The organism is Anaerocolumna chitinilytica (assembly GCF_014218355.1).
Taxonomy (GTDB): domain Bacteria; phylum Bacillota; class Clostridia; order Lachnospirales; family Lachnospiraceae; genus Anaerocolumna; species Anaerocolumna chitinilytica.
The window spans coordinates 173,014-230,684 of record NZ_AP023368.1 but is presented as its reverse complement, the minus strand read 5'-3'; the positions used below and the strand labels follow the sequence as shown (position 1 = coordinate 230,684).

45 protein-coding genes, 1 pseudogene and 1 other annotated feature (2 of these 47 only partly in view) are annotated in these 57,671 nt (G+C 40.8%); of the genes and pseudogenes, 12 read left to right on the top strand and 34 right to left on the bottom strand.

Translation table 11 applies throughout. The features are described from left to right. From bsdcttw_RS01000 to bsdcttw_RS00945, 12 genes are all read right to left on the bottom strand, one after another. A protein-coding gene (locus bsdcttw_RS01000) for a VOC family protein (protein WP_185257606.1) crosses the window boundary here: on the bottom strand, positions 1-255 show its 5' portion. It extends 171 nt beyond the left edge of the window; the window shows 255 of its 426 coding nt (coding positions 1-255); its start codon is at positions 253-255; its stop codon lies off the left edge, out of view. A gap of 100 nt (positions 256-355) precedes the next feature. Further along, on the bottom strand, positions 356-1,147 hold the full coding sequence (locus bsdcttw_RS00995; RefSeq protein WP_185259641.1) for a hypothetical protein: 792 nt from the start codon (positions 1,145-1,147) through the stop codon (positions 356-358). Positions 1,148-1,170: 23 nt separating this feature from the next. Next, on the bottom strand, positions 1,171-1,635 hold the full coding sequence (locus bsdcttw_RS00990) for a GyrI-like domain-containing protein (protein WP_185257605.1): 465 nt from the start codon (positions 1,633-1,635) through the stop codon (positions 1,171-1,173). Between the two features lie 184 nt (positions 1,636-1,819). Next, positions 1,820-2,437: a C39 family peptidase gene (locus bsdcttw_RS00985; protein WP_185257604.1), complete on the bottom strand. Its 618-nt coding sequence runs from the start codon at positions 2,435-2,437 to the stop codon at positions 1,820-1,822. Positions 2,438-2,456: 19 nt separating this feature from the next. Continuing rightward, entirely contained in the window at positions 2,457-3,410 is a 954-nt protein-coding gene (locus tag bsdcttw_RS00980) for a hypothetical protein (protein WP_207726474.1), read from the bottom strand. 38 nt (positions 3,411-3,448) lie between these two features. Beyond that, positions 3,449-4,237, bottom strand: coding sequence for a nucleotidyltransferase domain-containing protein (locus bsdcttw_RS00975; protein ID WP_185257602.1), 789 nt, complete (start codon positions 4,235-4,237; stop codon positions 3,449-3,451). An 86-nt stretch (positions 4,238-4,323) separates the two neighbouring features. Further along, a complete protein-coding gene (locus bsdcttw_RS00970) occupies positions 4,324-5,136 on the bottom strand; it encodes a phosphate ABC transporter ATPase (protein WP_185257601.1) in 813 nt (270 codons plus the stop codon). Positions 5,137-5,171: 35 nt separating this feature from the next. Next, entirely contained in the window at positions 5,172-5,552 is a 381-nt protein-coding gene (locus tag bsdcttw_RS00965) for an SdpI family protein (RefSeq protein WP_185257600.1), read from the bottom strand. A gap of 54 nt (positions 5,553-5,606) precedes the next feature. Further along, positions 5,607-6,119, bottom strand: coding sequence for a DinB family protein (locus bsdcttw_RS00960; RefSeq protein WP_185257599.1), 513 nt, complete (start codon positions 6,117-6,119; stop codon positions 5,607-5,609). Positions 6,120-6,158: 39 nt separating this feature from the next. Then, the gene (locus tag bsdcttw_RS00955; protein WP_185257598.1) at positions 6,159-6,701 is read right to left on the bottom strand and encodes a YcxB family protein; all 543 of its coding nucleotides are present in this window, start codon (positions 6,699-6,701) and stop codon (positions 6,159-6,161) included. 134 nt (positions 6,702-6,835) lie between these two features. Further along, complete coding sequence (locus tag bsdcttw_RS00950) at positions 6,836-7,504, bottom strand: HAD family hydrolase (RefSeq protein WP_185257597.1); 669 nt, start codon at positions 7,502-7,504, stop codon at positions 6,836-6,838. 98 nt (positions 7,505-7,602) lie between these two features. Further along, complete coding sequence (locus tag bsdcttw_RS00945; protein WP_185257596.1) at positions 7,603-8,730, bottom strand: hypothetical protein; 1,128 nt, start codon at positions 8,728-8,730, stop codon at positions 7,603-7,605. A gap of 266 nt (positions 8,731-8,996) precedes the next feature. Between bsdcttw_RS00945 and bsdcttw_RS00940 the strand changes: the two genes are divergently transcribed. After that, positions 8,997-11,336 (top strand): carbohydrate binding domain-containing protein, encoded by a 2,340-nt coding sequence (locus tag bsdcttw_RS00940; protein WP_185257595.1) that lies wholly within the window; start codon positions 8,997-8,999, stop codon positions 11,334-11,336. A 39-nt stretch (positions 11,337-11,375) separates the two neighbouring features. Here bsdcttw_RS00940 and bsdcttw_RS00935 read toward each other — a convergent pair whose 3' ends face one another. From bsdcttw_RS00935 to bsdcttw_RS00880, 11 genes are all read right to left on the bottom strand, one after another. After that, positions 11,376-12,137 (bottom strand): helix-turn-helix domain-containing protein, encoded by a 762-nt coding sequence (locus tag bsdcttw_RS00935; RefSeq protein WP_185257594.1) that lies wholly within the window; start codon positions 12,135-12,137, stop codon positions 11,376-11,378. Positions 12,138-12,511: 374 nt separating this feature from the next. Beyond that, a complete protein-coding gene (locus bsdcttw_RS00930) occupies positions 12,512-13,129 on the bottom strand; it encodes a helix-turn-helix domain-containing protein (protein ID WP_185257593.1) in 618 nt (205 codons plus the stop codon). Positions 13,130-13,331: 202 nt separating this feature from the next. Further along, positions 13,332-16,547 (bottom strand): X2-like carbohydrate binding domain-containing protein, encoded by a 3,216-nt coding sequence (locus bsdcttw_RS00925; RefSeq protein ID WP_185257592.1) that lies wholly within the window; start codon positions 16,545-16,547, stop codon positions 13,332-13,334. 719 nt (positions 16,548-17,266) lie between these two features. Next, positions 17,267-19,690 (bottom strand): glycoside hydrolase family 95 protein, encoded by a 2,424-nt coding sequence (locus bsdcttw_RS00915; RefSeq protein ID WP_185257590.1) that lies wholly within the window; start codon positions 19,688-19,690, stop codon positions 17,267-17,269. A 23-nt stretch (positions 19,691-19,713) separates the two neighbouring features. Then, positions 19,714-20,589, bottom strand: a complete 876-nt coding sequence (locus bsdcttw_RS00910; RefSeq protein ID WP_185257589.1) for an SGNH/GDSL hydrolase family protein — start codon at positions 20,587-20,589, stop codon at positions 19,714-19,716. A gap of 54 nt (positions 20,590-20,643) precedes the next feature. Beyond that, positions 20,644-20,976: a hypothetical protein gene (locus bsdcttw_RS00905; RefSeq protein WP_185257588.1), complete on the bottom strand. Its 333-nt coding sequence runs from the start codon at positions 20,974-20,976 to the stop codon at positions 20,644-20,646. A 14-nt stretch (positions 20,977-20,990) separates the two neighbouring features. After that, positions 20,991-22,619: a cytochrome c biogenesis CcdA family protein gene (locus tag bsdcttw_RS00900; RefSeq protein WP_185257587.1), complete on the bottom strand. Its 1,629-nt coding sequence runs from the start codon at positions 22,617-22,619 to the stop codon at positions 20,991-20,993. Further along, entirely contained in the window at positions 22,616-24,877 is a 2,262-nt protein-coding gene (locus bsdcttw_RS00895; RefSeq protein ID WP_185257586.1) for a glycosyl hydrolase family 95 catalytic domain-containing protein, read from the bottom strand. Before bsdcttw_RS00895 ends, bsdcttw_RS00900 begins: the two co-directional genes overlap by 4 nt. A gap of 183 nt (positions 24,878-25,060) precedes the next feature. Beyond that, a complete protein-coding gene (locus bsdcttw_RS00890) occupies positions 25,061-25,960 on the bottom strand; it encodes a carbohydrate ABC transporter permease (protein WP_185257585.1) in 900 nt (299 codons plus the stop codon). Between the two features lie 21 nt (positions 25,961-25,981). After that, positions 25,982-26,908, bottom strand: coding sequence for an ABC transporter permease (locus tag bsdcttw_RS00885; protein ID WP_185257584.1), 927 nt, complete (start codon positions 26,906-26,908; stop codon positions 25,982-25,984). A gap of 256 nt (positions 26,909-27,164) precedes the next feature. Beyond that, on the bottom strand, positions 27,165-28,883 hold the full coding sequence (locus bsdcttw_RS00880) for an extracellular solute-binding protein (RefSeq protein ID WP_185257583.1): 1,719 nt from the start codon (positions 28,881-28,883) through the stop codon (positions 27,165-27,167). 438 nt (positions 28,884-29,321) lie between these two features. Here bsdcttw_RS00880 and bsdcttw_RS00875 point away from each other — a divergent pair, with 438 nt between their 5' ends. From bsdcttw_RS00875 to bsdcttw_RS00865, 3 genes are all read left to right on the top strand, one after another. Next, positions 29,322-31,655 (top strand): helix-turn-helix domain-containing protein, encoded by a 2,334-nt coding sequence (locus bsdcttw_RS00875; protein ID WP_185257582.1) that lies wholly within the window; start codon positions 29,322-29,324, stop codon positions 31,653-31,655. 126 nt (positions 31,656-31,781) lie between these two features. Then, the gene (locus bsdcttw_RS00870; protein ID WP_185257581.1) at positions 31,782-33,419 is read left to right on the top strand and encodes a tetratricopeptide repeat protein; all 1,638 of its coding nucleotides are present in this window, start codon (positions 31,782-31,784) and stop codon (positions 33,417-33,419) included. A gap of 515 nt (positions 33,420-33,934) precedes the next feature. Beyond that, positions 33,935-35,581, top strand: a complete 1,647-nt coding sequence (locus tag bsdcttw_RS00865; RefSeq protein WP_185257580.1) for a WG repeat-containing protein — start codon at positions 33,935-33,937, stop codon at positions 35,579-35,581. Between the two features lie 111 nt (positions 35,582-35,692). On the opposite strand, the gene bsdcttw_RS00860 is transcribed toward bsdcttw_RS00865, so the two are convergent. The 3 genes from bsdcttw_RS00860 to bsdcttw_RS00850 form a co-directional block, all read right to left on the bottom strand. Further along, positions 35,693-37,039 (bottom strand): ABC transporter substrate-binding protein, encoded by a 1,347-nt coding sequence (locus bsdcttw_RS00860; RefSeq protein WP_185257579.1) that lies wholly within the window; start codon positions 37,037-37,039, stop codon positions 35,693-35,695. Between the two features lie 136 nt (positions 37,040-37,175). Then, positions 37,176-38,015, bottom strand: coding sequence for a carbohydrate ABC transporter permease (locus bsdcttw_RS00855; protein ID WP_185257578.1), 840 nt, complete (start codon positions 38,013-38,015; stop codon positions 37,176-37,178). Continuing rightward, positions 38,015-38,902, bottom strand: coding sequence for a carbohydrate ABC transporter permease (locus bsdcttw_RS00850; protein ID WP_185257577.1), 888 nt, complete (start codon positions 38,900-38,902; stop codon positions 38,015-38,017). The genes bsdcttw_RS00855 and bsdcttw_RS00850 overlap by 1 nt, the downstream gene beginning before the upstream one ends. A 192-nt stretch (positions 38,903-39,094) precedes the next feature. Between bsdcttw_RS00850 and bsdcttw_RS00845 the strand changes: the two genes are divergently transcribed. Beyond that, positions 39,095-40,870 carry a sensor histidine kinase gene (locus bsdcttw_RS00845; protein WP_185257576.1) on the top strand — a complete coding sequence of 592 codons (1,776 nt, stop codon included), beginning with the start codon at positions 39,095-39,097 and terminating at the stop codon, positions 40,868-40,870. Next, positions 40,863-41,609 (top strand): response regulator transcription factor, encoded by a 747-nt coding sequence (locus bsdcttw_RS00840; RefSeq protein ID WP_185257575.1) that lies wholly within the window; start codon positions 40,863-40,865, stop codon positions 41,607-41,609. The genes bsdcttw_RS00845 and bsdcttw_RS00840 overlap by 8 nt, the downstream gene beginning before the upstream one ends. Here the strand turns inward: bsdcttw_RS00840 and bsdcttw_RS00835 are convergent. Further along, a complete protein-coding gene (locus bsdcttw_RS00835; RefSeq protein WP_185257574.1) occupies positions 41,600-41,926 on the bottom strand; it encodes a winged helix-turn-helix transcriptional regulator in 327 nt (108 codons plus the stop codon). The two genes, bsdcttw_RS00840 and bsdcttw_RS00835, sit on opposite strands and share 10 nt — an antisense overlap. A 194-nt stretch (positions 41,927-42,120) precedes the next feature. Here bsdcttw_RS00835 and bsdcttw_RS00830 point away from each other — a divergent pair, with 194 nt between their 5' ends. Then, positions 42,121-42,657 carry a flavin reductase family protein gene (locus bsdcttw_RS00830; RefSeq protein WP_185257573.1) on the top strand — a complete coding sequence of 179 codons (537 nt, stop codon included), beginning with the start codon at positions 42,121-42,123 and terminating at the stop codon, positions 42,655-42,657. A 285-nt stretch (positions 42,658-42,942) separates the two neighbouring features. Here bsdcttw_RS00830 and bsdcttw_RS00825 read toward each other — a convergent pair whose 3' ends face one another. The 3 genes from bsdcttw_RS00825 to bsdcttw_RS00815 form a co-directional block, all read right to left on the bottom strand. Beyond that, a complete protein-coding gene (locus bsdcttw_RS00825) occupies positions 42,943-45,312 on the bottom strand; it encodes a valine--tRNA ligase (RefSeq protein WP_185257572.1) in 2,370 nt (789 codons plus the stop codon). Between the two features lie 137 nt (positions 45,313-45,449). Further along, positions 45,450-45,707: a binding site (T-box leader), on the bottom strand. Positions 45,708-46,575: 868 nt separating this feature from the next. Further along, entirely contained in the window at positions 46,576-47,400 is an 825-nt protein-coding gene (locus tag bsdcttw_RS00820) for an acyltransferase domain-containing protein (RefSeq protein ID WP_185257571.1), read from the bottom strand. Between the two features lie 63 nt (positions 47,401-47,463). Then, positions 47,464-48,459, bottom strand: a complete 996-nt coding sequence (locus tag bsdcttw_RS00815; protein ID WP_185257570.1) for a serine hydrolase domain-containing protein — start codon at positions 48,457-48,459, stop codon at positions 47,464-47,466. A gap of 164 nt (positions 48,460-48,623) precedes the next feature. Here bsdcttw_RS00815 and bsdcttw_RS00810 point away from each other — a divergent pair, with 164 nt between their 5' ends. Beyond that, positions 48,624-49,100: a metal-dependent transcriptional regulator gene (locus bsdcttw_RS00810; protein ID WP_185257569.1), complete on the top strand. Its 477-nt coding sequence runs from the start codon at positions 48,624-48,626 to the stop codon at positions 49,098-49,100. A gap of 70 nt (positions 49,101-49,170) precedes the next feature. Here bsdcttw_RS00810 and dnaK read toward each other — a convergent pair. Together dnaK and bsdcttw_RS00800 are read right to left on the bottom strand one after the other, a co-directional pair. Beyond that, positions 49,171-50,907, bottom strand: a pseudogene (dnaK, locus tag bsdcttw_RS00805) (molecular chaperone DnaK); the annotation flags it as partial. Between the two features lie 185 nt (positions 50,908-51,092). Further along, positions 51,093-51,983, bottom strand: coding sequence for a helix-turn-helix transcriptional regulator (locus bsdcttw_RS00800; protein ID WP_185257567.1), 891 nt, complete (start codon positions 51,981-51,983; stop codon positions 51,093-51,095). Positions 51,984-52,204: 221 nt separating this feature from the next. Here bsdcttw_RS00800 and bsdcttw_RS00795 point away from each other — a divergent pair, with 221 nt between their 5' ends. The 4 genes from bsdcttw_RS00795 to bsdcttw_RS00780 are packed head-to-tail and all read left to right on the top strand — an operon-like array spanning position 52,205 to position 56,553. After that, positions 52,205-53,998: an L-fucose isomerase gene (locus bsdcttw_RS00795; RefSeq protein ID WP_185257566.1), complete on the top strand. Its 1,794-nt coding sequence runs from the start codon at positions 52,205-52,207 to the stop codon at positions 53,996-53,998. A gap of 11 nt (positions 53,999-54,009) precedes the next feature. Next, entirely contained in the window at positions 54,010-54,696 is a 687-nt protein-coding gene (locus bsdcttw_RS00790; RefSeq protein ID WP_185257565.1) for a class II aldolase/adducin family protein, read from the top strand. 12 nt (positions 54,697-54,708) lie between these two features. Next, complete coding sequence (locus tag bsdcttw_RS00785) at positions 54,709-55,143, top strand: RbsD/FucU family protein (RefSeq protein WP_185257564.1); 435 nt, start codon at positions 54,709-54,711, stop codon at positions 55,141-55,143. A 27-nt stretch (positions 55,144-55,170) separates the two neighbouring features. Next, positions 55,171-56,553: a rhamnulokinase gene (locus bsdcttw_RS00780; RefSeq protein ID WP_185257563.1), complete on the top strand. Its 1,383-nt coding sequence runs from the start codon at positions 55,171-55,173 to the stop codon at positions 56,551-56,553. 107 nt (positions 56,554-56,660) lie between these two features. Here the strand turns inward: bsdcttw_RS00780 and bsdcttw_RS00775 are convergent, their stop codons facing one another. Together bsdcttw_RS00775 and motA are read right to left on the bottom strand one after the other, a co-directional pair. Continuing rightward, positions 56,661-57,527, bottom strand: a complete 867-nt coding sequence (locus tag bsdcttw_RS00775; RefSeq protein WP_185257562.1) for an OmpA/MotB family protein — start codon at positions 57,525-57,527, stop codon at positions 56,661-56,663. A 13-nt stretch (positions 57,528-57,540) separates the two neighbouring features. Continuing rightward, positions 57,541-57,671: the 3' portion of a flagellar motor stator protein MotA gene (motA, locus tag bsdcttw_RS00770; RefSeq protein WP_185257561.1), read on the bottom strand. It continues 655 nt past the right edge of the window; the window shows 131 of its 786 coding nt (coding positions 656-786); its start codon lies off the right edge, out of view; its stop codon occupies positions 57,541-57,543.

Genomic DNA, 57,671 nt, shown 5'->3' with positions numbered 1-57,671 from the left:
AAAGTCCAGATGTGCCATCTGCTGTTGGGCATCCGGCTTTTCCGGCCACACAGGCGGTTTATACTCAGGGTTTTGTTGAAATAATATAGAAGGATAGGTTCCCTGATAGGTCCCTGGTGCATACACACATGCCCAGCCTTCATCCATAGACATTACTTCCCAATTAAGTAAAGCCCCATAAAATTTTGCTAACTCATGGGGGTCTTTGCAATCCATCGTAAACGAATACATTTTAATCTTCAATTCCTCATCCATAATATTAATACCTCCTCTTTTAATTTAACAACTAGTAAAACCTCAATTTCTTATTGACTTTATTAATATAACGGGAAGTTATATTGACTTCTCGTTTTGCTCATCCTATGAATTTCGAATAGAAGAGTTCATTTGCTTTTTGGGTAAACAAAGACGGAGTCCACTGTATACTCGATTCAAAGTCATTTGCCGTAATAGTAGCAAGTAGACAATCCTGTAATGGGAGCCTGTCCTTTACCTTAACCAGGTGTAATCCATCACGAGTTACTAATCCGGCTGCAAATATTTTCTTCACATCGAAATATAATCTTACACCTGGTATATAATTAATATCTGGATCAATACAGACATATCCAAGGTTATGGGAATTTACAACAAGTTCACCACAACCGTCAAGTACATCCAACATAATGTAATCAGAATAATCCTTCGGCTCATTCAGTGGTTTTAATCCAATTTCATTTACCGCTCTGTTATTCTTCTTTAATAAATTAGGGGATAATAATCCTCCATCTTGCTTAATTGACTCCCAGGCAGACAGCGTTGTACTGTGTACCATATATTTTTCATCAGTACTGCGGTATTCAATCCGGTGTGATGTTTTGTGGAAGAGCTCAATTATATCTTCCGCATTCATGCCTAAGCATACTTTTATTATTACATTTCTTTGATAAGAGGTTTCATAATTTAAAAAGTCAAATAAACGTATGTAATTTTTGTCAGCATCCGGAGAGAATCTAATCACATGCAGCTTTGATTCAGGATAGACATTCGTAAAATAAGTTATGCTTGGATCGTATATAAAGGATGACCAATTTTCATCGTATGTACCGTCGGTTGTAAATGGATTCCTTTTAGTAGGACTCCAATCAGAATTTGCTATGTATATCAATTTATCACCTTTCACCATAATTACTATATTGCTACAATAGGAACAAAATTATCAGTTAGATGATATCCCATCTTTGTATTAAATATTTTTGGTGTTATTACATGAGACATTGTATAGCGCGTTGTTATATCGTTATTAGTAGTTGATAATTCAAAGCAACCACTTTCAATAACCCATTTGCGAATCTGTTCTTTTGTATTATTGCAATCTTCCTCCGTGTCCTTCGATGTTGCAACCGCATATAGACCACCTGGAAAATCTATTAATTTATATTTATCAAAGTTATTATAATTATCAGGTACAGCGAAAACCCATTCCATACATTTCTCTTTCTCGTTATACCACATAAAGTCACGCGGTGTGATATAATGACTTACGTCTATTTTTGACCACCATTTATCAAAGGCCTCAAATTCCTCCATGTTAGTTATTGCCCCTGAGCTTACTACTTTTAATTGCGGTATTTTGATTATTCTTATATTCTGCATGAAATGTCCTCCCATTTAATTGTTTTATTTGATTAATCCGTATTTACGATCCAGAGAAATTGTTAACAAAATACCCATCCTATTAAGGATAACATAAAGGAAATTCCCTTGTAAACAAATGGGCTACTCATTGTTTTCCATCCATATGCTTTATCCAGTATCACTAAATGTATCTAACCTCGAATTACTTCTTTGAACTAACTGTGATATATACATTTTTATAAAAGGGCATCTTCCAATCACTTGTATTCCAAATCTCTTTGAACTCAGAAATCGATACCTGGCGGTTGCAGCTCATATCCTCTACATTCACTAACTCTTTAAGGGATTCTGCTATATAAAAATATTCTTCATCATATCCAATAACAGGAACAAAATGCAAATAACTTTGATCTTTATGTACTTTAATAAATACGATAACAGGAATATCTTTGCTAACCTCTTTTTTCAGCTCTGCTATCGTTCCAATACGAAGGGTGGCTTTAAGGCCTTGTTGATTTAACAACCTTACAACCCCTTTTGGATAAACACATCCATTTTTCATTTTATTCGGCATTATTTTATAGAGGTCTTCCCCATTCACCTGCATTCCTAAATGCCGCATGAGGTATGCCGTGGAATACCCGGAACATTCAAAGTTTTGTTGAATGTTGATAACATTTTCACTTTTTATAATATGTGCTGGGGGATAACTTTTTTTTGAAATGGTTGGTATGGGAACTCCCATAAGTATACAATTAATGATAGTAGCTATTACCAGCCAGCTTATGATGGAACAAGTAATCCAGTATATTTGTATCATATCTACCTCTATTTTTGTCTCATTTACTTCCTGCCAACATTTCCAGCATATCTTTTATCTGAGAAAGGGTCCCTTCCATTAAATTCATGCAAACACTTCTGCCCTTTTCACCTGTCATAGCACTAACATGACATTCGTGAACCAACCCGTCTATTAACAGCATCTTTTCACTTGTGGTTTTACACAGCAGCCAGTTATCCGTAAAAGCGTTAAATATTTCTGTAGCGCGTCCTCCGGGCACATTATTTGCGTTACAACTGCGGCGGTATTCCCGGTATGTATAATAGTATCCGCATGGGCAGGCTATCAGGCCGGTATAACTGACGGCTTTATGCACTGCATTGCAGTGATGACAGATTATTTCACCTCTTTCTAAACCTTCACGGGTATCTCTGGCCTGCTTGCAGCGGGCATAAAAGGTGTATCCGATTTCATCCAGCAAATGTTCATCCAGAAGACCTTTTGCTTCGTCCTGATATAGTTTGACTAACTTATTTCGCGATACTTTTTCAGCCCATTTACATTTATTAAACTTTGAAAGATCAATGTTTTCAGTCAGCTCCTTAAGTTCCTCTTTCTCACGAGCCATACGAGCCTTTGACCTGTTTATTTGATTTGCTTTTTTCGCAGCTGTTAATAGTGCATATCTTTCTTCATAACCATCTTCATATTTTTCCTTGCATCTTTCAAGCAGGTCATTTAAAGAATCCTCATCTATAACAGTTACACCTAAAGCCTTGAAAGAATTATCGCCGATAGTAACAAATAATAACTCAACACGATAATTTCGGCAATAGCCATATATCCAGCCGGAAGTTTTGTCAAAACGCGGGTAGTTATTATACACTTTATAACTGGACGCCATTATGTTGTCGAAAAGAAAAAAAAGCTCGCGAATTCTTTCCGGTAGAAACTCGATTAATTGCTCATAAGAAGGCTTAACATTCTTTGGGTATTGTTCTATCCATTTCATAAAGGCGTTATCCTTTCACAGAAGTGGGGTTTCGCTATTTACCATTCATTGATATTCGGTCTGGGGTTTCTCCACCATTGCTCGAAATCTGTTGTATACTGTGATAATACAACACCTATATCTTCCGGAAATTTGTAATCTATCAGCTTAAAGAAGCAGTCTACAAATTCGTCTCCATCCTTGATATTTTGGGATGCAGCAAATTTTTTACCAAGGCTTACAAGATGCTTGGTATCCGTTGATATAGAGTTTACAAATTCTTCAAGTCTACGATTGCTGGGAAATAATATATTATTTTGCTGTAATACCATACGATATATACTGTAGATTACTTCATTGGTGGCATGTAGCTGCATATAACCATCTACAGGACAGCTTTTTAAAAAGTAATAATAATTTAACCAAAAGTCTGAATAAAAAGATAACATTTTTTCATCTTTTTCCTTCTCTTGAAACACAGGGATTTTGGCTACAATATCAGGAATTTCTGAGTCCTTCGTAAACAGGACTTTTGCTTTCACAAAGGCATTTCTGGAAGGCTCACTTCCTTTTTCGGCTGCATCTTTTAAGAACTGCTTCGTCATATATTTTACATCGATATAACCGCTAGCATATGTACACAAATCATCAATTGTTTCTGCAGTAGCATTTCGAGCTTTTCGTTCTGCATATTTTTCATCAGAAATAACAACCATTGCATCTAAGTCGGAATCTTCCCTTTCACATCCTTTTGCTACAGATCCTCCAAAGACGAGCGCAATCACTTCTTCTTTCGCTGCAAAATAATTCTTCATATTTTCGATTGATTCTATATGATGCTGATACATTTGTTTCCTCCACTTTAATCATGAAATTTTTATTTATTTACTCTTTCCATAACATATCTCAAAAACGTTTTACCATTAATACCTCATCACTGAAGCGATTGAACAAGAGAATATACTTTTTCAGACCAGTCCCAAATATCCAAACCATTATTTTCTACATATACAATATTCTCATTTAACATATTAGGTATATATTTTTCTATTGCTTCCTTTGCTTCAACTGGCACTACAATTTTATATATCCAATCCTTTAAAATCACTTCATCTTTTACTTTCATCGGTAAAACACCATCACATATACAGGCAGGATGATTTATAAGCTCATCATATTTAAAATAAAATCTAATCCCAGGTGTAAAATGACTGCTTAAATCCTCCTCTGTTGGAAACCGTTTTAATTTTCGTTCCATGACCAGCCTGTCTCCTGCTTGGCAATTCCCCCATGCGAACATAATATACTCAAAGTAATCAGCTGGGTCGCCTGCTGCATTTCTATCCTCAGCCATCAGCTGTTCAACCGGTACTCTTCTGACATTTAGTGCCGATAAGAGACTTCCACACTTAAAAATACTTATAGCATTCTCTATGGATGTGGTATGGCAAACCAAATCAGTCATACATCCCTTTCGTTTTGGACATGCTGTACATTCTGAAATCTTATCCGGCTTTGGGATGCCCATATATTTCTCTTTTTGACTGAATGCTTCTTGAACCAAATGAAGTATTCTGCTTTCTTCACATACAATCTCACAGTTTCTTCCGTGATTCTTTTCATACTCAGCAAACTCCAGGATGTTGCGCAGTTCCCAATCGCTAATATTGGGGTAATTAGAAAGTTTTTTATATAGGACACCATCCCAAACTTCTGTAAATTCATGATTTCCTATATTTATTAACAAACTTCCTTCTCCTTATATTCCAATTACCTATATCTTCACTTACGCCTGTATCCATTTTTGTCAAAATGTCTTTTAAGTGCTATTTCCGTGGGAATAATTACACCAGTAAGAGGTATCATTTGAACAAAACATACTACCCCACCTACCGTCCCAACTACATTTTCTGTCCTTCCAATAATACAAAGCATAGGAATTACTGATATCGGCAGTAAAATCATTCCACTTATAAACCACAGCTTACCAAAGTAATTATGAGCAAAAACCCAGGTATCTCTATTTTTCATGGACATTGATGTTCTATACCCATATACTGCATTTATTTCTTTGGGTGCTTTTTTCCAAAAGCTTCTTCCATACCCAATCATCGTAACAGGAATTAGTAAATCAATAATCAACATAAAAATCCAAAATCCCATAGCAATATATCCTCTGCAACTTCCTGCACTTCTCTTATCACCGTGTAAATATGTTTACGACCCTTCCGGCTCATTATAGGCATACCAATCCGATTCCGGCAATCCCAATTCCCGCAAAATTCCATTTAAGTAGCCAATATTATACATGATATGTCTTATCTGTCCTATAATTACATCCGCATAAGTAAATTGCGGATTATTTCCAAACACGGAAGTGCTCAATTTTTCATCATTTAGATTATCAAACAAGTAAGTAGATTTCTTTTGTATTACATCAAGGTATTCCAGCATTTTAACTTGAGAGATATATAATCCTTCATAACTCTCTGCATACAAATCGGTGGTATAAGCATCATCAAAAATCATTGAACGCCATTCACTATCATCATGTTTTTCCCGCATCCAGAAATCTATGTAATAAACATAGTGAAAAACCTGCTGCCAAAAAGGCACTTCGTTATAGGATTCGGCCCAGATATCCTCGGGACAAACCTTTACTAGTACTTGTGCCATATGAAATGTAGAATCAAACTGGCTTCGTAAAGTCTCTGTAATTAACCTATTCATAATAACCTCCTGTTTTATATAGTAACTTCATTCTTAAGCTTATTTTGTATCTTTTAATATCTCAGCTTTCCTATTAATAAACTCTAAAAATTTTTGTTTTTCCATTTCACCTGAAAAAGCGGTTATAGGAAGAATATATGCCTGTATAGAACTAATATAAATATAGATAGCTTTTTCTGTTACAGCAACTTTTTCAATTAATGAATACTTTGTTGTATTTTCCGTATTTGGCGTAATCTCATGAATTCTCTCATCATCGAACTTTAAGATGGCTTCGTTACTATAAGGGAGCCTGCCTTCCTTTTTTAATTTCATTATTCTCTTATTCATGGATTTAAGAATCTTCTTTTTGCTGTTAAACAACCACCAAATAGAAATAATCCCCAATATAATAGCCTCAACTATAATCAGACCCAAATCAGCCCCTGAAATACAAAATATAAATATGAGCATTAAAGATATGATGGGAGCGATAAAGCGATTTACACTCAAAAGTTTTTTTCCTGAAGGACTATTTAATAAATGATATTGATTAAATAATAAATAATCATCATCATCTAAATTAATTTTAAATTCAAACATAATTTTTACCTCTTATTCTATATATAATATACATCTTAATTTGCAGTTACCTATGTGTTAAATAATCGGAAACTGGGAATTTCATAAAATTCTTTCAATCAAAAGGTATATTCGAATTGAACAAACATTCAAGTTTACAACAAATTCAACACATCAAGGGGTCTTTCTAATTGAAAAAAGTCATGCTTTCGTTTTGAAGGTTGGGTTGTTCCTTCCTGTAAATACCAAACTGCTTGAACCGCTTTCATCCCAAGTTTTCTGGCTGCTTCCAATTCACTGCTGCCTCCATCTCCAATGTAAACACAGTTCTCTGCTTTCACAGATAGGCTCTCCAAACACCTCTTAAAAATTTCCTCTTCTGGTTTTTGAATCCCCTGTTCACAGGAAAGATAAACCGCATCAAAATATGTAAATAGTTCACTTCTTCGGATTACGTCCGCTTCCTCAGAAAAGCAGTTACTTATTAATCCAATCAAAAGTCCTTTTTCTTTCAATGCTGTAAGCATTGGTATAATTTCGGGATGTAAATATCTAAAACACTCTTCCTTTGCTGCTACACGCTTATCTACAATTTTCTTTAAGAGTGCTTCAGAATAACAATTGTTTTCTCTAAGTATTGATTCTAATGTTTTCTCAAATGTTAACTTTCCTATCGTGCGTTCATACTCAGTCGGCCGCCAGAGTGACTGGAATTTATCTTCCGGGATTCCTGCATCCTTAGCCATCTGGGCTCCAAAATATAGCGGAGTGTGATAGTGTGTAATTAAAGTTTCAAACATGTCAAAAATTACTGCTTGTATCATTCTGTTACCTTCCTGTCAATTCTGTTTTGCTATTTCACTTGCATTCTATAAGCCTAAGTAATATATTTAGCAGATAACTTTATATCCTTTTCTCGTTCTCAGAATTCTGCATTGCCACAAAGACATAATAATTGCACCGCCCAAAAAGTCAAATCGCATTCAAGGGCGTATTTACGTTTATAATCCGGTTCCAGACGTACATCAACATAAGGGGTTGGATATTCAATGTTCTTTGGGGAGTAGCGTTTGTTATGTGGCAAATCAAATCTCATTTTTAGTATGCCATCTCCACCTATAGCTTCCTCAATACCCGCTATAGAATCTTTTATCACCCCAACACTTTCACCTACACCAAGCATTGCGATTTCTGTCAGCAAGCGCCGATAAGTTATATTGTCAATTACATCTGAACGAAATGGCCGGACAGGGCTGTTTGACATATTTAGTGGAAAGGGAACATAATACTTCGAGCCGATCTTGACGTGAATAAGATTTGTCCCTTGTAGAATTGCATTATAATGATTAAGTGCATTCGCTATCAGCACTATATTTTCTGGCGTTCGCCATGCGTTTGTATAAGCCAAAGCTTCTAAATGGTATTGACCGGGAAAACTCGTATCTTCCTCGATATAGGGATAGTTATATTTCCCTTTGCTTTGACGTGTCTTCGTTATTTCATTGAGTGATGAAAGCGGTAATATACTCTCAAAGGCTTCCAGTGCAACATTCTGAAAAGGTTGTACATACTCGTCATCACCGTAACCTAGCATGGCCTGCATAGTATAGACTAAAATCATCAATGAAAATCCGCTGCGGATTCCACGGAACCGATTTTCATATCGCTCTACTTCAGGTGGGATATAGGAAAATTCTTTTCGCATAATTTCTTCGTCACGCATTGCTGCAACGAAATTTGCCACAACCGGGTGCGTTTTGGGTATAGCGAAATAGGACAGCAGCCTCGCAGCTGCTTCACCATCCTGCAAAGGTGTTTTGTGGAGTATCACCCCCCGCCAATTATCCCAACTGTGTGCTCCGCTGCCAATATATCCATTAGGCTTGACATAGCGCTCCAGTAGTTTAAAATTAGGCGTTTGATAGATTTGTTCCAATAGATTTTCTTCTTCTGTTTTCTTTAGATTGCAAAGAATTTCTTTCCGCAGCCTGTATTGAATTACCGGTCCTGCATTTTCGAGAAGAAAATCAATTGATTTTGATACTTTCATAATACCCTCCGCTAGAACCTTTCTTTTTCGCTTATATCCCATATTTTACCACTATTGCCAGCAAAATAAAACACATATTTCATTTATTAAACAAATCCTCAAAACGTCCTCAAAAAATCAGCATCCTGACTCGAATATCTCTCCAGAACAGAGTTCCTATATTCCTTCCACATTATAGCAAGATTCTGATAAAAGCAAAAAAAATATGATATTATTGCATTTACAAAAATGATACGCTATTCCCATAAAAAAGGAGGATATGCTTTATGAGAAAAAAGAAATTAAGACTGCTTGCCCTTGGGGCAGTAATCCTGTTAACAGCAGTCGTTCCGGCGGGATACTTTCATGTCGATGTACAGGGGAAAACGACAGTAAATACAGCAGCTTCAGAGAAATATTCACTGGTCTGGAGTGATGACTTCTCAGGGAATACCCTGGATACTTCCAAATGGAATTATGAGGTGCATAAGCCGGGCTGGGTTAACAATGAATTGCAGAGCTACACGAAATCTTCGGATAATGTCTATGTAAAGGATGGGAATCTCGTCATTCAACCTGTAAAAGCGAAGGATGCTGTCACAGGGAATATCACTTATTCCTCCGGAAGAATTAATACCCGAGAGAAAGCAGATTTTAAGTACGGAAAGATTGAAGTCAGGGCTAAGCTGCCAAAAGGGCAGGGAATCTGGCCAGCTATCTGGATGATGCCAACCAGGGAAGATCTGTACGGTGGATGGCCCAAATGCGGGGAGCTTGATATTATGGAGCTTTTAGGCAATGACCCGGCAAAGGTCTATCAGACACTGCATTATAGCAAGACCGGCACTGATGTGCAGAGCCAGGGAACGAAAAGCTTATCGACCGGTGATTTTTCCGATGCTTATCATGTATTTTCCATGGAATGGGAGCCTGGTAAAATCAACTTCTATGTAGATGGTACATTAACAAAGTCAGAGTCAAAATGGTACACCAGTACGGATGGCGTCGGAACCATTACCTATCCCGCACCCTTTGATCAAGAGTTTTATATGATATTAAATGTTGCAGTTGGGGGAAACTGGCCGGGAAATCCGGATGCCACCACAGACTTTGCCAAGGCAAAAATGCTGGTAGACTATGTAAAGGTATATCAGAAGCCTTCCTATAATGAAAATGTAGTTCTAAAGGAAGCAGAAGTGACCCTAAGAGAGCCTGATGCAGCTGGGAATTACATCATAAATAGTGATTTTTCCAAAGCAGAGGCAATGGATGATACCGACAGCTGGTTTCTGAAGACACAGAGCGGCGGAGATGCGGCTGCTTCCATTGCAGAAAATGCTATGACTGTTACTATAAAGAATGAAGGAACGGTAGATTATGCTGTTCAGGCGATGCAGGCAGGAATTCCGCTGTCCAAAGGCGGTAAATATCGGATTACTTATGATGCCAAGGCTGCTGCAGACCGAACCATGATCGTAAGACTTGACGGGCCGGACCTTAATTATACAAAGTATATAGAAGATCAGACAGTTAATTTGACCACCGATTATAAAACCTATACCTATGACTTTACCATGAACGCCGATACCGACGAGAACAGCCGGTTGGAATTTAACCTGGGTGCTCAGAAGTCTGGTAATCCGACAGCTGCCGTGCAGTTTAAAAATGTGCGTCTGGTGAAGACCGGACAGCTTGATGTGGCGAAACCGGCAAAAACCTCTTTGCCAGATGGTAACTATATCTACAACGGTACTTTTGATCAGGGAACTAACCGTCTGGCATATTGGAATATCAATGGGAACAAGGTGAATGCGAAAATTTCAGTTACTAATACAGACTATGTCAGAAGCTTGAAGGTGCAGGTTCCTTCTGCCTCTAAGAAATCGGAGGATGTTATAGTAGCACAAAGCGGTCTTGCCTTACAGGCAGGAGCTTCCTATGTACTGACCTTTGACGCACGGACAGAAAAAGCGAAAGAAATTCAGGCAGCGGTTGCCGGTAAAACCTTTACGGCGAAATTATCTGCCCAAACAAAACACTATAAGTTTAAGCTTACCACAGCTTCCGACCTGAAAGTCAACACAGCTGCCTTGAAATTCCTGTTAGGAAAAGAAGGCACCGTTTATCTTGATAATGTACGGATTGAGAAGGTCACCGTATCCGGAACAGAGATGGTACAAAACGGAAGCTTTTCGGAAGGTCTTAAGAACTGGTCTCCCTACGTGGACAGCAGTGCTGCCGCAACCTATAAGGCAGAAAACGGCAAGCTTACCTTTGCTATCACCAATACAGGAAGTCAAAACTGGCACATTCAGTTAAAACAGAGCGGTCTTCTCTTCGAAAAGGGAAAAACCTATCAAGTAAAAGCTACCTTCAAGTCCAGTGTTGACCGTAAGGTTGAACTTGCTCTGATGGGAAATGCTTCAAAAGACTATGCCTATTACGGCGGCGAGGGCATTACTCTCACAGCAGATAAGGAATATAATTATACTGGCACCTTTACTATGAATGGTGAAAATGACCCTGCAGGTGATCTGGTATTCTCCTTTGGCAAAATAGGTGATGCAGCTACCCCTGCCGGAATAATAGAACTAACCGGGGTCAGCATAGTTGAAATAACGAAATAATAGAATTAATGTTCTCGGAAGGCTAAGAACCTCCGGAGCTTAAGGCAGCTCCACCCCTCTGCTCCAGCTTTTTCTGTAGTATTTATCCCGGTATTTTTTGGGTGATAAGCCAACCTCTTTCTCAAAGGTCTGGGTAAAATGACTTTGGGAAGAATATGAGAGATAGTTGGCAATGTCTGCAATACAATAATCGGAATACTTTAACAGGTTCTTAGCCTTCTCCATCTTTTTTTCACGGATATATTCATGGATAGAAATGCCTACTTCCTCTAAAAACAGCTTGGACAGATAACACTCTGATAAGTCCAGATGGACACTGAGGTCTTTTAAGGTAATCCTGCTGTGCATATTGCTGTAAATATAATCGATACACCGTACAATATGCTTGGAAAAGACATTATGGCTTTGCAGCCGCTGCATTTTCCTGGTGAAATCGAAACACATGGACCGATGCAGATCAGCTATCTCATCTCTGCTTTGGCCTTTGTCCATCTTTTGTATATAAAAGTCACTGAGGCAGTAAGCCTTCTCTGCTTCCATTCCGCCATCGATACAATACCTCGTAATCATGGCTGCAGTAACAACAAAATGATATCTTATATTCTGCAGAGAATTCTCTGATAACATTCCCATTCCTTCGGACTGAAGAAATACCTGACGGGCACAGTTTTCCTCCACAATAGAAAGGTTCCCCTCTTTGACAGCATTATAGAAGGATAGTTCCTCCTCTAAAGGACGGTGCGCTGCAGGCACTTCATGACGGGTGAATTCAAGGTGATTCCATTCCCTGTCCAGACTCATTGAATAATGCTCCCCCTTTGACTTCAATTTGACAGTTCACTTCCATTTGCCTGTTAAAGCTGTTCATATAATCCAATAATTCATCACTGGTAAATGAAAGCCTGATATCATGTCTGACTAGATAAATTATCTATATTAATTATACATAATTAAAAATATTTTACTACCTGTTATTACATTAATTACCATTCTCCAATCTTACTGTTGCTCTCTTTCTCCTATCAGAATATATCACCGCTCATGTTAAGCTAAGTCTCCGAATGTTTATGAAAAATAAAATGTTATGATATGCCAGATACTCATTCGTTTATAGCGAAAAAACAGCAGCATCTTTCATGCCGCTGCTTTCATTGTCTTCCTGATATACCTCATACCTAAATTGCATATAACATAAGCGTCATTAGCATTATCCCCCATGCTGTCATTAGCGGCCTTAGGTATGGACTACTAACCTCCTTTATCTCTACTTCCTTTTCCGTTACGGTCTTGTAGTCTTTCATTTGGTTTTCCATGATTGTTTTATAATAATAGAAGATACCGGCACCACAGATTTCAATCCAACAGCCAAATAACCACCCTGTCAGATTCTTTGCATCCATCCAGACAAAATACTGTATTATAATACCGGCAAAGGATAACAGAATACTAACCATAGCCATTAGTTTAAATTTCGTTATGGATTTTTGAAGCATATAATTTATCACTATATCGTTGCTGTGATTCATCACCTTTTCACTAGCTTTATTTTCAACCCTGTCATCTGAAAAAGAGCTTTCTTTCTCATTTTTCTTACCCCTAAGAATTTCGTCTGAGGATACACCTAATATTTTTGCCAGCTCTGTAAGAATTGTAATATCCGGCAAGCCCTTTCCGGTCTCCCATTTTGAAACCGCTTTATTTGTGATATTTAATTTGTCAGCAAGTTCTTGCTGTGTGATTTGTTTTTCTTTACGGCACTCTGCAATAAAATAACCGATTCGTTCATTCTCCATTTCAGCTCAGCCTCCTTTTCTTTACTATTATTATACTCTAAATCTCTCTAAATCCAATATATTCCTGGTTGAAATAAATCTACTGACCGTAGACTTTTGAGTAAGTATTTATTTAAAAATAGAAAGGTTTCATAAAAAGGCCTGTGCCACATTTCCATGTGTCACAGGCCTTTTTATGAATATGCAGTCTAAAGCCAGACTACTACGGCTCCACTCCCCATACTAAATTCCCATTCAGATAAGCTGTAACTTTACTCCAGTCACCATAGGCTGTACTGCTGGAATTATAGGAATAGTCATTGGTTTGTGTATAGTTACTCCAATCAGATTTTGAGAATCTGGTTTGTATAAATGCACTGGATCCCGCCGCCAGACTTCCTGCACTGCCGGAGAAACTGATTTCAAGATAACAGTCTGCGGTAGTCTTAACCGCGGACAGACTCACAAAGGCACCTGTCACATTGGCAGAGCCTACAGACGACCAATCGCACCAGAAGTTCTGTGCAGCAGTCCCATCCTCTGTGAAGTAATATCGAAGCTTTACTCCTGACAGGCTAATAGCAGCGCTCCCGTTATTCACCAGCTTAAACTGCGGTGATATACTTTGAGTGCTGGAGGCAATCCCGTTATTATACATCTGAACTGCCAAACCGCTGCTGCCGTTATTGGTGGTATCTGAAACTATTATACTTAATACCGGATCACTTCCCGCGCTAAAATCAAAGGTTAGGCTTGTAGTACCCACCGGCCTTCCGGACAGGTAGGATTTCTTTATAACAACTGTATTTCCTGACACCGTATAATCTGTTCCTGCAGTAAGTGCTGTTGTACCATTCTTAATTCCATTCAGTGTATTACCGTTTGGTGAAATTGTAACGGTAATATCTGCCTGCTTGGCGGTGTTTTTATCAAAGGCAGCTGATGTAGGTGATATAGCGGAATTCGTTGGTGTTGGTGTGGTGGTAGGTGTTACTGTTGGTGTTACCGTTGGCGTTACAGTAGGGGTTGTGGTGGGAGTCGGTGTCGCAGTAGGTGTTGGTGTTATTGTAGGTGTTACTGTTGTATCGCCATAGACTATACCTCTTCCATTGGTACCCACATACACACGTCCATAGATTCTTGGGTCACCGGTAATACACATATTTGTTCTGCCATACTGGTGATTGTCATCATTGATTCTTACCCAGCTTGCACCTGCATCTGTGGAGCGGAAGATTCCTCTAACCCCATCGATCTGTGCAGAAATATAAAGGGCCATATAGCTTGCTCCGGGTGCAGCCATACCAAAACCTACTACATCCGCTTCTTCCACGTTATTTAGTTTCGTAAAGGTAGCACCGGAATTCGTGGAATGCCATAAACCATATGCATAGCCTTCGCTTCCGCCGGTAAGCCAGATATCCCCTTCAATGCCCGGCATTGCTTTAAAACTGACAGGTGTTGTCTCCGGTGACGGACTGGAAGCCGGATCCGGAAGCCCTGTGGCAGCTGCCGTAAAGGTTGCTCCTTTATTGGTACTTACATAGAAGGTTCCTCCTGAAAAGCCATAGAATTTATTCGAGTTTACCCGGTCAGAAGCTATAAAGGCGTCAACGGGCAGACCGGTGCAGGCTGTCCAGGAACTTCCGGAAGTGGTGGAATAGGAAGGTGTTTTCCCGGAGGGTGCCCATACTATGGTATTACCGTCTGCCGATATGGCTACCTTGCCACCGCCGGTAGTATCCGTACTGGTTGCCGACCAGCAGTTTGTTCCCGCCGACCAGTTGTTTCCGGAGTCATAGGAGATACCAATTCTGGGATTAGTTCCTGCATCCGTATTTCCCACTCTTACATATTTTGTAGGGTTTAATTCCGCATAGTCCATGCCGGTTGAAGATGAGAAATAAGGTGTAATCATCATCATAGCCGGAACTTTTGTCAGGTCTGAGTGTACAAACCCTGTAACATCTCCAAGTCCGCTGACCAAATGAGCCGAGCCGCTGTTAGGGCTTATCAGAGAAAGTACTGCCGTCTGTTCAATCCCTAAGGATTTTACTGAAATCTTAACTGAGCCGCCGGTGTCAATAGCCGTAAGATTATCCGTTCCGTACACCGTAGCACCGGTGCCGTACATCATACGGTTTGAATTGAAGGGGTCAATTGAAAGATTGCCCATCATCCAGCCAATCTTCGGGAAGGGTTCCGGCGGAATAGACTGCTTTCCGAAAGTAAGCCAGGGTGAAACAGAGATATCCTGGGTATAGCGAAGGGTACGATCCGGATAACCGTTCCAATCCCAGAACCTTGTCCAGGTAGTCCCTCCATCCGTAGAACGGAAGATATTTGCATCCGGCCACCAGCTGTTTAGTGTGGCTACAATAAGAGTATCCGGTTTCTGTGCATCCACAGAAAGACCGCCATAACCATAGTAATTGTCATCACTGGTGGAGGGAACCGGACTTATCTTTGTCCAGACTCCGGTATTGGTATTGTATTTCCAGACATCTCCTTTTGAGCCGTCATAGGGACCAACACCGTTGCTGTAAGGAATGTATAGCATACCCGTTGAAGAGAGTACCCCGTGATGAGGGAAATAGCCGTCTTTTGGCTGCCCGGCTACTGCGCTCCAGGTTAAGCCGCCGTTGGTGGTATAGAATATGGTATCTTTTGCTGCTTCACCGCTCTTTGCCTTATTGGCTACACCCACATAGATTGTCTGGCAGGGGAAACCTGAAGTACTGGAGCGTGGGTCAAAGGTAACCCATACCACACCGGTAAGGGTATTATCATAAAGGGTGGAATCCAAGTCAGTAGGTGCAAAGTTACCTGTCTCGGTAAACGTAGTTACTTTGCTCCAGGTTACGCCGTAATCAGTACTCTTCCATAGACCGTTACCGTTACGGGTACCCATATAAAGCACATTGTTACTCTTAGGATCAACTACAAGACGTTCGCCCATAGAGCGTCCCATCATATTGGCCCCTATCTTAAAGGGCAGCTGCGTTACCTGCCAGGTGTTCCCCTTATCTGCGGAACGAAGGATACAGCCATTGGAGACTGCCCAGTTATTTGTATAGGTACCGGCTGCTATGTACACACGATTGGTATCCACCGGGTCCGCTGCGAGACTGTCGCATCCCAGGTTATTCCAGTCATCAAACCCGATCGTATCTGTTAAGGGAATCCACCTTTCAGTGGACGGATTCCAGCGGTATGCGCCACCCATATCTGTTCTTGCATAGATTAGGTCTTTCTCCCCTGGATTGTAAATAATATTATCTACATACCCGCCTCCGCCAATCTGTACATTCTGCCAGTTATAAGCTTCACTAGTTACTTTTGCCGAAACAACTGTAGGAAGCATGACTGCGGTAACCGTAGTAATTACCATAGCAGCAATTGTTAATAAGCCGATAGCAATTTTAAATTTTCTTCTCATCCTTTAACCTCTTTTCTGAATTAATCGCCAAAGAACCTAAATCCTGAATTCTTAGCTTATACTCTCCGCATTTTTGTATAATGGCTGCAACCTGTAAAGCTGATACTACACTCTGTACCTCCCTTCTTTTCCGAATTAAAACAAGCATAAATCATTTATATAAATGGCGTGCCATTATGCACAGTCTTATATAAAATTATTATCGCGTATTGTTTTTACAAGTAAATGAAGCGTGAAGCAGTTATAATACTAGTCGGGATATGATGTAAGCGGTTGAAAGCTCCGGGTAAATTAGTAATTAGCGGAGCATATGAGAATGATAGAAAGATAATTAAAACTAGCATCAGAATATGTTAAATATTTACATAATATGATTCTATACTACATAACAGAAAGAATTTTGTCAATGATGATATTGCACATATAAATCACTATAACAATAGTCATTTTTAACAAATCCCTATCTCCTTTTGTATACTTTTTTCGTTGCTAAAAAGTAAGGTATTCATGAAATAAGCTGCCGTAGCTTCAGGTAGGGGCTGTTGCAAAATAGCCTTAATAAACTCTAAAACAGGACTGGGTGTATACTAATACATTTCGCGTCGACTGGCCGAGCTCTTCTTGTGAAGCGGAGCGTTTTGAACGAGCGAGGGAAAAGCAGCCAAATGTATTAGTATACACCCAATCCTTTCAAAAGAGTAAATTAGCTATTTTGATTCTTATTTTGATTTTTGTTTTAATTTTCCGTCCAATGTAACAGCACCTCCGGCCGGAACGAATACTTCTGTCAGAGTATTCTTATATCTTACTTTACAATGTCCTCCCGTTACAGAAGAAATCACTGCTCTTTCCAGTTTACCGGTCTTCCATTTGATATCAACTGTAAACCCTCCTCTGGCGCGTAAGCCCTTGACATTTCCGTTTAACCAGGAGGGTGCTGCTGCAGGCAGCAGGTGAAGCGCACTTGTATGGCTTTGAAGAAGCATTTCTGTAATTCCCGCTCCCCAGCCCATAATAGCATCAATTTGCAGAACGCCTTTTACCAGTAGGCTTGCGCCTAACCTTTCCGGCATCTGACTGTTGATTGCATTGCATTGTATACCGTCCCCGAAACGGGCATTCAAGCAGATTGCCCAAGCCCCGGGCCAGCTGTGCCTGGTGCTCCCATGCTGCATTCTGCGAAGCAGGGACATATGGGCAGCTTCATACAGCTTAGGAGTGTCTTCGGCATTAATAACAGAGGAAGGATAAATACTATAAAGGTGTGATACATGACCCATACCGGGGGTGCATTCCTCGTAATCCTTATCCCATTCCTGCAGCTGTCCGTATTTCCCAATCTGAAAGGGAAGCAGGTTCATAGAAAGGTCTGTGATTTCCTCATCATATTCCAATCCATATCCTAATACCCCGGAAGCACTGACATAATTCTCTATCAGCTCTCGAATAAGGGTTATATCCATTGTGGATGCCTTACAGATGGCAGAAATATCCGACTCATTTGCAGAAAAGCGGTTTTCAGCATCAATACGGCTTATATCCCTTTCCGTTCTTTGACCGGTATAGAAAAACTTATTCTCCGGTGAAGTGGAGGGTGCCGTAATAATATATCCATTTTCATCTCTGCTCACATAGTCCAGTATGAATTCTACCGCACCCTTTAATACCGGATACACGGTTTCTTTTAAAAAATGTACATCCTTTGTAAACTCATAATGCTGCCATAAGTGCTGGCATAGCCAGATGCCGCCAAAGGGCCACCAGGCCCAGGAGGCATCTTCTCCCGCAAGCTCTGTCATACGCCAGATATCCGTATTGTGGTGGGTTACCCAGCCTCTGGCTCCGTAAAGCTCTCTCGCAGACTTCTCACCGCTCTGGGACAGGTCCTTAATGAATTCCAGCAATGGCATATGGCATTCCGGTAACCCAAGGGCTTCAGCCCCCCAATAGTTCATCTCCACATTAATATTGGTGGTATAATTACAAGCCCAGGCGGAGCAGGTGGACGGGTTCCAGATACCCTGGAGGTTGCCGGGCTGGGTACCGGGCCTTGAAAAGGCTATCAGTAAATACCTGGAGTACTGCATTACCAGTGCCGGAAGTGCGGTATCCTCTAGGCTGCTAAAACGCTTCAGGCGTTCTGAAGTAGGCAATCCCTCTGTAACAGCCTCTCCCAGGTCCACCGAAACCCTTCCGTACAGACTCTGATAATCCGCTATATGGTCCTTTCTGAGCTTTTCATAGGTTTTTAGAGAGGCTTTTTCAATTCGTTCCACGCATTTCTTAAATACCTCAGATTCCTCTTTCTTACGTTTCATCCGGAATCCGGTATAATTGGTATCCGCACTTAAAAGAATTACTGCAAAGGAGGCTCCTTTTACATAAACTCTGAATTCCTCCTCTATGACCTCACCGTCTGTAGCCGTGATCCTCGCCGCGGCGGCAAACCGCAGGGCATCGGAAGTCTCATCTGCTTTATAGACAATAGGGGGATTAAAATGTGGTTCATAAGGCTCTACCCTGTCCGGTGCCCGCCCGGTAATACCTACCATGCTGCTCTTTCCATAAACGAGCTGTTCATGGCGCAAAGGTGAATCCATACCTAAGGCAAAATCCATCACTCCATTTTGTGCTGTTAATTTCACCGCAAGCACCTGGTCTGTAAAGCTGACAAACATTTCTCTGGTATAATGAATGCCGTTCTGATCATATTCAATCCTTTCAACCGCATCCTTAAGGGTCAGTATCCTGGAATAATTCTCATACTCATAAGGCGTTTCCTTTAGCAGAATCCGCCTTTGCTTCATACTGCGCAGCTCTCCTGACTGTCCCATGGTAATATAGAGATTTCCCAGAGGCTGGTAGGCTTCCGACCAATATCCTAACATTTCATCATTTAGCAGATTATTGGCTTCCTTCAGTTTCCCTTCTGCTATGAGCTTTCTGCAATTCTCCAGATGCTCTAGTGTACCTTTTCCGACCTTGTCCCTTTCCTGCCCGGACCAAAGGGTGTCATGATTAATAAGAATCTGTTCATATGGCACCCCTCCGTAAACAGATGCTCCAAGAGACCCGTTGCCAAGAAGATGAACATCTTCGTAAAGAACGGCAGGTGTTTTTTCGTATAACCTGTAATTGTCCAAAGTAATACCTCCTGTCTTTAAAATCACTTCCAATAGCCAAGCTCCCTGCCTTTTTGGTAAACCTGCTGCCCGATGAACATGTACCCGGAAGAGTTCAGATGAACATCATCCACCCGCAGGCTAGAAGGCACATTCCCATTCTTGATATCCAAGCTGTCCTGCTCATTTCCCTTCCATTGAAAGTTATTCAGGCCTGCTTGGAGCAGTTTCCTTCTGATATCCAGAAAGTGGTCTTTGTACACCTTCTCCAGTTCCCGGTTCAGATTATCTACTTCCCCGGGCTCCATGGTTGTAAGATGTGTCAGCCCCATTACAATATAACTCTTATCTGTTTCCTCTATATAATCAAGCATACACTTCTGCTTTTTAATCAATGCTTTTACCGACTCCTCAGCCGGTGATGATAACCGGTCATTGGTTCCGGTCCATAGGATAAATATCCCTTTCCGCTTACAAAGGCTGGCATCGGTTACAAGAACTTCTCCTTCTTCTATCGTTACCGGTTCCCCCCTCTTCTCCCTGGTAAAATACCATTTGGCATCCTCGCTGACAGTGGTAGATTGGGTAATCGTAAGTTCTCCTTTTACTCCGCCTAGATAACAGGGATTAAGTCCTGCCTCTCCCTGACGCAAGGGTTTTGGAATCTCACCCATACTCTCAAGGAACGTTATCTCTACCCTTTGTATTTCCTCTGTAATTGTTACCGCCTTTACCTTCATAGGGATGCTTCCCTGTCTTCCGGCAATTGTAACAGTACTTTCTCCGCCTATCCCAAGATTGTTCACCTGATATTCCCTGCCCAGGTAAGCCTGCAAAGTACCCGGATAGGTAATCCCATTTCCGCCGTAGCTATAGGTCAGGCTGTCTCCAAAACAATTTACATCAATTATTTTCTCCATAACGGTGTTTTCCTCCGTCTAACTCTTTTCATTTTATCCTATCCTCTTACTGCTTTATGAAAGCAGTAAGAATTCCGCATTCTCCGGCAGCTCCAAATATACGGAAATATCCCCCGGAAGTGCGTCGATTGCCACTTTTTCTTCAAGCAAAAGCTTTTGGGCTGTCTTCTCCAATTCAAAATACAGCCGGTTTGTTACCGCACTGCGGTGAATATAACAGGGGTCCGGGTCATTAAAGAATTCCCTGCTCTTTTCTATGATTATCTGCTCCTTTAAAGGCAGGCAGAAAGTTTTAGTATTCAGAAGGACTTCCCCCTCCCGGCTATAAAACAGCCAGGTATACTCCTTCTTATCTGCTTTCTTATTTCCTGTGTTAAAAAGCTTCACCTTACCTCCTCCTGTCAGGCTTTAAACAGCAATAATATTATCCCAAGGCTTACAAATAGCAATACATTAATAAGCTTAATCAGACCTGTATGATTTACGATATAATCAGAGACCACATGGAGCCGCTTTCCCCTGTTCACCAACAGCACAATAATCAAGGAGGGCAGCATCATCATAAGAATGTACACTAATATCAGCACGTAACTAAAAACACTTTTCCCGGCATCCACATAGTTCATGGTCAGGAGTGTGGCCAGATATACCTGCCCGGTACATAGAAATTCTCCGGCAGAAATGAGAAACCCTAGTAAAAATACACTGATCCACAATGGCTTTTTATTGTCCTGAAGAAAGCTCTGCATCAGGTTTCTATCCGCCGCCTGCAGTTTCTTTGGCAGTTTAAGAAGCATTTTTCCATATTGGCTGTTTCTTGCTTTCAAAAAATCATGAAAGTTCAATACTGCAAACAAGATAGCTGCACCGATTAATAATAACCGGATTACCTCTTGAACGGAGGCAAATACACTGGATTCCAGAAGGGAAAATACAGCGTAGAAGCCTATTGCAATGATGAAATAGGCAGTAAACTTGCTGAACAGATATATAATACCAAGTTTCAACGTATTTTCACTTCTTGCCGCTATGAGAGATAACAGAAGTAACAGCATGGAAAAGGAACAAGGATTTAACCCTCCTGCTAAGCCTGCCCCAAGTATCTTTGGGATATCTTTTAAGGTAAGTCCTTCCGCCTGCTCATTTGTAACCGTCACTTTCCTGTTAAAGTCAAGTGCCTTCCCTCCTGCCAGTGCTTTTTCAAGGCCTGCTAAGATTGCTTCTTTCCCGCTTAGATACCCACCTTGGAAGACAATAAGAGGAACTACCCGGTCTTTTTCGGGGATATTCCATTCCTTAAGCACCTGCTGGTATAAGCTGAGATTACCATCCTTTGTAATATTTCTCTCTTCTACAACCAGCCGGCTGTCTATTTCCTTCCCATCCATTAACAGTGTAAGATTCTTTGGCAAGCCGTCTATCAGCTTCCCCGCACTTTCACAGGATTCGCAGGCAGTAGTTGAAAAATATAGAAGGTAAGAATCACTGTCTTTTAAACTAACGCCCGGAAGCTGTCCGGTTTCTGACTTCTGTTCGGCTTCCGCCTGAAACTTCCATTCCTTGTCTCCAGCACTCTCCACCCCCAGTTCTTCAAGTAACAGGTTCTTCGTATTTTCCTCAAGGTTTTCTTTACCCGTCAGATACTGTTTCCCCACCACCACCATTGGTGTCGTCCTATCCTTTACCGGGATTTCAAGCTTCTTCATCAGCTGCTCATAAGTGCTTTTAGAGCTCTCAAGAAGAATATTCAATTCTATCGTCTTATAAGCAGAGGCCGGTATCTCCCCCGAAATCTTTGTATTAAGGTCCTGCTTAAAATGCAGGAATTCCCGACAGGACTCACAGGGATTGTTATGGATATAATAGACCTCCACTGCTTCCTGCTGCTTTTCCTGATTCTTCTCTTGATTCTTGTTCTTGCCATATACGCCGCTGCCTGCCAGTAATACAGACGCCAGACATAATAGCAGGATACCAACCCCTATCCCCAGTAAGTTAACTCTGTTCCTTCTCTCACTGCTTTTCTTCACAAACTATGCTCCTTCTGAAACTGAATCAGCAATACATCGCCTTTTTTTACATTTATAGTACAAATATTTTCCTTACAGGGGCTTGTATTGTTCGTGTTATCCCTGCTGTATTCTATTTTCTCTCCATTTCGATAAACACTGCCAATACGAGCTTTCTCTCCTGCTATCAAGGTAAGGGTTTCATCACAGCCTGCGGTCAGCGCTGCGCTGCAGATAACATAATCCTCTATGATAATAGAAACCCGATGATTACCCTCTATGGCAAGTCCTCTGCATTCCGCCCATTTCCACTCCTCCGGTATTCCGGCTGCCAGCCACACCTTATCCTTGGCTCGGTGAACGAACATTTCACACAGGGCTGTTGGTATAAAGAATCCTGATTCCAACGTAAAAGCATCGGAATCTTCCCCTGCATTGGTATCAGCCACTTTAATGACTCCATTCTGATAAGGGTCTCCATTTACGGTAAAGGTATTGCGGGAACGGAAAGCCATGCAGTAGATTTCCAGCATTGTTCTTGCCATATTCCCTCTGGAGCAGCGGGAAGCCATAATGGAAAGATAGGGGAAAGAGAAGGCTGCAAATTCCGTAAATCCCTGGCTAATTGCTGTATCCAGCGATTTCTCTGCCAATTGGCTGTGAGCTTCCTCGCACAGCGGATAGATTGGGAAGAGCTGACAGAAATGACGGTGAGACTCAAATACTTCTATATCAGGAAAGATGGGATACCCCTTATCCGTAACCGCTACCGGTACAAGCTCTTCTTCAAAGGCGGCCCATTCTTCTGCCTCCAGCTTAAGAACTGAGGCGTACTCCGCTATTTTTTTCAGCAAATAGTGAAGTGTTGCTATGGTAAAAGTGGCGTCATCACCTACCAGCATTTTTCCGTCCTTAAAAATCTCCGGAGAACAGGTAAAGGAAATATGAAGCATACCGTCTTCTTTTCTGATGGCAATTCCCTTATACAGCCTCGCTACTCCTAACAGAAAAGGATAGATTTCTTCCCGCAGAATCTCACAATCCCTTGTATATTCATAAAACCAGCAAAAATCCGTGGCTACAAACAATTCCGGCCCCAGCAGGGTATTCCAAAAGCACCATTCACTGGCAGCGCCGGTACCATCCGGTGCCATCATGGTCGGCACGTGAATAGCACCCTCTATCCCGAATAATTTTTCTGCTCTTAAATGAAACCGCTTCATTGCCCTTGCATAATATCTGATATACGGCCTGGCAAGTTTTGCATTGCCGGTCTTAAAGGCAGGCCAATAGCAGGACTGGACATTTAGATCATTATGTAAATCACCGAACCAGGCAGGCATACGGGAATCCGGATTCCATACGCCCTGCAGGGTAACGGGAGATGAATTTTCTCTTTCATTGCAATACAGCTTATACATCTCTGTATCAAAGGCCTGTTGGAGCCTTTCATTGGGAATCATGATATCAAAACCTTCCCAATAGGCATTCCAGTCTCTGCAGTGTCTGTAATACTGTCCCTTTAAGTCAGCTATATACTCCCTAAGACGTATTTGCAGTGACTTCTGAAGGCTTTTCCTATGACTGCTCTCACAGGTATCCATGGTAATCACATATTTTAATTTGTCTTGGCTTATCAACTGCTCTGCTGTCAAGACCGCCGTCTGAGTTCCGGAGAATTCCTGAAGCATACAAAACCCGGATTGATATTCTTCCCACTGGCACTTCTTATAGTTCCAATCCTTTAGGGCACGAAGCCTTGGGTTATCCAGCTCCCAGCCGGAAGCCTCCAAAGTGATTTCTTTCTCTTTCGCCCCTTCAAAGGACAGACAAAATACATTCTCACAGGAATCCAGCCATATCTGTCCTGTTAATAATCTATCGCCTCGAAGCTTTAATTTCATACGGGTAACTGCATTTTGAATATCAGTCTCAGCATAAAAGCTTATAATTTTCTCCGGAAGCGTAATCTTTAAGCCTAAGCCTGGGAGCTTCGTTCTGCCTGTGGCATAGGAAAAAATATCTGTAGCAACCACATAATCCGTATCTCCCCTTAGATACTTTTCCTGATTTTTAAGTATTTCCTGAAAGCAAGCCTTTGGAGTATCTGGCAGCGTCTCTCTCATTTCCCACAAGCTGCTATGATCCAGGGAGAAGCACAGCTGCTTTCCCTGTACATATAATACCGCCCCCAGGACACTGTTTCCCCAGAAAGGGCCTTCGCAGTGTTTCTCAGGAATTCTGTCTATTATCATCGGAGCTTTCGCTCTATTACTCATATTCTCCTCCATTTGATGCGCTTTTGCGCATACCCAATCAAAAGTGAAAATTGTTCTTTATTTTCACATATTCCTCCATATCATGCGCTTTAGCGCATATTTTAATCAAAAGTGAAAATTGTCCTTTATTTTCACATCTCCTCCATATCATGCGCTTTAGCGCATATTTTAATCAAATACCCCCTACCCTTTTAAGGAGCCTATCATTACCCCTTTTGTGAAATACTTCTGTACAAAAGGGTATAAAAGAAGCATAGGTACAGAAGCACAGACTATTGTGGTATACTTAAGGGATTCTGTGATAGCCAGAGAGTCTGTGCTGGTCACCTTACCCGTTGCCTCCACCATACTTGCCTGTATCTGGGCATTGTTCATAATGTTGCGCAGAATTACCTGGAGAGGATATTTGTCGTAGGAATTCAGATAAAGTACTGCATCAAAGTACATATTCCAAAGGCCGACCGCATAAAACAAAGCCATTACAGCTATGATAGCTTTGGAGAGAGGCAGCACAATACGAAAGAAAACATCATAATCATTGGCTCCGTCTATTTCCGCTGCTTCATATAATTCACCAGGTATCTGCTCGTTAAAGAAGGTTCTGGCAATGATAATGTTATATACACTTAAGCAATTTGGGATGATAACCGACCACATAGTATCGAGCATATGCAGATTCTTTACAACGATATAGGTAGGTATTAAGCCGCCGCTGAAAAACATTGTAAACATAAAAAATGCCAGAAATACTTTTCTTCCCTTCAGGGACTTTCTTGACAGCGGATACGCCGCAAGAATTGTCATAGCAACAGCTATCAGAGTTCCCAGTACTGTATATAAAATTGAATGGAGATAACCGCTGGCGATGGAGTTATCTTTAAATACATAAAGATAGGATTTTATTGAAAAATGAACCGGTAAAAGTGTTACCCTCCCATTTAATACATCCGAGGGATTACTGACGGATGAGCTTATGACATTGACCAGGGGAATTAGGATACAAAAAGCACATAACACCATCAATATTCCGTTTAACAGATGAAATATCCTGTCCTGCCTGCTCATTTTTATTTTATTATTCATGAATCATACCCCTTTCCTTCCTTAGAATAAACTAGTCTCTGTGGCCTTTTTGGAAAACCAGTTGACCAGCAGCAGCAATATTACGGACACAATGGAATTAAACAGACCAATGGCCGTAGAATAGCTAAATTGTGAGGAGCCGATTCCGATTCGGTACACATAAGTGGAAATTACATCTGAAGTTGACATATTCATCTGGTTCTGTAACAGCAATACTTTTTCAAAACCAACATTTATAATACTGCCGCAATTCATAATGGCAAGTATTACTACAACCGGCATAATGCTCGGCAGATCGATATATCTTATCCTCTGCATTATGGTAGCACCGTCTAATTTGGCAGCTTCATATAAGTCCGGGCTGACACCTGCCAGAGAGGCCAGATAGATGATAGCCCCATACCCTGTTCCCTGCCAAATACCGGAAAGGATATAAATAGGTCTGAACGCACCGGGGTCGGATAAGAGATTCACTGCATCCATACCCATCCAGCCACGCACTACATTAAACATACCGCCTCTTACTGCAAGCAACTGAGTAACCAGAGATACCAGGATAACGGTGGAGATAAAATAAGGCGCATAGGTGATTAGCTGTACCGCCTTTGCCAGTTTCCTCTGCTTTGCAGCATTAATGGATAAGGCCAGTATAATAGGGCAGGGAATACTTGCAATCAGGGAGATGGTTCCCAGAATCAGGGTATTGGATAAAAGCCTGACAAACTGATAAGAAGAGAAGAAATTCTTAAAGTGCTTCAATCCTACCCAAGGACTGCCGCTAAAACCCAATACCGGCGTATACTCTCTGAATGCAATCTGCAGTCCGTAGATTGGCCAGTACTTGAAGATAATCAAGTAAATCACCGGCGGAAGCAGCATCAGGTAAAGTCTCCAATGAGAGAGCCTTTTTCTTTTATGATTAACTTTATATTTTGTTTTATTTTGCATATGATCTTCCTCTCATGAAATCTAGCACACATTTCATAGTTTTACTTGATACCTGCACTTGATATCTCGTCAGTGCAAGGCAGAAAAAAGCCTCAGCTATGTTCACATTCGTACTGTGGCACTGCCTGAGGATAGTGAAACACAGACGAAAGGCCGGTGTAAAATCAAGTGATAATTAACCTATGATGTACTAACATCTGCCGCATACTCACGGAGTAATTCCCCTAATCGTATGCAGCAGATGCATTTAGTTATCTTATCTGGACAGGTAGTTCTGGTAAGCTTCGTTACTGATATCCAGATACTGCTTTAATCCCATGTTATCAAGATCTGTCTTATAGCTCTCCCAATCCTTATCGCTGTTGATATCAAGGCTGCCGGTGATGAATTTTACCAGAGCTTCATCCTGATAATCTTTTATTTCTGTCTGCAATCTGGAATAATCACTGGCTTCCTCTGATTTTACATTAAGGGTAGGAATACTATCTTCAACACTTCTGGCAACTGCTTCATATGCCTTTGTCCCTCTAAACAACTGTATTTCCGTTCCGTTTGTAATGCTGTTATCCCTGAAATCCGCTGCGGCAACAGCACCTTCCCTGTATTTCTTAGAATACATTAAAGGAACGCTCTGTGAGAAATCAATATTTCCATAATAAGGGTCATCCTTCGGTGTCTGAAGGCTTGCATAGTCAGCCTGCTCGCCGTCAAAGCCTAACTCTCCCTTTTCTGCTTTTCTCCATTCGATGCCTTCACGACCTGTACGGAACATCGTTCCTTCATCACTGTAGAAGTAATCAATCCAGCGCATAATTAAATCCGGGTCTTTCGCTGCAGAAGTGATAACCATATTTCCACGGATAACATCTCTTGTCAATTCATAATTAGGTGTAGTAGCAACACCATCTGCTCCCTTTAAAGGCGGTAAAATATCATACTGTTTCCAGATATCCGTATCTCCGGAATAGATCTGATAAGCGGTAGGATAAGAACCAAACATAGCATATTCCCCATTGGAAACATTAATCTTTGCATTGGTTTCCTGGTTATTGGTAAAGGACTCGGGACTTAAGAGGCCTTCATTAAATAATTTATTTAAGAACTTTACTCCCTCACGGTATTTGTCCGTGGTTGCAGTATAAATTAACTTACCGTCTTCTACTGCCATATGGGTATCAGCATCACAATATGTAAAGGCATTCATAAGGAAACCGTCCAGCTGTGTATGCCAGCCGCCTGCATTAGCAATAAGAGGTATCTCATCGTTTGGATCTCCGTTACCATTGGCATCTTTTTCTTTAAAAGCCTTTAACACATTGTAATATTCATCAATGGTGGTAGGCATATCAAGACCAAGATTTTTAAGCCACGTACTGTTAATATACATTTTCTGAGAATAGTTGCAGTGGTAGCATACAGAGATTCCAGGCAAGGAATAGATGCTGCCGTCATTTTGTGATATCAGTTTCTTTATCTGAGGGTCATCTTTCATCAGATTCTTAAAGTTCGTACTGTTTTTTTCAATCACATCATTTAAGGGAATTATCAGCCCTTGATTCGCATAGAGCAATTCGTTGGTAGGTGTTACATTATAAGTATCCATTCCGCAGATTACATCCGGAAGATCACCACTGGCCATAACAATGGATACTTTTTGGTTCCAGGAATCAGCCGGTACTACAATCCACTTGATGGAGACATTGGTCTTCTTTTCATAGGCATCGTTTACATAGCATTTTGTTACATCTTCTGTGCCTAACTGAGGTATCATAATAGAAAAGGTCTGCTTTTCATTGCTGAGGGGGAAGGTTCCCAGTTCATTCAATGTACTGGCTGTAGCTTCCTCTCCATTTTTCTTATCTCCTGTGTTCTTATTAACAGAAGTTTCGGAAGTCTTGCCGCACCCGCTAAGTCCCGACATCACCATGACAGTTATCATAAGAATTGCAGAAATACGTCGGATTCTTTTATTCATGTCTTATCTCCTCCTAGATATTAATAATTTTAGTGTGGTTCATACAATCGGCGGGGCCCCATCCGTTGCCGTATCGTACAAGAGTATTATGTTGTAGATAACCTCTAAAAGAAAGATACAATTTTGATTTTTGGGATACATATTCACCAAAGCAACATGAATTACAGCATACAATTGCTTATAAGGGATACTTTTCTTCCTGCTGCGGTCGTTTTTTATGGAATTTTCTCAGCATACAAATTCTTATATTACCGTTCAAATTCTACTGAGTTTGGGGAAAAATCCTTGATTAAACTGGTTCCCATCAAAATGTAAGCAATAAAGCTTTGATTTATAAAATTAGATATATTATACTATACACAGCCATGCTTTTTAAATATTTGATACATAATATCCAAATCATTCTAAATTAAGCGATAGAGCAAGGGGTTATTATTTATGAAACATATCCGTTCCACTTTCACAAGTGTATATAATAAGCTGACCAGGAACAAGATATTTATGCGTTTTTTAGTATCCTATGTATTAATTTTGTTTATCCCTCTGATTGTCATGCCTCTAATCTTTAATATCAGCTACGATATGATTGAAAAAAAAGAAGAAGACATGCGTTCCCTGCTTAACAGTGATTGCTGCGCCAATATGGATGCTGCTATCAAAAAGATTGACAGTATGGCAGTTTCTTTGGAAAAAAACACCTCCATGTATAAGCTCTTGTATATGACAGCCCAGCCAACCAACGGCACAAAAGATATTATGCAATTGTACCAGGCGAGAAACGAAATGAATGCTTTAATTACTTATGCAGGATTTGACTATGATTTCGCCCTGTACTTTAACGGTCCTGATTTGGTATACGACGGCAGTTCTATCATCTATGGCAGAGAAAACTATTATAGTCAGCGGGTATCCTACAGCGGCTTAAATTACAAGGCTTTTAAAGAACAGGTGCTTGACCAGTACCACAACCGTGACGTACTGGGAAATATTAAAATGATAAACAAGAAGAATTTTACGAAAGAATACAATTTCCAGACAAAGCAGGGAGTCCTTTATATGGTGTCCCTGCCTTATCTGAATAATTACAAGCATAACAGCCCAGCTACCATGACCGTCTTAATCAGTGACACGATTCTAAGTGCTCTGGATTATGTACCTGTTGGAGATTATGGCTGTGCCTTTATTACCGATGAAAACCAGAATATCATCTATGGAACCTATGGTGAGAAATTCAGCCTGCCCCGGGACCCTTTTACCTTCAAAGATTCAAAGGGCAGTTTCTATAAGAAATTAAACGGTCAGCTCTCCCTGATAACCTATACCAAGTCCGCCTATAACGGCTGGTGTTATGTCTCCATCTCTCCCATTGAAGAGATAATGGGGGGAATTGCTTACATAAAGCACTTATTTTACAGCATTATGTTCATACTTTTTATCGTCGGACTGATTCTCTGCATTCAGTTCAGCAGACGGAACTCGATTCCTCTTGAGGATATCCTGTATGAATTTCAGAGTAAGGATGGTTCCAATATTTTGTCTCTCTCCGCTCTCGGGAAAGAGATGCGCACTATGCTTAAGAACAATGAGGAAATGACTCTTGCGATAGCAGAACAACGAATTATTCTGGTCCGGGCCTTTTATGAGAAGCTTCTAAACGGTGCCTTTAACAATGAGCTTGAGATTCTGGTAAATGCAAAATATCTGGAGCTGGACTTAAAGGCTGATATGTATGCTTTTATCCTGTTTTCCTTTGGTACCGCAGAAAGTAATCTGGAGGAAGAGACCTTTTCCGATAAAAATCTGGTGCAGCTATTTACAGAGCACCTGGCGGTTCCCCGTATGCAGTTTCGTACTTATACCCATGTTATGTCTTTTGAAAAACTGGGTGTACTGATATTTTTTACCAGCTCAGATGCCAAAACTAACAAAATTATGCTGGAGGAAGCATTTACAACAGAGCTGAATGAAATCCACGAAAAATTCTCAGAAGAGATTCGCTGCTGCTGCGGAAATCTCTATACAAATCTCAGTGATATTCCTCTCTCCTATAACGAAGCGGTTATGACCATGGATCAGATCATTAACCAGATTCCTAATAGCAGAGTGAACTTTTATGAAGATATGGTAACAGAGCCTTCTTTTTATTTCTATCCCAATGTAATAGAAATGAAGCTAAAGAGCCTTGTTAGTGCCGGGAATTTAGCAGAGACAGAGCAGTTACTGGATTATATCTTCACCGAGAATTTAAAGAAGAGAAATCTGTCCCAGAGTACGATTATAAAGCTGTTTATGGATATGCAGACCGGTATTATCCGCTTGCTGCAGGAATTTAAACTAAATATTCATATACATGGATTATTTAAGGTTAATCTGAACATCCTGAATACTGAAAATGAATGCGAACGTATCCTGGAAGCATACCGCCGAATTATCTTTGCAATTAAGAGCACTCCCTCTGACAGTCTGCTCTTTGAAGATATGCTGGGTTTCATCAATGAAAATTACCACAATAACCTGCTTAGCGTAAGCTTGATGGCAAGAGAATTCCACATGTCCGAGTCTTATTTCTCTCAATATTTTAAGAAATACGTAGACCAGACCTTCAGTAAATACCTTGAAACCATACGAATTAACAAAGCTTGCGAACTCATTAAGCAAAAAGAACTTACAATAGAGGAAATAGCCGAAAGAGTTGGTTATACCAGCTCCTTATCCTTTCGCAGAGCTTTCAAAAAGGTGGTCGGGATTCCACCTTCCGGCTATCGCGGTTAGCCTTATACTATGAGTAGTTTTTTTCAGGTAACTATTGTATAATTCTACTGCAAAACAATACCATGTCCTGTTTCATTTTTCTCCGGGCAAGGTTTCACATCATACAATAACGGAGGCAATATTCACATGCAAAAGCCCAGAAAATATACTCTTAAACGAAGCAATCATACTGAAACCCCTTCCTGCCCTGGGAACATCCTTGAAGCAGATAAACCCTTGTCCCAGTCCATGATTTGGAAATTACAGGCAGACTTTTATGCCAACCAGGGACCAAAAGCCTGGATTAAGGGAATTGTACCTCAATACATTACCACAAATCCCTATATTGCAAATGTTTATGCCAAGACTGTCTTCGGTTACCTTAGAGACTTCTCTTCCACTCCGGAATTTGATAAGGATACTACAATCTATATCATGGAGCTGGCTGCCGGTGTAGGACGCTTTACTTATACCTTTCTGAAAAGATTTCTCCATATGCTTCATAACTCCTCACTCAAAGATCTAAAATTCAAATATATCCTCACAGATCTTGCCGAGAGAAATGTCACATACTGGCAGAACCACAGCTATCTGAAGCCTTATTTCGAAAGCGGTGTATTAGATTGTGCCGTCTTTGATATGGAAAATGGAAAGGAGCTGTCCCTTCGGTACAGTAAAACAATATTACAGCCGGAAGCACTAAAAAACCCCCTCATTCTGTTTGCTAACTATACCTTTGACAGTATTCCTCAGGATACTTTCTATGTAAAAAGCAATAATCTCCATGAAGGTCTGATTACTATTACGGAAAAAGACAATCAAAAGGAAAGTGAGAGCCGAAAAGATAACTCTATACTGGAGGGTTTGGATTACTATTATACCGATAACCGGATAGAGGGTAATGATTATTACGAGGATGTTAATTTTAATGACATTCTCCTATCTTATAAGGACTGTATGGAAGACACTGCCTTTTCCATGCCGGTTACTGCCCTGCGCTGTATTAGAAGGTTGCAGGATATCTTCGGTGATGATATTCTTCTGCTTTCTACGGACAAAGGCTACCGAACAATTGCTTCCATGGATAAAAACTATCACCCCTTCCTGTCAAAGCACGGCTCTATCTCTCTGACCGTTAACTTCCACGCCATAGAATTATATTTTAAGAACCTTGGAGGAAGTGCCCTGCACAGCATCTATGAACATGAAAGTGTAACAACCTCCCTGTTTTTACTCAGTAAGCATGCTCACAGTTTTAGAGAGACCCGTATGACTTATCAGGAGATTACAGAAGGGATTGGACCGGATGATTTCTATATCCTTAAGAAAGGCATTGTTCCTTTAAAAAACTCTCTGACTACCAGGGAAATGCTGACCTTTCTGCGTTATACCCTCTGGGATGCCAGAACTTTTCTGGAGTTTTATAATACATTGCTTAACCGAATTGAAAAGGAAGAGGATTTCCCGAAGGAGACACTGATTGATGCTATTTATAAGGTATGGGAATACTATTTCCCTATCGGAGAAGATGAGAATCTGTTCTACTGTCTGGCTACCTTATTAGGGTACTTTGGCTATGACAAAGATGCTATCCGACTCTTTCAATCATCCCTGGAGTTTTACGGAGAAGATGCTGCCATCTATTATGAGCTGACTCTTTGTTATTATAATATGCAGGAATTCGAAAAAGCTCTGGAGCACATTAATAAGGCTCTTTTATTAAAGACTGACTTTGAAGAAGCTCTTTCCTTAAAGAATCTGCTTACTGAAGTCTTACAATCTTAGTGCATAGCAGTTCAATATACAGTACTTAAAAATTAGATTGATATCACAACCAATCAGCCTTCTTTCATCCTTTTTTATGGATAAAAGCTCTACCTTATATTAGTTCCAATGTTTGTAAAGTTTATTTTTTCATATTCATAACCTTTCTCCAAATTCTTGTTTTCTCATTTTATGAATAGCCCAACAAATGTCCTGTTTCAATATATTACACAGGCAAATTATACAGAGCAGAAAGAACTCATGCGCCTTGGAACCAGCGTATGCGATTTAAAATCATCGCAGAATCTTTCTGCTCTGTGTAATTTGCCGTCCCATTGTGAAAGACTGCCCTTTTAATTCGAACTGATATTTCATAGAATTACTTTAAAATTCCATTAAACGATTCTGCTAATGAATTCGTAAATAAAACTTAATATAGTTCATATAAACGTAACGTGCATTTTCAGGCAAACATACTATAATATATTTGTGAGATAAAACATATCGAGAAATATTCTAACTAGGAGGAAAGAAAAGTGATAACAAAAAATAATCTTAAAAAAACTGCCATTGTCGGAACCTTATGTTTCACCGTTGCCTTCAGCAACGTCAGCAGCGTGAACCTGGTAAGTGCTTCCACTATAAATACAGAAAGCACCGTAACAGCAAATAACACCAGCGAGAGTTCCAGTCTTTATCTGATTCATACCACCGTTGACGGAAAGGAGTTATATGGATTTATCGACGGTACAGGTGCCGTGGTAGTAAAGCCCATCTATACCTGGGCCAGAAACTTTTCCAGCGGTGTAGCAGTGGTAAATCAGAATGATAAGTACCTGGTTATCAATACAAAAGGCGAAGTCTTATATACAACAACCAATTACCTAAATGATTTTCATAACGGCTTGGCTTCCTTTACCGACAATACCACCTATAAAAGCGGCTATATAAACCCTCAGGGCAAAGTTGTTTTAAAGGCTGTTTATAATTACACCGGCAATTTTGGTAAGGATAATACTGCTATCGTATCAAAGTCAGGTAAATATTACCGTATTAACAAACAGGGCAAAATTTTAAAGACCTATTCTCTGACAAACAAAAACTATTATTACAACATAACCGATGACGGCTATGCCATTTATACCAATCCTAAGACTTATTTAAGCGGCGTTGTGGATCTGAATGGAAAGACTATCTTAAAAGCAAATTACGGTGAGGTTACCTACCTTGGAAATGGTCTGTTCGGGGTAAAGAAGAAGCTTGCCGCAGATGAAGGTTATCTGGTAAGTATTAAGCCTTCTGCCCTGTTCAATAAGAGCGGGAAGCAGCTGACCTCCTTTAAATACTATGATCTCAGTGTTTACAATAACAATTATGCTTCTTACACCGACAGTAAATACACCTATCTGATTGATACAACCGGTAATATTGTGTCTTCCTTCCCCAAGCAGGAAGGCCGCGGCACTTTAACCGTTCAAGGTGATGTTGTCCAGGCGGATATTGATAATACGCTTTCTTATTTGAAACTGGATGGAACTGTTATCTGGAAGAATCCTACCACCACTACTCTCAGCTCCGGTGTTATAGTGGATTCTCTTAAATTTAAGCCAAATAAATATGTAACCGTGTATTATCCTCAGCTAAGCGGCTTAAGCGATGCCACTGTACAAAAACAGGTGAACGATAAGTTAGTAAGCCTTTTTACTGATAATGCAAAAAAGGTTACTGATAAGGATGGGTTAACAATTGATGACAGCTTCTCCGTAGACCAGATAAAAGACCTCCTTATTGTCAGCAAGACCGGATATGATTATTACTTTGGCGCTGCCCATGGCACCCCCTTCCGTCTTTACTATTTTATAGATGCTAAAACTGGTGTATTTTACGAATTTAAGGACTTATTTTTAAAGGATAGCAGCTATATTAAAACACTGAACAATATTGTCAGCAAAGAAATAAAGAAACAGATAAAAGACGGCACCGGTTATTATTTTGATTCCAACGGCTCCTATGTTACCGGCAACCAGTTCTTCTACCTGAATGCAGATACTTTGACCCTTTACTTTGACTCTACCTCAATCGCACCTTATGCTGCAGGCTTCCCGGAATTTAAGGTACCCTTTTCCAGCATTGACAGTCTCATAAACAAAGACGGTGCCTTCTGGAAGTCCTTCCACGAATAAAAAAAATAATAGGAGCAATTCAATTTCCTGATTCTGTGCCTGTAACCGGCCTGTGGGAAATTGAATTGCTCCTTTTTCTTACCTATTAATATAATTTACTTCCGCTATCACTTATTGTGCTCCGTCGATGGCTGACCACTGTTCTTCAATAGAGGCGCAAGTGGCATCCTTGTCCGCAGTCTTAGCGATATATGCCTGCATCAGTTCACCAAATACCTGCCACCAGCTGTCTGTGGAATAGCATACGCCAAGAGGTGCTGCTCCGACACTAGCCTCCAGTTCACTTCCCTGTTTGATGATATCAAAATTACTTTGAGCGGTTGTTTTTACCGGAGGTACTACTCCAGCCACATCTGTAAACCAGCTGATACCATAATCAGAAGTATACCACCAGTTTACAAAATCAAGGGTAGCCTGAAGTGATTTGGAATCCTTGTATACATGAAGAGCCTGGTCAGAACCTGATATTACCTGACACTGGCTGGCATCTTCTGTCACAGGATAACCATTAAAGCCGATTTGAATGTCAGGAGTGATAGCTTTTACATCGCCCTCAATCCATGCTCCCTGTCCGACTACCATAGCAGCCTTTCCGCTGGCAAAAGCAGATTCTTCATTTTCCAGAGCAGTTTCTAACGGTTTAGCATCCCCGTATTTTACGGTAAGGTCAATAAAATCAAAGAAATTATTATAGAGTTCAGGATAATCTTTCACTTTCGCTTTACCTTCTTCAAAGGACTTAACAAGTGAAGCTACATCTGTTCCGGCATCCTTTGCAGCTGCTGCAAAAAAGTGCTGCCATACATGCTTAAACACCCACCACTCGCTGTAACCGGTTGTAAAAGGGGTATATCCGGCAGCCGAAAGCTTTTCACAGGCAGCCTTCATAGCAGATACGGTACCTGGAAATTCTGTAATACCTGCTTTGGAAAAGATGTCTTTATTATAAACCATACCAAAGTAATTGCCCTTGATTGCAATTCCATACACACCGCCGCCCTCTTCTGAGGACTGCATGGAGGAAGCTACTGACGGCAGCATAGTCTTTGTAAGAGCCTGGTCAGCCAGATTGTAGGACCATTCTTTGTATACATCAATTTCCTTTCCTGAAGTAGAGGAGAAGATATCCGGCACATCCCCTGAGTTTAATTTTGCCTTTAACAGCGTAGGATAATCATTCTGCGTGGTCTCATAGTTGATAGTAACATTAGGTGCCACTTTCTTATAAGCATCAATCAGTTCATTCATAGCATCCGCATATTCCGGCTGGCTGATGAATATATTGATTTCCGCCGGTTTGGAATCCTCGGCTTTTGGAGTAGCGGTGGCTTCTGTCTTTGTATCGTCTTTTGCAGGGTTATTACTGTTGTCTGTTGTTTTATTCGTTTTTGCACACCCACTGAGGAGTCCTGCCACCATAACGGCGCAAAGCAGGATACTAACTATTTTTCTCTTCATAAAATACCTCCCATTGATTTTATGTTCGCCATGATAGGCATGGCACCTATATAAATCTCCTGCAGCAGAATTTACAGCTTTCATATGCCTCAAACTAGTATAAGTAATATCTCTGCCGGAAATCATATTCCAATCCTTACCCTTTCACCGCTCCTGCTACAACACCTTCAACAATATACTTCTGCAGCAGGATGAAGATTAGAATTGAGGGCACAACTGCAAGGACCATGGCCGTCATGGCATAATGCCATTTGGTATTCATCTGACCGATAAAGGTATAAGCCGCCAATACAAGGGTCTTGGTCTTGTTGTCACTGTTAACCATTAGCAGTGGCAGTAAAAAGTCATTCCAGATCCACATTACATCCAGGACAATTACCGTTACCGTTACAGATTTTAATAAGGGAAATATAACCGATGCAAAGGTTCTTGTGGTGGAGGCACCATCAATCATAGCACTCTCATCCAATTCTCCAGGAATAGTTTTCATAAAATTATAGAAAATAAAGGTAGCCATAGGAATTCCAAATCCCCAATACTGAATGCCTAGTCCAAGCTTACTCCCTGAAAGGTGAATTACCGTCATAGTCTTTAATAAGGTAATCATGATAGTCTGAAAGGGAATCAGCATTGGTGTGATTATCAGAAAGTGAACAATTCTTGTATATTTATTTCTTCTTCGGTCCAGTATATACGCAGTGGATGAGGAGAAGAATACAATACCCAGGATACCCACTACCGTAATAAAGACATTATTCCAGAAGAGATGACTGTAGGCAATCTTATCAATTACATAGGAGTAATTTTCGATGGCCAGTTTTTTTGGAAATGCTATGGCATCGGATACAATCTCTCCAAAGGGCTTCACAGAATTCATAAACATAAGAAATACCGGGTAAATATAAACAACAGCAAGTACTGCAACCAGGAGCAGAAACAACCTGCGGGAAAGTTTTTGTTTTGTCTTTCTTCTCATCAGTTATCCACCTCCCTGCTGCTAAACAGCTTTAATACAATTTGAGTTACTAACAGCACGAAGATAAAATATACAATGGATTCCGCTGAACCAAGGCCGTAGTGATTATTCTGGAAGGCCTCTTTATAGATCTGCAAGGCAACACTATAGGTCGCACCCCCTGGCCCACCTTTGGTTAAAGCCAAAATAATATCAAATACCTTCAGTGCATTGGTAAGGGACATAAAGATACAAGTAGTAATGGAAGGGCCAAGAAGAGGCAGGGTAACACGAAAGAAACATTTGCTCCCGGATGCCCCATCTACCGTAGCAGCCTCTAATACATCCTTAGGTACTGCCTGTAAGCCTGCAATATAAAGTACAATGTAAAATCCCAGAGACTGCCACACTCCAACCAAGGCAACAGAGTAAAAGGCAAGCTTTGGATCCCCCAGCCAGCTAAAGTTCCAGATTCCCCAGCCTGTTATCTCATACAGTCTTAGAAATCCCTGGGTGAATATAAACTTCCATATAAAGCCTACAATCGTCATACTCATGATATAGGGTACAAAGAACACACCTCGAATTACATTGACCAGCCGGAATTTCTTCGTCAGGGCGACTGCAAGGGCAATTGCAATCACATTGGACAGCACCACAAATACAAAGGTGTATTTTCCCGTGAAAATCAATGCTCTTTTAAATTCCATGCTTCCCGAGAATATTTCTTTAAAGTTCGCAAGGCCGACAAATGTAGGTTCTTTCGCAATTCCATTCCACTCCGTCAGAGAATAGTATCCACTCATAATAAACGGAATGTATAGCATTAAGGAAACAAGGAATACGGAAGGAACCGTATATAGAATATTCTCCAATGCTGCTTTCCTTTTTCTTTTTGACGTCATCATCTCCACCCTTCCTCTTTTCCATTTTGTATACTTTTCTTGATGTTTTTATTATATACGAGATATATTGTATAAAAAATAGAAAATAAAGAACAATCACAGGTAAAATAATGAACAAATAATCCTGTAAAATTGTCTTATTTTCCGCATTATTGTATAATACATAGAAGGGTATTTAATTAGGGAGGGTATGACATGAAATATAAAAAGCGCATCTATCAATTCCTGAACCGCGTTCCTTTATGGACGCAGTTATTTGTTCTGACTTTTATTGTAATATCTGTTACTATTCTGGTAATATTGGCAGATAACTATTCCAGAAACCGGAATACCATCCTAAAAACTGAGGTTACTACCTCTAATCATCTGCTGGATTTAGAGGCAGAAAATCTTGAGAAGTACATCAAGGACCTGGTCTATTTCTCCGTGCAGCCCTGTTATGATACGAAACTTACCCAGATATTAAGCATGTCCACTCCAATTGATGTCTGGCAGAGGAGCTATATCAAAAATCAAATCCGTGCTTATTATTATTCCAGAAGCGACCTCCTCTCCTACAATATATATCTCCTTCATCAGAAAACAAAATTTGAGCGAAATGCCAAGGTTCAGAAAATAACCGACTTTTCTCAGGTGGAGGTAACGAAAAAAGAAGGCTATACAAGCATTCTTAAGGGCGAAGCCACTGCGATTCTTCCACCCGGTTCCCCAAAGGGCTTTTTTGACTTTTATCACAGCATAATCCGTATCAAGGACCGAAAGCCCATTGCCATTGTTAATCTTACCGTCGATAAGACTTATATTGAATCCATTAATGAAAACCATAAAGATAACGGAGAATTCCTCTGCATCTTGAATAAAGATAATTCTCTTCTCTACAGTGGGGATATAGGCAAGATTAATAACGGCTCCAAGGATGCCCTAAAGGAAGTAGAAAAGCAGACGAAGAAAGATTATTTCCTTATGACACTAAAAGACCAGACTTATATAATAACCACCAGTGAAAGCGCAGATTATCAGCTAAAACTGGTCTCCTTCACTCCTTTGGCAGCGGTAGATAAGGCCATCAGCAAAGCCTTTCAAATAAGCCTTCTTATGGGTCTTATGGTCTGGGGACTGGCTGTAGTTCTGCTTACAGTACTTTTACGACTGACTACTACCCCCCTATCTACTCTGGCCCGTAATCTGAGAAATGTAGGAAACGGTGACTTCACCTCTACGGTGGATATTGGCGGAAACCGGGAAATTTCAAATCTTTCTTATGATTTTAACTATATGATTAAGCATATTGATGAACTGATTAAGAAGAATTATCTGGCAGAGCTGAATGAAAAGACCTCTAGGCTAATCGCCCTGGAGGCACAGCTTAACCCACATTTTCTCTACAACACCTTACAGGTAATCTCCACAGAAGCCTTAATCAATGACCAGCCCCGCATACATCTCATGATTACTTCTCTGGCCAGTATTTTAAGATATACCATTAAAGGAGGAGATTTTGTCAGTCTTCATTCGGAGCTGGAATACGTTAACCATTATGTTCTGCTGCAGAAGATGCGCCTTAGCGAAAAACTGGAGGTCTCCATAGAAACCGATGAGGCTGCTCAGGATATTCTAATACCCAAAATAAGTATTCAGACCCTGGTAGAGAATTCCATCCTTCATGGCATGGGAAAGAACGGGAATTCTATCCATATCACCATAACTTCACGGCTGAAGGAAGAATATCTGTCTATAACCGTATCTGATGATGGCTGCGGTATATCACAGGATTATCTGGACAAATTAAAAGAAGACTTTGCAAAGAACACCGTCTCTCACGGGAATTCAGAAATCGGACTTATTAATCTGAACAGCCGCCTAAGGCTTCTTTACAACAGCCAGGCAAGTATGCAGATTAAGAGTGAAGCAGGCCGTTATACCACCATCAGCCTGTTAATACCTGCCGCAAAGGAGATACCTTATGTATAAAGCATTAATTGTAGATGATGAAAAAGCTGTCCAGATTGCAGTCTGTAAGCTGGGCAAATGGCATACTTACCACATAGATACTCCTGCCCTTGCCTCCAACGGAAAGGAGGGGTTATATGCCATGCGGGAATTACGTCCTAACATTGTCTTTATTGATATGCAGATGCCGGTGATGAATGGAATAGATTTTTTGAAAAATGCAAAGAAAGAATTTCCCGATGCTATGTATATTGTAATCAGCGGGTACGATGACTTTTCCTATGCCCAGAATTCTATCAGGCTGGGAGCCATTGATTATATCCTAAAACCCATCATGGAGGAGGAACTGAATGCCTCTATTAAAAAAGCTGTGAGTCTTTTGAATCCGAATATGGATATTACAGCAGATACGGAAGAACAAAGCATTTCTGCCGGAGAAGTTGCGGCGATTATCAAAGATTATATTGACAAAAACTATAATCAAAACTTGAGACTGTCCTATTTCTCTGACAAATATTATTTTTCAAAAGAGTATTTGTCCAAGATTTTTAAAGGGAATTATAATATCGGAATTTATGAATATGTGCTGGAAGTCCGTATGAAACGGGCGAAGGAATTACTTTTAGACGGCTCGTTAAAGATACAGTGGATATCTGATCGTCTTGGTTATACCGATAGTAATTATTTCAGTAAAGCCTTTCGGACGTACTATGGAATGACCCCATCCCAGTTTCGGAAAGACCATGAGATTTACTCCTGACCATCTTCAAGATGGCAGCTCCCCCACTCACAGAGACATTGAAGCACAGGCATCAGGGTTAAACCTCTCTCTGAGAGGGAATACTCTACTTTTGGAGGTACCTGGGCATACTCCTTTCGAATTATCAGATCGTCCTTTTCCAGTTCCTTTAACTGGGTACTGAGCATTTTATGAGTAATTGTCCCAAGAGAACGTTTCAGCTCGCCATAACGCAGAACCGGATTCTTCCAGAGCCAGAACAATATGTGCATTTTCCATTTCCCATCAATCATAGACATTGCATAAACAAAAGGCTTAACATTAACTTCGTTTTTCATACTAACTCCTTTCATGCCCTTCTGACGCTTCTTATGTGCGCGGGATAAAGTATGCGGTCGTAAATCTGAACCAGAATACTTATTAATAATACATACTATCTTATTGGATAGTACCTTACTAAAAAGTGCATACTTGCTTCAAGGTACATATTAGCATATCATAGAGGCAATTAAACTTCAAGGAGGCTAACGCAATGAAAAAGGAAATCGATGTATTCGAATATGCCGCAGAGATTATGAAAGCACTTAAAACCGGAGTACTGTTAACTACGAAGGCAGATGATAAAGTAAACTCCATGACTATTTCTTGGGGCACTCTGGGAATTGAATGGTCCAAGCCGATATTTACAACTTTTGTGAGAGAAAACCGCTTCACCAAAGGCAATCTTGATAAAAACCCAGAGTTCACAATCAACATTCCCTATGGTGCCTATGATAAGAAGATATTAGGCTTTTGCGGAACAAAATCCGGCCATACTGTGGATAAGATCAAAGAACTCAATCTGACCCTGGAAGAATCCGATACTGTATCGGTTCCGGCTATCAAAGAACTGCCCTTAACCCTTGAATGCAGGGTTATCTACAAACAGAAACAGGATGAGCATGCAATTTCAGAAGAAGACCGTAAGAAATTCTATCCTCAGGATGTTGATGGTTCCTACCACGGCGAAAACAGGGATTATCATACAGCGTATTGCGGAGAGATTGTACGTGCTTATATTATTGAATAAACATTCTGACTCAACCTGACGGAAGCATTTTTCTTAAGATCTATAAATAAAAAAAGCAGGGGCTGTTGCAAAATAGCCATAATAAACTCTAAAACAGGACTGGGTGTATAATAATACATTTCGCGTAGACTGGCCGAGCTCTTCTTTTGAAGCGGAGCGTTTTGAACGAGCGAGGGAAAAGCAGCCAAATGTATTATTATACGCCCAATCCTTTCAAAAGAGTAAATTAGCTATTTTGCAACAGCCCCTGCTTTTTAGATTAACATTTCCGCTTTTGATAGCTTATTAACTCCTGATAATTAGCTTTCTTGCTCCTGTACAGGCTTTTATATCTTTCTCCGTCGCAGCAAAATACTTTGCCATGGAAGCAGGTGTTGTAATGATTAATTCTTCCAACTCCTCTTTCATAGAGAGCTGCTTTTCAGCCTTTCCTTTACGAACTTCTCCTATTACTGCCATAAGCCGCTGTCCGAATTCCAGAATATTACTGTCCTCCCCTTCTATCTTCCAAAGGGTCTGATGAAGTGAACCTTCTCTCTCAAATGTCCGGTAATACTGCTGATAGATATATTCTGTCATATGAGGGGTATAGATAGCATAGAGCTTTAAAATCCCAAGAAGGCTATAATAGATTGCGTACTGTCCGGATTTCCGCTCCATCTCTCCATGCTTCATGGGCTGATATAATCTTTCTTTTACAATCTCAATATAATAATCACAGAAATCCTTCCAAAAAAGCTCATCAATAACATGCCTGGCCTGACCAATCTCATAGTTATCGAGAAGTTTTGCAACCTGTCTGGTAGTTTCATGAACCCGCTGCAATATCCATCGGTCAACTGGCAGGCTGAGTACTTGTATTTCATCTTTGTTGTAATCTGCCAGATGCATGATGCAGAAGTTGGCCCCATTGTAGAGCTTTGTTAAAAAACGTTTTGCTATCTTTAATTCTTCTTCCTCAAAAAATGTATCCGTTCCCAGTTTCGCATTAGCCGCCCAATAACGGATGGCATCTGCGGAATGCTTTTCAATCAGGGCAGTGGGTGAAAGAGTGGCATTATTCTGTGATTTACTAATCTTTTCTCCAGGCTTAGCCAATACAAAGCCACTTATCATAATATCCTTCCAGGGAAGCTGACCGGTATGATAGATGCTCTTAACAATGGTGTAAAAAGCCCAGGTTCTGATAATCTCATGAGCCTGACTTCGCATTCCCATAGGAAATATTTCACGATGTTCTCCTTCCTCTCCAAATCCTGCATTGATAAAAGGGGTAAGGGAAGATGTAGCCCATGTATCTAATACCGCCTTCTCAGGTATTACCTCAGACGGATGCGCTCCACAACTGCAGGGCTGCAACGGCCTATCTCTTTGGGGGTCAACCGGAAGCTGTGAATCTTCTGCCAGAATAGGTTTATGACAATTCTTACAGTACCACAAAGGAATGGGTACGCCAAAGTATCTCTGTCTCGATATACACCAATCCCATTTCAGATTCTCAACCCAAGTCCGGTAGCGCTCTTTCATATAAGGTGGGTACCAGTTAATCTCATCGGCAGCTTTTAAGAAGCTTTCCTTATCACTGGTAATATCAATATACCACTGAGTGGAAGGAATAATCTCAACTTCTGTCTTGCATCTTTCATGAATTCCAACGGTATGGATAATCGGCTCATCCTTTATCACAAGACCCTGTTCCCTTAACTTGAGAATTATTTCCTTCCTGGCTTCCTTTACCTTCAAACCACCGATATATGGAACCTCTGTAAAAATTCTGCCATCTTCTGTTATTACTTTTTTATAGGACAATCCATATTTATGATACCATTCCATATCGGCAGCATCTCCAAAGGTAGCGCACATTACCACTCCGGTTCCCTTCTCCTTTTCTACCCCTTCGTCTGCCATAACAGGAATATCAAAACCGTAAAGAGGTACCCTTACCGAAAGTCCGATATACTTCTGATATCTTTCGTCGGAGGGATTTACAAAGACACACACACATCCGTATAGCAGCTCTGGCCTTGTTGTAGCTATAATCAGAGGGCCAGCCTCACTTTCAAATGAAAGGTAATAAAATACTGACTCACAGTCTTTGGTATCCAGTTCAGCCTGGGCAATAGAGGTACGGCATTCCGTACACCAGAGTACCGGTGACTCCTTCCTATACGCTTTTTTATTTCTCACCAGTTCAAGAAAAGAGCGTTGGGATATTCTTCGGGATTTCTCGGAAATCGTTTGATAAGTAAGGCTCCAGTCTACACTAAAACCAAGACTTTTCCACATATCCATAAACTTTTCTTCATAACCTGCTACGGTATCCAGGCACATCTTCTGAAATTCCTCCGCTGAGACTTCCCTTGCCTTAATCCCACCTTCCTTTTCAACCAGTCTTTCCGTAGGCAGACCATTGTCATCAAAACCGAAAGGATAAAACACATCATACCCTCTCATTCTTTTATATCTGGCGATGATCTCTGCCTGTGTATAGGAAAATACATGACCAATATGAAGGCTTCCACTTACCGTAGGCGGGGGTGTATCAATGGAAAACACTTTTCTATCCCTGCCATTTTGGTACTTGTATACCTCCTCCCTCTCCCAAAACTCCTGTACTTCTTTTTCTGCTCTTGTAAAATCATACTTCTTATCCATTCCTTGATACCTCCTGTAATTTTTCATCCATGGAAACTATCTCATCTCCACATCTAAACCTGGTACTGTCTAAGAAAGCCCTTACCCAGGCAGCAATTACAAAACAGACAAAAAACGCCCTAAGCAACTTATTAATTGCTTAGGGCGAAACGTGTCCGTGGTACCACCTAATTTCAGAATAGAATTCTGCTCTCATACAATACGGGAATATAGTATTCCGATATCGCTTTCCCTGATAACGGTGGAAATCTCCGTTGGAGTCTACTTAAAAATAAATTTCTGTTCGATCCAAAGCTCAAAGGCTACTTCCATGTTCCCATCACGAAGATTTTCACCAGCCATCTTCTCTCTGTTCATCCGGAATAACATGTACTCCTCCTCGTCAACGCTTTTGTCTGTGTTTGTTAAGTACTATTCTAAACGAAATCTTGCAGGTGTCAAGGGATTTTTATATTTTGGGTTAGAGAAAAACAGGTTGTGGCTGCGGACGATGGCCAGGGAATTGGGTTTTGTTTTGTTGCTCATGGTTCTGTATTCCACTAAGGCGCCAGTAAATGTAACTGACAGTCGATGCAGCGCCAAACTCGCTGTAACGGCTTTGGCTTCGTGAGTCTTATGGGCTCAAACATGGCGCTGTTTCTCCTAGTTACATTTTCTGCCGCCTAAGTGTCATAGAGAACCACTCGATACAAAACAAAACCCAATTCCCTGGCCATCTGTTTCGATTCATAAACTTATTTTACTTATTCCTGGTTTCAAATGATATAAAAATTGGTTACGTGTATTGCTTTGCATATAACTTAATTAGGTCTAACGGATAGACTTCCAAAGATGGCATTCATCAGACATAAGCATATTAGGGTATTTAAAGAAGCTGTAAAGACTGAGCTATGGAAAATCTTTCAAGTACTACCTACAAAAACCCAGATGTAATAGAATCCATGGATTTTACCCAAGGATAAGCATCAATATTTTTTTCAACAAACAGATGATGCTGGATTATCGTTAGGTATTTTCTATTGAAAGATTTCCTGATGACACTTAGATGGCATAAAATATTACTAGGTCAAATGATACCATGTCTGAGCTCTCAACCTTTAAGGCTAGCATAAGCACATCAAGGCGAGTTTGGTATCATTTGACCTGTCAGTCATATTTTATGGCATTTTAGTGGAATCGGAAATCCTGAACAAGAAAATAACTAACGATAATCCAGCATCATCGTCCGTTCCCAAAACCTTTATTGTCTATCACATATCAGAATCACTTAATTTCCGCATCCGCCTTAATATACCCAAAAGCCGTCCCGATTTTACCGCCTTCTTTTAAGTACTTCTTGATATTCCTCTGAAGGGAAGTATTCTCCGGCAGTTCCTCCAGCTTAAGATTAGGATTCTTATACACCCATTCCAGATAGGAGGGATTCTCCTTCTCCCATTCCGTAATGGTGAAATCCTTCTGAAAATTTACAATTTTAGAATCTGCCGGTAAGATTTCTGGCAGGCTGGGTGAGAGCAGCCAGGAGTCACAGATGTAATATTTATACTGAAAGTCAGGATAGAATTCCTTGAAGAATACCTTGGACCAGGCATAGGAAGCCACACAATTCTCTCTTGTGATTACAGCATCGGAGGGTATATGCACGCTGATTACGTCTTCTCCGTTCCACTTCTCAACCTCAAACTCCAGTTCCCCAAGACGGAATTCCTCCATGGAAAGCTGTCTGGTCGTCCACCACTCCCTATCAAATCCATAGGTACCATAGCTTGCCAGATGTTCCTTTACAAATCTGGAAAAGCAGGCAAAGGTATCATAGAAGACCTTCTCCTCCATGCCTTTTTCTTTATATTTCTCATATACATCAAGCCCCATAAGAAGCATACAGGTAAGCATCTTAAATCCATTCTTGTCCTCACCAAAGGCAGTACGCAGCTCTGCAAGTCCTTCTTCCCATAAGGGGCGGTGGTAAAGCTTCTCTACAGACGGGGCAAGGTCTTTTAAATCCAGCTCTTTTTCAAGTCCCAATAGGATAGCTGTCACTTCCTCAGGCATCTGAATGCCTTCACATATATCTTTTAATAAAATCATACCATGTCTCCTGTTTTGTTATTGTATGTAAAGTATAGCATGTCCGAATTAACGCTGCAACCTTCACTCATTTTCAAAGTATTCGTTAATAGACTTATGCAGCCTCCAGACATTATCTCCATAGTTGCTCACCAGGATGAGCAGCTGCTCTCTTTTCGCATTGTAGCTGGATATGAAGCTGACCCCGGGATCACTGCCCTGAAAGTACGGTGTAAATACCTCACCCTGCTTCTTAAGCCAAATTCCATAGCCATAACATTCTGCCCCATTGCTATGATTGGAAAGCATCTCAGAAACCATATCATTTGAAAGCAGCTTACCGGATAATAGATTCTCCCAGAATGATTTTATATCCTTAACGGTTATAAATGCTCCGCCTGCGCCAGTGCCTTTGGCGTCTACGCTGAAAATATTCGTACGGTAGTTCTTATGCTCTTCATCATAAATATAATTTACCGCACATTTTGCAGGAAGCCTGTCGAGCTCATAATATCCGCTGCCACTCATCTTACAGGGTTTAAAGATATGCTCGTTTATATATTCATCAAATGCACTTCCGGTAACACTTTCAATTATAAGAGCTAATACGACAAAGCCTGTGTTATTATATTGAAACTTGCTGCCCCTTGGGTACATCATCGGTTTATCTATAAATAAGGGAATTAAATCTTTGTTGGAACGAATTTTGTAATTCGGATAATCCCTCCAGAGCTCCTCATATTCGTCCATTACACTCTCATCAAAATAATCCGGTATTCCAGAGGTATGAGTCAGAAGCTCTTCTACTGTAATTGCAGGATCAATCTGATTTAAGTCAACGTCAAGAAGGTTTCCGATTGTATCTGCCAAATGAAGCATTCCTTTCTCCACCAGCTGCAGAATTGCTACTGCTACAAATACTTTACCTGCAGATGCTGTAGCAAACTTTGTATCAATTTGATTTGGAATCTCATTAGGTAAATCCGCATACCCATATGCTTTTTCAAAAATACTCTTCCCTTCTCTGCTGATTAAGATACAACCTCTAAAACTATTATCTATTAGCTTGTCTACTCCCATTCCTCTGCCTCCTAAAATCATTTCTCTCTGCTGTCAAAAGAATTTCCTTCTTATTCCTAGTTTGGTAAAAGTATAACACATTCTTTTATCTTTTACATTAGTTTCTTATGTCTTACTTCTTTTCCAAAGGCATATAATGAACAAAGAACTATAGGAATTATGCCATGTCAGATCAGGAATTTTACACTTTTCGGGAGTATTTAAGAACAGAGAACGAAGATTTATCTCCTTCCGCGGAGGATTATCTGGAGATGATCTACCGCTTATCAAAGGACAGCGGTTATACCAGAGCAGGAGACCTGGCCCAGGCATTGAATGTACAACCTCCTTCGGTTACCAGCATGGTAAAGAAGCTGGCAGAGATAGGTCTTTTGAAATATGAAAAATATGGTGTTATTATATTGGAACCAAGCGGTCTGGCAAAAGGGGAAGCCCTTTTACATCGCCACGACCTGGTGGAGAATTTTTTAAAGTTCTTAAATATAAAAAACGATTTACTGCAGGAGACAGAAAAGATTGAACATACCCTAAACAATGAAATATTGATTAGCATACAAGATTTGCTTGATTTCTTTCAAAGTCATGAAGAGATTAAGGAATTATTTATACAGTTCTGTACTATAAAACATTCAAGCTATTAAAAAGAAGCTTCCGGTTAATATGAAAGCTTCTTTCCAGTTTATGTTTATCATCTTATTAAAGTAACTATAACAGTTCTCCTGCCATCTGTTCCAGCTGTTCTCTTGCAGCTTGTATATCCTCTGCTTCTTCCTTTGTTATCGTACTAAGCTTTGTCTTACTTACCGCCTTTTTAAGTTCTGCAAGGCTTGTCTTAATCTCTTTTTTCCTGCCTTTTTCAATGTCCTTTTTATTGGCGGCAAGTACTGCTTCCGTTCTTGCTATAAGGTTTTCAGCTTCGGTTCTGATGTTAACGGACTGCTTTCTGACCTCATCACTGCCTTCATATTGGGCTGCTTCTATAATGGCTCTCTCAATATCTTCTTCCGACAGATTGGAACTGGCAGTTATGACAATATGCTGTTCTTTTCCCGTGTCCAAATCCCTGGCAGAAACCTTTAGAATGCCGTTGGCGTCAATATCAAAGGTAACCTCAATCTGAGGGACTCCTCTCATAGCCCGTTTAATACCATTTAGTTTAAAATTACCGATCAGCTTATTATCCTTGGCAAATTGCCTCTCTCCCTGCAGTACCTTAATATCGACGGAGGATTGGAAATTACCTGCAGTGGTAAATACCTGGCTGTACTTGGTAGGAATCGTAGAATTTCGCTCTATCAGCCTTGTGGCAACACCTCCGAGGGTTTCAATCGAAAGGGAGAGGGGAGTTACATCCAGAAGCAGAATTTGCGACAAACTGGATTCTCCTGCCAGTTTTCCGCCCTGTATGGCGGCCCCCAGAGCAACACATTCATCCGGATTAAGATTTCTGCTGGGTTCCATGCCTGTCAACTGTCTGACCTTGTTCTGTACTGCCGGGATTCTGGTGGATCCTCCAACCAGCAAGACCTTACCTAAATCAGAGGGTTTTAAACCTGCATCGCTTAACGCATTCTGAACGGGAATAGTTGTTCTTTCCACCAGGTCGTTGGTAAGTTCATCGAATTTGGCACGGGTTATGGTGATATCCATATGTCTGGTACCTGATTTGTCTGTTGCAATAAAGGGCAGGTTTATATTGGTACTTGTAGCCGCGGAAAGTTCTTTCTTTGCCTTTTCTGCCGCTTCTCTTACTCTTCCCAGAGCGACCTTGTCCTTTGACAGGTCAAGCTTTTCTGTTTTTTTAAATTCCTGTACCAGAAAGTCAGTCAGCTTCTCATCAAAATCATCACCGCCCAGCCTGTTATCACCGGAGGTAGCAAGAACTTCAATAACTCCTCCTCCGATTTCAATTAAAGATACATCAAAGGTTCCGCCTCCAAGATCATACACCATAATCTTCTGGGAACCTTCGTTCTCAAGACCATAGGCTAAGGCAGCGGCTGTAGGTTCATTTATTATTCTTAACACATTCAGTCCGGCAATTCTTCCGGCATCCTTTGTAGCCTGGCGCCCGGCATCATTGAAATAAGCCGGTACCGTAATAACCGCTTCCGTTACCGGTTCACCAAGATAACTTTCCGCATCTTTTTTCAATTTGGTTAAAATCATTGCAGAGATTTCCTGAGGTGTATATTTCTTGCCATCAATGGTAACCCGCTGTTCAGTTCCCATCTGACGTTTGATAGAAGCAATGGTTCTATCTCCGTTGGTGATTGCCTGGCGTTTGGCTGTATCACCTACCAGTCTTTCTCCTGTCTTAGAAAAAGCTACGACAGAGGGAGTTGTCCTCTGGCCTTCACCATTACTTATTACTACCGGTTTGCCGCCTTCTATTACTGCCACACAACTATTGGTGGTTCCCAAATCAATTCCTATAATCTTACCCATATCTTCCTCCGCTTGTTACCGTCTTTTATCTGTATTATAAACAATATAGTTCTGCGTATATTATCATGCCATCTATCTGTCATAATACTCTTATTGCTGCTCTCCGGTCAATTAAAGGAGTCTAAACAAACTATAAATATTTTGGAAGGAAAGCGGATAACTATCCTAATTAGGGTAATGGCCTACTAGCTGTTTACCGTATTAGCTTCTTTTTCTATATGGGAATATTCCATCTTTAGGTACTGCTTAGGGGTTACTCCCTTATATTTGCGAAAAGTCTTTATGAAATAGCTGATATCATTGTACCCGCAGTTAAGTGCTACTTCAATAATCTTGCTGTTGGTCGTGGAAAGCTGCTCACAGGCCCGCTCAATCCGGTAATAATTCACATAATCGATAGGAGTGCGAAAGGACATCTCACGAAAGAAACGGCAGAAGTATTTGGGATTCATACCTGCCTCTTTCGCCAGATCTTCCAGAATAATATTCTCCGTATAATGCTCTTCAATGTAGCTTAAAACCCTTTTGAATTGCATCACATGCTGGAAAGAGGTATTAACAGTATTAACCTTTTCCTCATATAAATGCTCCTGAAACAAAAAGCCGAGAAGCTGATACAAGCAGCCTTGTATTAAGAATTCATAACCTCTTTTCTTCTCAGCCATAGCAAGAAATAAGCTATTTATTATCGCCTTTAAGAAATCATCTTCACCCGGCAGCTGCTGCCAGAAGGTTATTTCATGCTGTATGATTTTCTGAGTCTGCTTTACCCCGATACGGTTTCCCTTTAAAAAGAGATTCATATCAAAAACCAGACACTCATAAACACAGTGCTCCGGGATACCGCCATGCAAGACTCCATCCTGCAGAAACAGGATATCCCCCTTGTGTAAAAGACAGGTCTGGCTCCCGATAGTGAGGTGAAAGTCCCCCTCTAAAATCCGAATAATTTCATATTCAGGGTGCCAGTGATATGGCATTTGATACCTGGGATGGTTTGGCTCCATATGATAAAAAGCCATTGGAAAATCTATTGTTCCCTGTTGACGATGCTCTCTGTAATCAAAATATTTCATAGGATATCCTTCCCACAAGGTAAGTGAATATTGTTATATTTTTAGTCCATTATAGCACAAGATTTACTTTTATTACAATCTATAATGTAAGTATACGGTATGTATTCAATGGAAGGAGATATCCTTCCCCCTAAAGGAGGCGAAAGCCTCCAAAAAGAAGGAGGTGAAAACCTCCCAATAAAGAAGGAGGTGAAAACCTCCAAAAAAAAGGAGGTTTGTATATGGCAAGCAACAGATTAATTGGAGATTACCCTGTAATCGGAATTCGCCCTACTATTGACGGAAGAAGAGGTTACATCAATGTACGCGGTACTTTAGAGGAGCAGACGATGAATATGGCAAAGTCTGCTGCCAAATTATTAGAGGATAACTTAAAATACTCAAACGGTGAACCGGTAAAGGTTATTATCGCGGATACCACCATCGGCCGCGTTGCCGAGGCAGCTGCCTGCGCTGATAAATTCAAAAAAGCTGGGGTTGATATTACCCTGACTGTAACCCCCTGCTGGTGCTATGGTGCGGAAACTATGGATATGGATCCTATGACAATAAAAGGAGTATGGGGTTTTAATGGAACAGAAAGACCGGGAGCTGTTTACCTGGCATCCGTATTGGCTACCCACGCACAAAAAGGACTTCCTGCCTTTGGTATCTACGGCCATGATGTTCAGGATGCACAGGACACTTCTATCCCCTCAGATGTGAAAGAAAAAATATTACGCTTTGGCAGGGCTGCCGTTGCAGCCGCAACCATGAGAGGCAAATCCTATCTTCAGATTGGTTCCATCTGTATGGGTATTGGCGGATCCATTATCGATCCTGCTTTTATTGAAGAATATCTTGGCATGAGAGTGGAATCCGTGGATGAAGTTGAGATTATCCGAAGAATGTCAGAAGGTATCTACGACGAAGCCGAATATAAAAAGGCTTTAGAATGGACGAAGAGCAAGTGTAAGGAAGGCTTTGACAAGAATCCTCCTGAAGTTCAAAAGAGCCCTGAACAAAAGGAAAGTGACTGGGAATTTGTAGTTAAGATGATGTGTATCATTAAAGACCTGATGAATGGCAACCCGAATCTGCCAAAGGGCTGTGAGGAAGAAATGTCAGGACATAATGCAATCGCAGCCGGTTTTCAGGGTCAGAGACAGTGGACAGACTTCTATCCCAACTGTGATTACCCCGAAGCGCTCTTAAATACTTCCTTTGATTGGAACGGCGCCAGAGAGCCATACATTCTGGCAACAGAGAACGATGTATTAAATGGTCTCGGCATGCTGTTTATGAAACTTATAACGAACCGTGCTCAAATCTTTGCAGATGTCCGCACTTATTGGAGTCCTGAAGCAGTCAAAGCAGCCACTGGCTACCAGTTAGACGGAGTAGCCGCAGCCAGTAACGGTTTTATACATCTTATTAACTCCGGTGCTGCCTGCCTGGATGCTTGTGGAGAGGCAAAAGATGACAAGGGCAATGGGGTAATTAAGCCCTGGTATGATATAACCGAGGAAGACCAGGAAGCAATCTTATCAGCAACTACCTGGAATGCCGCAGATAACGGATACTTTAGAGGAGGCGGTTACTCTTCCAGATTTGAGACTAAGGCAGAAATGCCCGTAACAATGATACGTTTGAACCTGGTAAAAGGATTAGGACCCACCCTTCAGATCGCAGAAGGCTACACTGTAAAGCTGCCGGAAGAAGTTTCCGACACTTTATGGAAGAGAACGGATTATACCTGGCCCTGCACTTGGTTTGCTCCTAGAACAACCGGAGAAGGAGCTTTTAAGAGTGCTTATGACGTTATGAATAACTGGGGCGCTAATCATGGTGCAATTTCTTACGGACATATCGGAGCAGATTTAATCACCCTGTGTTCCATACTTCGAATTCCTGTAAGCATGCATAATGTACCGGAAGATAAGATCTTCCGCCCGGCATCCTGGAATGCTTTTGGTATGGATAAAGAAGGTCAGGATTACAGAGCGTGTGCCGCATACGGCCCCTTATATAAATAGGAGAATAGAATATGGACATGAATGAAATCAAGAGTCAAATATGTGATATCTGTTATAAAATGTGGCAGCTTGGATGGGTTGCGGCAAACGATGGAAATGTTACAGTTAAATTAGAGGACGGCAGTTTTTTAGCAACCCCCACCGGAATCAGCAAAAGCTTTATTACAGCCGACAAACTGGTACATATCGATAAAGACGGAAAGCTTCTGGAGGAAAGTGCTTACCGCCCTTCCTCTGAAATCAAGATGCATTTACGCTGCTATGAGGAGAGAGAGGATGTAGGAGCCGTATTGCACGCACATCCTCCTGTTGCTACAGGGTATGCCGTGGCAAACAAGGCACTGGATGAATACTCCATGATAGAGACAGTAATTGCCTTAGGCTCCATTCCGGTAACACCTTTTGGAACCCCTTCCACTTATGAAGTACCCGAAGCAATTGCTCCTTATCTTGGCCTCCATGATGTAGTTCTCCTTCAAAACCATGGAGCCCTGGCAGTAGGCGCTGATTTACTGACTGCCTATTACCGAATGGAAACCTTGGAGCTCTTTGCGAAAATCAGCTTGAATGCCCATCTGCTTGGCGGTGCAAAAGAAATACCCAGAGAGAATATTGACAGGCTAATCTCAATGCGTGAAAGTTATCAGGTAACAGGAAGACACCCCGGATACAAGAAATATCCGAAAGGCAGTGAATAGAAGGGAGCTTTTATGCTAAAAGGTATACCTGCGATATTATCGCCTGAATTGCTCAAAGTCCTTTGCGAAATGGGACATAGCGATAGAATAGTTATTGCCGACGGCAACTTCCCCACGGAATCCAACGGAAAGGACGGAATTGTTATCCGGCTCGACGGACATGGTGTTCCAGAGATACTGGAAGCAATCCTGCAATTTTTCCCTTTAGATACCTATACCGACACTCCTGCAACCCTAATGGAAGTAATGGATGGTGATAATGTTGCCACTCCTATCTGGGATACTTATACAGAAATTATAACGAAATATGACAAACGTGGAAAAGCCGCAATAGGAACCTTGAGCCGCCAGACTTTCTATGAAGAAGCCAAAAAGTCCTACGCCTTTATTGCAACCGGCGAAAGTGCACTCTATGCAAATATTATACTGCAAAAAGGTGTTGTATAAAAATTAATTACACAGCAGGAGGTTATCATGCAAAAGTATTACCTGGCAATTGACATCGGGGCTTCCAGCGGTCGGCATGTGCTTGGAAGTATTCAGGAAGGACAGATCTGTTTAGAGGAAGTATACCGCTTTGAAAACAGCATGAAGAAGATAGATGGTGCGCTTTGCTGGGATACAGAGCAGATCTTCGGACATATTTTAGCCGGCATGAAACGCTGTTCTGAGCTTGGAAAAATTCCTGTAAGTGTCAGCGTCGATACCTGGGGAGTAGATTTTGTATTGATTGATAATACAGGTAATAAGCTCGGGCAGGCTGTGGGCTACCGTGACCAACGTACAGATGGTATGGATGAGGTGGTAAACAGGTATATTACTCCGGCGGAACTATATGAAAGAACCGGTATTCCGAAGCAAATGTATAATACCATTTATCAATTGATGGCGGTAAAGATTCGTCATACAGAGTATTTAGAAAAGGCAGATGCCATGCTAATGACACCGGATTATTATCATTATCTGCTTACCGGAAAGGCAATGCAGGAGTATACAATTGCGACCACCACCCAATTAGTCAATGCCCGTACAAGGAATTGGGACTATGAACTGATTGAACGGCTTGGTCTTCCCAGCCATATATTTAGACCGATTCAAAAACCCGGTACTTATGTGGGGAATTTAAAACCGGAACTTCAAACTCTTTTAGGCTTTGACTGTCAGGTAATTATGCCTGCTTCCCATGATACGGCCTCTGCCGTTATGGCAGTGCCAAGTACCACAAAGGATACCCTTTATATCAGTTCCGGGACCTGGTCCCTTATGGGCATAGAAGTGTCCGAACCGAACACTTCCAAAGAAAGCAGCAGAGCTGGTTTTACCAATGAAGGCGGTTATAATGACAGCTTTCGTTATATCAAGAATATTATGGGCCTGTGGATGATTCAGTCTGTAAAAAAAGAAATCGGGGATGGATATTCCTTTGAGGAAATCTGCCATATGGCCGAAAAAGAAGAGATTACCTCTCTGGTAGATTGCAATGACAATTGCTTCATGGCTCCGGACAGTATGGTGGAAGCAGTAAAAACCTACTGCCGCCTCACGAACCAGCAAGTACCGGAAACCCTGGGGGAATTAGCCGCAGTCATCTATAACAGCCTTGCAAAATGCTACGCGGATACCATAACCGAAATAGAGGCACTTACCGGAACTCAGTATGAAACCATACATATCATCGGTGGTGGTTCTAAGGCAAGCTTTCTGAATAGCCTTACGGAAAAATATACTTCACGCAAGGTACTCCCAGGGCCGGCAGAAGCGACTGCCATAGGCAATATCCTGGCACAAATGATTGAATCAAAAGAAATACCTTCTCTGCTTGAAGGAAGAAAATATGTAAAAAAATCCTTTACTTAACAGAAAAAGCACTATCACTTACTTACACTGAACAGGATGAAATCCCGAATCCAACGTGTGATAAAAGTGATAGTGCTTCTTTTTATGTAGAATATATTCTCAATTCATTAATTATTTATATTGTTGACAGGTGTCTGTTCTTCTAATTCATTATATTTTTCACTAAGAATAATGATATCTATACGCCGGTTCTTCTTCCTGCCTGCTTCCGTTGAATTACTAGCTATGGGTTTATATTCACCATATCCGACTGCAACTACCTTTTCAGGCGGTACATTACACTTGGAAATAAACAGACGAACCACTCGTGTTGCTCTGGCCGCAGACAACTCCCAGTTAGAAGGATAAATAGCCGTTACAATAGGACGGTTATCCGTATGTCCTTCCACTCGAATATGGTTATCCACTTTATTAATCATATCTCCTATTTTAATCAGGGAATCAGCATATTCTGGCTTTATATCAGCACTTCCCGAATCAAAAAGAATCGCATTATTCAAAGTAACGACAAGACCACGCAAATCAATATTCGTGGAGATGGTATCTTCCAGCTCTGCTTCCTGAAACAGCTCATCCAGCTTCCCTTTCAGTTCTATCATATCTTTTAATTCCGTCTTGCCAAGGAATTTTTCCAGTTCTTCTTTCGTTACCTGGTTGTCTTCCTCCGCTGTCTCTCCGCTGGTCACACCATTTTCATTTCCGGTATTACCGGTCTGACCCGAATTATTCGTCGGATTAATGTTGATGTTTGGCTTCACAAAGGAATTGCCGCCCTTTGAGATAATTCCTTGATTTGCAGTCATCATAGATTTAAAGGAATTCGATATTTCTTCTGCTTTTGTTTGATCTATCTTACTAACTGCGAACAAAACGATAAATACAGCTAATAATAAGGTCATTAGATCCGAATAGGGAAGCAGCCATGCCTCTCCTCCTTCTTCTTCACCATGCTTTTGCTTTTTCTTTCTTGCCATAACACGTACCTCCTTATTCCTGATTCAATTCCTGAAGAATTTCCTCTTGCTTTTTGGCCGGAAGTACGGAAAGTAATTTTTCCTGTACCATCATAGGAGATTCACCCTTTTGAAGAGATAGTATGCCTTCAATAGCCATACTCT

What these genes read in the sequence shown, in the direction of transcription:
- bsdcttw_RS00990 (WP_185257605.1), bottom strand. Translation starts at nt 1,635, where the DNA reads ATGCAGAATATAAGAATAATCAAAATACCGCAATTAAAAGTAGTAAGC.
- bsdcttw_RS00985 (WP_185257604.1), bottom strand. Translation starts at nt 2,437, where the DNA reads ATGATACAAATATACTGGATTACTTGTTCCATCATAAGCTGGCTGGTA.
- bsdcttw_RS00980 (WP_207726474.1), bottom strand. Translation starts at nt 3,410, where the DNA reads ATGAAATGGATAGAACAATACCCAAAGAATGTTAAGCCTTCTTATGAG.
- bsdcttw_RS00975 (WP_185257602.1), bottom strand. Translation starts at nt 4,237, where the DNA reads ATGTATCAGCATCATATAGAATCAATCGAAAATATGAAGAATTATTTT.
- bsdcttw_RS00965 (WP_185257600.1), bottom strand. Translation starts at nt 5,552, where the DNA reads ATGGGATTTTGGATTTTTATGTTGATTATTGATTTACTAATTCCTGTT.
- bsdcttw_RS00960 (WP_185257599.1), bottom strand. Translation starts at nt 6,119, where the DNA reads ATGAATAGGTTAATTACAGAGACTTTACGAAGCCAGTTTGATTCTACA.
- bsdcttw_RS00955 (WP_185257598.1), bottom strand. Translation starts at nt 6,701, where the DNA reads ATGTTTGAATTTAAAATTAATTTAGATGATGATGATTATTTATTATTT.
- bsdcttw_RS00950 (WP_185257597.1), bottom strand. Translation starts at nt 7,504, where the DNA reads ATGATACAAGCAGTAATTTTTGACATGTTTGAAACTTTAATTACACAC.
- bsdcttw_RS00945 (WP_185257596.1), bottom strand. Translation starts at nt 8,730, where the DNA reads ATGAAAGTATCAAAATCAATTGATTTTCTTCTCGAAAATGCAGGACCG.
- bsdcttw_RS00940 (WP_185257595.1), top strand. Translation starts at nt 8,997, where the DNA reads ATGAGAAAAAAGAAATTAAGACTGCTTGCCCTTGGGGCAGTAATCCTG.
- bsdcttw_RS00935 (WP_185257594.1), bottom strand. Translation starts at nt 12,137, where the DNA reads ATGAGTCTGGACAGGGAATGGAATCACCTTGAATTCACCCGTCATGAA.
- bsdcttw_RS00930 (WP_185257593.1), bottom strand. Translation starts at nt 13,129, where the DNA reads ATGGAGAATGAACGAATCGGTTATTTTATTGCAGAGTGCCGTAAAGAA.
- bsdcttw_RS00925 (WP_185257592.1), bottom strand. Translation starts at nt 16,547, where the DNA reads ATGAGAAGAAAATTTAAAATTGCTATCGGCTTATTAACAATTGCTGCT.
- bsdcttw_RS00910 (WP_185257589.1), bottom strand. Translation starts at nt 20,589, where the DNA reads ATGGAGAAAATAATTGATGTAAATTGTTTTGGAGACAGCCTGACCTAT.
- bsdcttw_RS00895 (WP_185257586.1), bottom strand. Translation starts at nt 24,877, where the DNA reads ATGAGTAATAGAGCGAAAGCTCCGATGATAATAGACAGAATTCCTGAG.
- bsdcttw_RS00890 (WP_185257585.1), bottom strand. Translation starts at nt 25,960, where the DNA reads ATGAATAATAAAATAAAAATGAGCAGGCAGGACAGGATATTTCATCTG.
- bsdcttw_RS00885 (WP_185257584.1), bottom strand. Translation starts at nt 26,908, where the DNA reads ATGCAAAATAAAACAAAATATAAAGTTAATCATAAAAGAAAAAGGCTC.
- bsdcttw_RS00880 (WP_185257583.1), bottom strand. Translation starts at nt 28,883, where the DNA reads ATGAATAAAAGAATCCGACGTATTTCTGCAATTCTTATGATAACTGTC.
- bsdcttw_RS00875 (WP_185257582.1), top strand. Translation starts at nt 29,322, where the DNA reads ATGAAACATATCCGTTCCACTTTCACAAGTGTATATAATAAGCTGACC.
- bsdcttw_RS00870 (WP_185257581.1), top strand. Translation starts at nt 31,782, where the DNA reads ATGCAAAAGCCCAGAAAATATACTCTTAAACGAAGCAATCATACTGAA.
- bsdcttw_RS00860 (WP_185257579.1), bottom strand. Translation starts at nt 37,039, where the DNA reads ATGAAGAGAAAAATAGTTAGTATCCTGCTTTGCGCCGTTATGGTGGCA.
- bsdcttw_RS00855 (WP_185257578.1), bottom strand. Translation starts at nt 38,015, where the DNA reads ATGAGAAGAAAGACAAAACAAAAACTTTCCCGCAGGTTGTTTCTGCTC.
- bsdcttw_RS00850 (WP_185257577.1), bottom strand. Translation starts at nt 38,902, where the DNA reads ATGATGACGTCAAAAAGAAAAAGGAAAGCAGCATTGGAGAATATTCTA.
- bsdcttw_RS00845 (WP_185257576.1), top strand. Translation starts at nt 39,095, where the DNA reads ATGAAATATAAAAAGCGCATCTATCAATTCCTGAACCGCGTTCCTTTA.
- bsdcttw_RS00840 (WP_185257575.1), top strand. Translation starts at nt 40,863, where the DNA reads ATGTATAAAGCATTAATTGTAGATGATGAAAAAGCTGTCCAGATTGCA.
- bsdcttw_RS00835 (WP_185257574.1), bottom strand. Translation starts at nt 41,926, where the DNA reads ATGAAAAACGAAGTTAATGTTAAGCCTTTTGTTTATGCAATGTCTATG.
- bsdcttw_RS00830 (WP_185257573.1), top strand. Translation starts at nt 42,121, where the DNA reads ATGAAAAAGGAAATCGATGTATTCGAATATGCCGCAGAGATTATGAAA.
- bsdcttw_RS00825 (WP_185257572.1), bottom strand. Translation starts at nt 45,312, where the DNA reads ATGGATAAGAAGTATGATTTTACAAGAGCAGAAAAAGAAGTACAGGAG.
- bsdcttw_RS00820 (WP_185257571.1), bottom strand. Translation starts at nt 47,400, where the DNA reads ATGATTTTATTAAAAGATATATGTGAAGGCATTCAGATGCCTGAGGAA.
- bsdcttw_RS00815 (WP_185257570.1), bottom strand. Translation starts at nt 48,459, where the DNA reads ATGGGAGTAGACAAGCTAATAGATAATAGTTTTAGAGGTTGTATCTTA.
- bsdcttw_RS00810 (WP_185257569.1), top strand. Translation starts at nt 48,624, where the DNA reads ATGTCAGATCAGGAATTTTACACTTTTCGGGAGTATTTAAGAACAGAG.
- bsdcttw_RS00800 (WP_185257567.1), bottom strand. Translation starts at nt 51,983, where the DNA reads ATGAAATATTTTGATTACAGAGAGCATCGTCAACAGGGAACAATAGAT.
- bsdcttw_RS00795 (WP_185257566.1), top strand. Translation starts at nt 52,205, where the DNA reads ATGGCAAGCAACAGATTAATTGGAGATTACCCTGTAATCGGAATTCGC.
- bsdcttw_RS00790 (WP_185257565.1), top strand. Translation starts at nt 54,010, where the DNA reads ATGGACATGAATGAAATCAAGAGTCAAATATGTGATATCTGTTATAAA.
- bsdcttw_RS00785 (WP_185257564.1), top strand. Translation starts at nt 54,709, where the DNA reads ATGCTAAAAGGTATACCTGCGATATTATCGCCTGAATTGCTCAAAGTC.
- bsdcttw_RS00780 (WP_185257563.1), top strand. Translation starts at nt 55,171, where the DNA reads ATGCAAAAGTATTACCTGGCAATTGACATCGGGGCTTCCAGCGGTCGG.
- bsdcttw_RS00775 (WP_185257562.1), bottom strand. Translation starts at nt 57,527, where the DNA reads ATGGCAAGAAAGAAAAAGCAAAAGCATGGTGAAGAAGAAGGAGGAGAG.